59 protein-coding genes, 1 tRNA gene and 1 riboswitch (1 of these 61 running past the window's edge) are annotated in these 57,671 nt (G+C 33.6%); of the genes, 9 read left to right on the top strand and 51 right to left on the bottom strand.

Translation table 11 applies throughout. The features are described 5' to 3' along the window. The 12 genes from PBV87_RS06655 to PBV87_RS06600 form a co-directional block, all read right to left on the bottom strand. On the bottom strand, nt 1-850 hold the 5' portion of the coding sequence (locus PBV87_RS06655) for a phenylacetate--CoA ligase family protein (protein ID WP_330680353.1). Its footprint begins 449 nt before the window's first position; the window shows 850 of its 1,299 coding nt (coding positions 1-850); it begins with the start codon at nt 848-850; its stop codon lies beyond the left edge, outside the window. 20 nt (nt 851-870) lie between these two features. Next, nucleotides 871-2,169, bottom strand: coding sequence for a phenylacetate--CoA ligase family protein (locus PBV87_RS06650; RefSeq protein WP_053982556.1), 1,299 nt, complete (start codon nt 2,167-2,169; stop codon nt 871-873). A 221-nt stretch (nt 2,170-2,390) separates the two neighbouring features. Further along, the gene (locus tag PBV87_RS06645) at nt 2,391-3,206 is read right to left on the bottom strand and encodes a C39 family peptidase (RefSeq protein ID WP_198524838.1); all 816 of its coding nucleotides are present in this window, start codon (nt 3,204-3,206) and stop codon (nt 2,391-2,393) included. 259 nt (nt 3,207-3,465) lie between these two features. Beyond that, nucleotides 3,466-5,541, bottom strand: coding sequence for a carbohydrate-binding domain-containing protein (locus tag PBV87_RS06640; RefSeq protein WP_271011595.1), 2,076 nt, complete (start codon nt 5,539-5,541; stop codon nt 3,466-3,468). A gap of 20 nt (nt 5,542-5,561) precedes the next feature. Then, a complete protein-coding gene (locus tag PBV87_RS06635; RefSeq protein ID WP_271011594.1) occupies nt 5,562-6,236 on the bottom strand; it encodes a DUF4956 domain-containing protein in 675 nt (224 codons plus the stop codon). Further along, entirely contained in the window at nt 6,218-6,937 is a 720-nt protein-coding gene (locus PBV87_RS06630; protein WP_271011593.1) for a polyphosphate polymerase domain-containing protein, read from the bottom strand. The genes PBV87_RS06635 and PBV87_RS06630 overlap by 19 nt, the downstream gene beginning before the upstream one ends. 198 nt (nt 6,938-7,135) lie before the next feature. Beyond that, nucleotides 7,136-7,975, bottom strand: a complete 840-nt coding sequence (locus PBV87_RS06625; protein WP_271011592.1) for a zinc ribbon domain-containing protein — start codon at nt 7,973-7,975, stop codon at nt 7,136-7,138. A 19-nt stretch (nt 7,976-7,994) separates the two neighbouring features. After that, nucleotides 7,995-8,321 (bottom strand): hypothetical protein, encoded by a 327-nt coding sequence (locus tag PBV87_RS06620; protein ID WP_271011591.1) that lies wholly within the window; start codon nt 8,319-8,321, stop codon nt 7,995-7,997. After that, on the bottom strand, nt 8,321-8,827 hold the full coding sequence (locus PBV87_RS06615) for an RNA polymerase sigma factor (protein ID WP_053982562.1): 507 nt from the start codon (nt 8,825-8,827) through the stop codon (nt 8,321-8,323). Before PBV87_RS06615 ends, PBV87_RS06620 begins: the two co-directional genes overlap by 1 nt. 121 nt (nt 8,828-8,948) lie before the next feature. Continuing rightward, nucleotides 8,949-9,185 carry a DUF1653 domain-containing protein gene (locus PBV87_RS06610; protein WP_053982563.1) on the bottom strand — a complete coding sequence of 79 codons (237 nt, stop codon included), beginning with the start codon at nt 9,183-9,185 and terminating at the stop codon, nt 8,949-8,951. Between the two features lie 30 nt (nt 9,186-9,215). Continuing rightward, nucleotides 9,216-10,007: an HD domain-containing phosphohydrolase gene (locus PBV87_RS06605; RefSeq protein ID WP_271011590.1), complete on the bottom strand. Its 792-nt coding sequence runs from the start codon at nt 10,005-10,007 to the stop codon at nt 9,216-9,218. After that, nucleotides 9,982-10,974 (bottom strand): sensor domain-containing diguanylate cyclase, encoded by a 993-nt coding sequence (locus tag PBV87_RS06600; protein ID WP_271011589.1) that lies wholly within the window; start codon nt 10,972-10,974, stop codon nt 9,982-9,984. The genes PBV87_RS06605 and PBV87_RS06600 overlap by 26 nt, the downstream gene beginning before the upstream one ends. A gap of 152 nt (nt 10,975-11,126) precedes the next feature. Then, nucleotides 11,127-11,314: riboswitch (cobalamin riboswitch) on the top strand. Between the two features lie 129 nt (nt 11,315-11,443). On the opposite strand from PBV87_RS06600, the gene PBV87_RS06595 reads away from it, so the two are divergent. From PBV87_RS06595 to PBV87_RS06575, 5 genes are read left to right on the top strand one after another with little or no spacing between them, the layout of a single operon-like run. Beyond that, the gene (locus tag PBV87_RS06595; RefSeq protein ID WP_271011588.1) at nt 11,444-12,223 is read left to right on the top strand and encodes a sirohydrochlorin cobaltochelatase; all 780 of its coding nucleotides are present in this window, start codon (nt 11,444-11,446) and stop codon (nt 12,221-12,223) included. A gap of 46 nt (nt 12,224-12,269) precedes the next feature. Further along, nucleotides 12,270-13,010: an energy-coupling factor ABC transporter permease gene (locus tag PBV87_RS06590; protein WP_053982566.1), complete on the top strand. Its 741-nt coding sequence runs from the start codon at nt 12,270-12,272 to the stop codon at nt 13,008-13,010. 3 nt (nt 13,011-13,013) lie between these two features. Next, a complete protein-coding gene (locus PBV87_RS06585) occupies nt 13,014-13,310 on the top strand; it encodes an energy-coupling factor ABC transporter substrate-binding protein (RefSeq protein ID WP_053982567.1) in 297 nt (98 codons plus the stop codon). Then, nucleotides 13,307-14,086, top strand: coding sequence for a cobalt ECF transporter T component CbiQ (cbiQ, locus tag PBV87_RS06580; protein WP_271011587.1), 780 nt, complete (start codon nt 13,307-13,309; stop codon nt 14,084-14,086). The genes PBV87_RS06585 and cbiQ overlap by 4 nt, the downstream gene beginning before the upstream one ends. A 7-nt stretch (nt 14,087-14,093) precedes the next feature. Beyond that, complete coding sequence (locus PBV87_RS06575; RefSeq protein WP_271011586.1) at nt 14,094-14,933, top strand: ATP-binding cassette domain-containing protein; 840 nt, start codon at nt 14,094-14,096, stop codon at nt 14,931-14,933. A gap of 38 nt (nt 14,934-14,971) precedes the next feature. Here PBV87_RS06575 and PBV87_RS06570 read toward each other — a convergent pair whose 3' ends face one another. Beyond that, nucleotides 14,972-15,604: a DUF305 domain-containing protein gene (locus PBV87_RS06570; RefSeq protein WP_053982570.1), complete on the bottom strand. Its 633-nt coding sequence runs from the start codon at nt 15,602-15,604 to the stop codon at nt 14,972-14,974. Between the two features lie 34 nt (nt 15,605-15,638). Then, nucleotides 15,639-17,756 (bottom strand): glycoside hydrolase family 31 protein, encoded by a 2,118-nt coding sequence (locus PBV87_RS06565; protein WP_465221116.1) that lies wholly within the window; start codon nt 17,754-17,756, stop codon nt 15,639-15,641. 182 nt (nt 17,757-17,938) lie between these two features. Between PBV87_RS06565 and PBV87_RS06560 the strand changes: the two genes are divergently transcribed. Further along, entirely contained in the window at nt 17,939-18,418 is a 480-nt protein-coding gene (locus tag PBV87_RS06560; protein ID WP_271011584.1) for a hypothetical protein, read from the top strand. Between the two features lie 87 nt (nt 18,419-18,505). Here PBV87_RS06560 and PBV87_RS06555 read toward each other — a convergent pair whose 3' ends face one another. The 15 genes from PBV87_RS06555 to PBV87_RS06485 form a co-directional block, all read right to left on the bottom strand. Further along, on the bottom strand, nt 18,506-19,165 hold the full coding sequence (locus tag PBV87_RS06555) for a manganese efflux pump MntP (RefSeq protein WP_271011583.1): 660 nt from the start codon (nt 19,163-19,165) through the stop codon (nt 18,506-18,508). Nucleotides 19,166-19,388: 223 nt separating this feature from the next. Then, on the bottom strand, nt 19,389-20,129 hold the full coding sequence (locus PBV87_RS06550) for a LytR/AlgR family response regulator transcription factor (protein WP_271011582.1): 741 nt from the start codon (nt 20,127-20,129) through the stop codon (nt 19,389-19,391). Beyond that, nucleotides 20,129-20,584 carry a hypothetical protein gene (locus PBV87_RS06545; RefSeq protein ID WP_271011581.1) on the bottom strand — a complete coding sequence of 152 codons (456 nt, stop codon included), beginning with the start codon at nt 20,582-20,584 and terminating at the stop codon, nt 20,129-20,131. Before PBV87_RS06545 ends, PBV87_RS06550 begins: the two co-directional genes overlap by 1 nt. Beyond that, a complete protein-coding gene (gene floA / locus PBV87_RS06540; RefSeq protein WP_053982575.1) occupies nt 20,565-21,557 on the bottom strand; it encodes a flotillin-like protein FloA in 993 nt (330 codons plus the stop codon). The genes PBV87_RS06545 and floA overlap by 20 nt, the downstream gene beginning before the upstream one ends. A gap of 52 nt (nt 21,558-21,609) precedes the next feature. Next, nucleotides 21,610-22,107, bottom strand: a complete 498-nt coding sequence (locus PBV87_RS06535) for an NfeD family protein (protein ID WP_271011580.1) — start codon at nt 22,105-22,107, stop codon at nt 21,610-21,612. Between the two features lie 120 nt (nt 22,108-22,227). After that, nucleotides 22,228-23,052 carry a sensor histidine kinase gene (locus PBV87_RS06530; RefSeq protein ID WP_053982576.1) on the bottom strand — a complete coding sequence of 275 codons (825 nt, stop codon included), beginning with the start codon at nt 23,050-23,052 and terminating at the stop codon, nt 22,228-22,230. Nucleotides 23,053-23,264: 212 nt separating this feature from the next. Then, nucleotides 23,265-24,836, bottom strand: a complete 1,572-nt coding sequence (locus tag PBV87_RS06525) for an RNA polymerase sigma factor (protein WP_271011579.1) — start codon at nt 24,834-24,836, stop codon at nt 23,265-23,267. A gap of 87 nt (nt 24,837-24,923) precedes the next feature. Then, entirely contained in the window at nt 24,924-25,337 is a 414-nt protein-coding gene (locus PBV87_RS06520) for an NUDIX hydrolase (RefSeq protein WP_271011578.1), read from the bottom strand. Nucleotides 25,338-25,491: 154 nt separating this feature from the next. Then, on the bottom strand, nt 25,492-26,349 hold the full coding sequence (locus PBV87_RS06515) for a MurR/RpiR family transcriptional regulator (RefSeq protein ID WP_053982578.1): 858 nt from the start codon (nt 26,347-26,349) through the stop codon (nt 25,492-25,494). A gap of 21 nt (nt 26,350-26,370) precedes the next feature. After that, nucleotides 26,371-27,246, bottom strand: a complete 876-nt coding sequence (locus PBV87_RS06510; protein WP_271011577.1) for an ROK family protein — start codon at nt 27,244-27,246, stop codon at nt 26,371-26,373. Nucleotides 27,247-27,254: 8 nt separating this feature from the next. Next, the gene (locus PBV87_RS06505; RefSeq protein ID WP_271011576.1) at nt 27,255-27,698 is read right to left on the bottom strand and encodes a NanQ anomerase/TabA/YiaL family protein; all 444 of its coding nucleotides are present in this window, start codon (nt 27,696-27,698) and stop codon (nt 27,255-27,257) included. Between the two features lie 82 nt (nt 27,699-27,780). Continuing rightward, the gene (locus PBV87_RS06500; protein WP_053982581.1) at nt 27,781-28,653 is read right to left on the bottom strand and encodes a carbohydrate ABC transporter permease; all 873 of its coding nucleotides are present in this window, start codon (nt 28,651-28,653) and stop codon (nt 27,781-27,783) included. Between the two features lie 17 nt (nt 28,654-28,670). Then, entirely contained in the window at nt 28,671-29,567 is an 897-nt protein-coding gene (locus PBV87_RS06495) for a carbohydrate ABC transporter permease (RefSeq protein WP_053982582.1), read from the bottom strand. Between the two features lie 87 nt (nt 29,568-29,654). Then, nucleotides 29,655-31,025, bottom strand: a complete 1,371-nt coding sequence (locus tag PBV87_RS06490) for an ABC transporter substrate-binding protein (RefSeq protein ID WP_053982583.1) — start codon at nt 31,023-31,025, stop codon at nt 29,655-29,657. A 77-nt stretch (nt 31,026-31,102) separates the two neighbouring features. Continuing rightward, complete coding sequence (locus tag PBV87_RS06485; protein ID WP_271011575.1) at nt 31,103-31,786, bottom strand: N-acetylmannosamine-6-phosphate 2-epimerase; 684 nt, start codon at nt 31,784-31,786, stop codon at nt 31,103-31,105. Between the two features lie 300 nt (nt 31,787-32,086). Between PBV87_RS06485 and PBV87_RS06480 the strand changes: the two genes are divergently transcribed. Then, nucleotides 32,087-33,004, top strand: a complete 918-nt coding sequence (locus PBV87_RS06480) for a dihydrodipicolinate synthase family protein (protein ID WP_271011574.1) — start codon at nt 32,087-32,089, stop codon at nt 33,002-33,004. Nucleotides 33,005-33,062: 58 nt separating this feature from the next. Here PBV87_RS06480 and PBV87_RS06475 read toward each other — a convergent pair whose 3' ends face one another. Next, nucleotides 33,063-34,034, bottom strand: a complete 972-nt coding sequence (locus PBV87_RS06475) for an SGNH/GDSL hydrolase family protein (protein ID WP_271011573.1) — start codon at nt 34,032-34,034, stop codon at nt 33,063-33,065. 219 nt (nt 34,035-34,253) lie between these two features. Beyond that, nucleotides 34,254-35,213 (bottom strand): MraY family glycosyltransferase, encoded by a 960-nt coding sequence (locus tag PBV87_RS06470; RefSeq protein ID WP_271011572.1) that lies wholly within the window; start codon nt 35,211-35,213, stop codon nt 34,254-34,256. 228 nt (nt 35,214-35,441) lie between these two features. On the opposite strand from PBV87_RS06470, the gene PBV87_RS06465 reads away from it, so the two are divergent. After that, a complete protein-coding gene (locus PBV87_RS06465) occupies nt 35,442-36,278 on the top strand; it encodes an ROK family protein (protein WP_271011571.1) in 837 nt (278 codons plus the stop codon). Nucleotides 36,279-36,345: 67 nt separating this feature from the next. Here the strand turns inward: PBV87_RS06465 and PBV87_RS06460 are convergent, their stop codons facing one another. From PBV87_RS06460 to PBV87_RS06390, 15 genes are all read right to left on the bottom strand, one after another. After that, nucleotides 36,346-37,068, bottom strand: a complete 723-nt coding sequence (locus PBV87_RS06460) for a hypothetical protein (protein ID WP_271011570.1) — start codon at nt 37,066-37,068, stop codon at nt 36,346-36,348. Further along, nucleotides 37,068-38,990, bottom strand: a complete 1,923-nt coding sequence (locus PBV87_RS06455) for a hypothetical protein (RefSeq protein WP_271011569.1) — start codon at nt 38,988-38,990, stop codon at nt 37,068-37,070. The genes PBV87_RS06460 and PBV87_RS06455 overlap by 1 nt, the downstream gene beginning before the upstream one ends. A 143-nt stretch (nt 38,991-39,133) precedes the next feature. Next, entirely contained in the window at nt 39,134-39,721 is a 588-nt protein-coding gene (locus tag PBV87_RS06450) for a TetR/AcrR family transcriptional regulator (protein ID WP_271011568.1), read from the bottom strand. Between the two features lie 168 nt (nt 39,722-39,889). Continuing rightward, nucleotides 39,890-41,518 carry an ABC transporter ATP-binding protein gene (locus PBV87_RS06445; RefSeq protein ID WP_271011567.1) on the bottom strand — a complete coding sequence of 543 codons (1,629 nt, stop codon included), beginning with the start codon at nt 41,516-41,518 and terminating at the stop codon, nt 39,890-39,892. Further along, nucleotides 41,512-43,158 (bottom strand): ABC transporter ATP-binding protein, encoded by a 1,647-nt coding sequence (locus tag PBV87_RS06440; protein WP_271011566.1) that lies wholly within the window; start codon nt 43,156-43,158, stop codon nt 41,512-41,514. Before PBV87_RS06440 ends, PBV87_RS06445 begins: the two co-directional genes overlap by 7 nt. Nucleotides 43,159-43,458: 300 nt before the next feature. Continuing rightward, complete coding sequence (locus tag PBV87_RS06435) at nt 43,459-44,502, bottom strand: PTS fructose transporter subunit IIC (RefSeq protein ID WP_053982594.1); 1,044 nt, start codon at nt 44,500-44,502, stop codon at nt 43,459-43,461. A 53-nt stretch (nt 44,503-44,555) separates the two neighbouring features. Continuing rightward, nucleotides 44,556-45,674: an AI-2E family transporter gene (locus PBV87_RS06430; protein ID WP_271011565.1), complete on the bottom strand. Its 1,119-nt coding sequence runs from the start codon at nt 45,672-45,674 to the stop codon at nt 44,556-44,558. An 88-nt stretch (nt 45,675-45,762) separates the two neighbouring features. After that, on the bottom strand, nt 45,763-46,716 hold the full coding sequence (locus tag PBV87_RS06425) for a carbohydrate kinase family protein (RefSeq protein WP_053982596.1): 954 nt from the start codon (nt 46,714-46,716) through the stop codon (nt 45,763-45,765). Nucleotides 46,717-46,795: 79 nt separating this feature from the next. Then, complete coding sequence (locus tag PBV87_RS06420; RefSeq protein WP_271011564.1) at nt 46,796-47,413, bottom strand: ATP-binding cassette domain-containing protein; 618 nt, start codon at nt 47,411-47,413, stop codon at nt 46,796-46,798. 16 nt (nt 47,414-47,429) lie between these two features. Continuing rightward, a complete protein-coding gene (locus tag PBV87_RS06415; protein ID WP_271011563.1) occupies nt 47,430-48,185 on the bottom strand; it encodes an ABC transporter permease in 756 nt (251 codons plus the stop codon). Then, nucleotides 48,157-49,128 (bottom strand): ABC transporter substrate-binding protein, encoded by a 972-nt coding sequence (locus PBV87_RS06410; RefSeq protein ID WP_271011562.1) that lies wholly within the window; start codon nt 49,126-49,128, stop codon nt 48,157-48,159. The genes PBV87_RS06415 and PBV87_RS06410 overlap by 29 nt, the downstream gene beginning before the upstream one ends. Nucleotides 49,129-49,161: 33 nt before the next feature. Continuing rightward, complete coding sequence (locus PBV87_RS06405; RefSeq protein WP_271011561.1) at nt 49,162-49,689, bottom strand: Fe-S-containing hydro-lyase; 528 nt, start codon at nt 49,687-49,689, stop codon at nt 49,162-49,164. A gap of 11 nt (nt 49,690-49,700) precedes the next feature. Further along, nucleotides 49,701-50,543 (bottom strand): fumarate hydratase, encoded by an 843-nt coding sequence (locus PBV87_RS06400; protein ID WP_271011560.1) that lies wholly within the window; start codon nt 50,541-50,543, stop codon nt 49,701-49,703. A 10-nt stretch (nt 50,544-50,553) separates the two neighbouring features. Then, complete coding sequence (ytvI, locus tag PBV87_RS06395; protein ID WP_271011559.1) at nt 50,554-51,714, bottom strand: sporulation integral membrane protein YtvI; 1,161 nt, start codon at nt 51,712-51,714, stop codon at nt 50,554-50,556. Between the two features lie 762 nt (nt 51,715-52,476). Further along, nucleotides 52,477-52,561, bottom strand: a tRNA-Leu gene (locus tag PBV87_RS06390). 534 nt (nt 52,562-53,095) lie between these two features. On the opposite strand from PBV87_RS06390, the gene PBV87_RS06385 reads away from it, so the two are divergent. Next, the gene (locus PBV87_RS06385; RefSeq protein WP_053982603.1) at nt 53,096-54,346 is read left to right on the top strand and encodes an AI-2E family transporter; all 1,251 of its coding nucleotides are present in this window, start codon (nt 53,096-53,098) and stop codon (nt 54,344-54,346) included. A gap of 88 nt (nt 54,347-54,434) precedes the next feature. Here the strand turns inward: PBV87_RS06385 and trxA are convergent, their stop codons facing one another. The 5 genes from trxA to PBV87_RS06360 all read right to left on the bottom strand — a co-directional run. Continuing rightward, nucleotides 54,435-54,752 (bottom strand): thioredoxin, encoded by a 318-nt coding sequence (gene trxA / locus PBV87_RS06380; RefSeq protein ID WP_053982604.1) that lies wholly within the window; start codon nt 54,750-54,752, stop codon nt 54,435-54,437. 80 nt (nt 54,753-54,832) lie between these two features. Next, nucleotides 54,833-55,042 carry a hypothetical protein gene (locus PBV87_RS06375; protein WP_053982605.1) on the bottom strand — a complete coding sequence of 70 codons (210 nt, stop codon included), beginning with the start codon at nt 55,040-55,042 and terminating at the stop codon, nt 54,833-54,835. Nucleotides 55,043-55,087: 45 nt separating this feature from the next. Continuing rightward, a complete protein-coding gene (trmB, locus tag PBV87_RS06370; protein WP_053982606.1) occupies nt 55,088-55,741 on the bottom strand; it encodes a tRNA (guanosine(46)-N7)-methyltransferase TrmB in 654 nt (217 codons plus the stop codon). A gap of 24 nt (nt 55,742-55,765) precedes the next feature. After that, on the bottom strand, nt 55,766-56,443 hold the full coding sequence (gene deoC / locus PBV87_RS06365; protein ID WP_271011558.1) for a deoxyribose-phosphate aldolase: 678 nt from the start codon (nt 56,441-56,443) through the stop codon (nt 55,766-55,768). Between the two features lie 142 nt (nt 56,444-56,585). After that, nucleotides 56,586-57,671, bottom strand: a 1,086-nt coding sequence (locus PBV87_RS06360; protein ID WP_271011557.1) for a DUF6128 domain-containing protein, incomplete at its 5' end; no start/stop codon positions are given.

Here is a 57,671-nt window from a genome sequence, read left to right as displayed (position 1 = left end):
TAAAAACTATCTCTCCAGTAGCTCCCATCGGAAGTACTTCTAATGTCTCTGGATCAACAATCTCTGGAATGAAATGATCTTCATTGAGATGAACATGGTTTTTATGTGTACACTCAAAACCTACTCCTGGACCTACAATCTCACTCATACCATAACTATCATAAGCCTTGATACCTAAGCTTTCTTCAATCTGTCCTCTCATTTCATAACTCCAAGGCTCTCCACCTAGTGCACCTATTCTTAACTTTAATTCCCTTGGGTCAATCCCTAAATTCCTTAAATATTCACCCATATAAAGTGCATATGATGGTGTTGTTACAAGTACTGTACTTTCAAATTCACGCATGATTTGGACTTGTTTCTTTGTATTTCCTGAAGAGATTGGGACTATAGTTGCTCCTAACTTTTCACTTCCATAGTGAAATCCTAGTCCACCTGTGAAAAATCCATATCCCAAAGCATTGTGTACAATATCTTCATCTGTAGCACCCATACCTGCTAATACTCTAGCCATGCAGTTTGCCCACATATCTAAATCATTTTGGGTATAGCCTACTACTGTAGGTTGGCCCGTTGTCCCTGAAGATGCATGCACACGTACAACTTGTTTCATAGGCACTGCAAACATACCATAAGGATAGTTATCCCTTAAATCTTGTTTGGTTGTAAAAGGTAACTTATTTAAATCTTCAATCCCTCTAATATCTCCTACTTCAAGCCCCATGTCATCAATCTTTTTCTTATAAAAGGGTACATTTTCATATACATGTGCCACTGTTTTTACTAATCTCTTACTTTGAAGTGCACACATTTCATCCCGTGACAACGCCTCTTCCTTTTGCCAAATCACCCATACCACTCCTTCATTATCTATTTATTTCTCTTATCAATAATGCGTTTCGCTTTGCCCTCACTACGTTCAATACTACGAGGTTCCACAAGCTTAACTTTTACATGAAGTCCTAATAAACTAAACAGTTCCGCTGTAATATGCTTTTCTATTTTTTCTAGTGATTTAATTGCGTCAGTAAAGAATTCTGGTCTTACTTCAACCCATACTTCAAGGGTATCTAAGTTATTAATACGGTCTACAATAATGACATAATGTGGTGCAGTTTCTGCCACTTTTAATAGAACACTTTCTATTTGTGATGGGAATACATTCACACCACGGATAATAAGCATATCATCACTTCTACCTGCAATTTTATCCATACGTGTAAGTGTTCTACCACATGAACATTGTCCTGTATGTAAGGTTGTAATATCTCTTGTACGATATCTTAATAAAGGCAGTGCCTCTTTTGTAATCATTGTAAATACTAGCTCTCCTGATTGCCCTTCAGGTAGTGCTTGAAGGGTATCTGGATTAATAATTTCAGGTACAAAATGATCATCATTGATATGCATACCACTTCTTGCACTACATTCAAACCCAACACCTGGTCCCAATACTTCGCTAAGACCATATATATCCATGGCATTAATACCAAACATACTCTCTATTTGCTCTCTCATTTCTTCTGTCCAAGGCTCTGCTCCAAAGATACCTGTATGTAATTTTGTACTTCTAGGGTCAATTCCCATATTTTTCATGGTCTCCCCAATATACAAGATATAGGATGGTGTACACGCAATAACAGTACTTCCAAACTCTTGTAAAAGCTGAATTTGTTTCTTAGTATTCCCGCCAGAGATAGGTACTGTTGCTGCTCCTAATCTTTCAGTGCCATAATGGGCACCAAGACCACCTGTGAAAAGTCCATATCCATAAGCCACTTGAACAATATCCTTCTTTGTTACACCCATAGCTGTAAAAGAACGCGCTATCATATCTGACCACATTTCAATATCGTTCTTTGTATATCCAACTACTGTTGGCTGACCGGTAGTACCTGAAGATGCATGAATACGTACTACTTCTTCCATAGGCGCCGCAAACAACCCATAAGGATAGTGGTCTCTTAAATCTTGCTTTGTTGTAAAAGGCAACTTATCAAGGTCGCCTATCCCCTTAATATCCCCCGGTTCAATCCCCATAGCTTTCATTTTTTCTTTATAAAAAGGTACATTATTATAAACACGATTAACCGTTGTAATTAATCTTTCTGATTGAACTTGCCTTTTTTGTTCAATGTCATAAACTTCTTCCTTTTGCCAATAAGTCATATTGCTCCCCCTGTCATACAAGATTTATATTTTCTTATTTGTTATACATAGAAGTTTAGCATTATTAATTTTTATGCGCAATAAAATTGTACTACATTATATTAAATATTTAAAAATATGAATATATACCTTTTCCATCATGCATATTTTTAAGTTTGTATACATAAACAAAGAGGCTATTGCATCTTTCGCAATAACCTCTTTATTTATGTAAATCTCTGTTATTTATTAGCTGGCTTAGCCACTAACCATTGTTGTTGTTTTTGAGTGTTTGGTAAAATATGTGAATCAAACCACATATAGAAAAATCTTTCTGCATTTGTATAAATGTAACCATCTTGAAGGTGATCCGATGTATCATATGAATCTGCCATAATAATTACATCATCACTGAATGCATCTGTTCCCATTGTGTCATATCCAATGATTGCACGCCAATGGCCACCAAAATCTATATTTTCAACCATAATAGGTGTGTTATTCTTTAAGTTTTCAAGTACAAAGTTTTTGAAATCCTCTGGATCATAGAATGTATAACCTGCTTCATCTGCCTCTGTTAAGCTAGAAGTTACATCCCAGCCTATTTCTTCAAAGAAATGTACCATTCCTGAAGTAGAAGTTCCATATTCACCTTGCTCATCAGCAACGCCTGGATTTTGTTTATTTGAGTAGTTACGATCTTTATGGCACCCCATAATATCCGCTATCTCAAGTTCCTCATAGTTTGTCTCTCCAAAATGGTGAAGAACAGTAAGTGCTGCTACAGGCCCACAAGTGTACTCTGTAGTTTGTTGGTAAGTCTTATATTTTGGTAAAAGTGTAAGACTACCTTTGCTCTCCATATTATAAAAATCAAATACCGGGAAATATGCTGAGTTTGCTACGTTACCTATTCCATCATATGAAGAAGCTCCTGAAGCTGTTGCATCATACTCTTTTGGGAATGGAATAAGATTACTTTCTTTTGCGTAACTCACCACACTCATACCTAATAAACATGTTAATCCGAATAGTACTACTGATAATTTCTTTTTCAATTAATTGTCAACTCCAATCTTTATGTATACTTTGCCTAACAAAAAATAACATAATTTTATCTAGAGTTCAAGAACTTTTTTATTATTACTGTATATTAAGTTTAGTTATATTGTTACTTTTTATTTCTTTTAGAATACTTTTCTCTTAATACACTATCATTTCACTTTATTTTAGCCTATTTTATATTTTTAAAAGTTTTTTATAAAAAATCAGCTCTTCTTAACTTATTTATAAGTTAGGAAGAGCTGATTTTTACTTTTATGGTGTTGTGCTTTTGGGTGTTTCTTTTTCATTAGTTGATGTTATTCCATCGCTTGTTGGAGGCATCATGCCTTCTTTCTGTGGGCGGCCACCTGTAGGTTTCTCCATAGTACTATTTTGCCCTTCTAACCCACTTGGTCTTTGCATTCCTTTACTACCGCCTCTATTTGAAGTACTTGTTGTCACACCTGACTCTGTTAAGTAAGTTTGTACATCACCTGTTTTAAACTCTACTACCAAACTTCCTCCAGTATATGTTCCATCTACATTAAGTCCATCTTGAGCATCCCCGCTTACTGAACCACCTGCATAAAGCTTGTAGCTTTGATTTTGTTCAATTTGAGGCGTAGACATCACCACTGATGAGTAAGATTTCGCTGGTTTAAAACTTAAGATATTGTTACCTTTACTATCTTCTAAATGTAGCATTGTTCCTGCTGGTTGAGTTGTTGAGTAAGTCATCATTACTGCATTTTGAGAAGATGAGGTTGCAATTCCTTGTGCCATAGCTGAACTCCCTACTGCTACTAGTGTGCCACCACTTATATCAAAGGCTCTATCATAATCTAAGGCTCCATTCCCACCATTTTCAGGACCATTGACAATAACCGTTCCTCCTGTCATTACAATTGAGCCATTGGCATCTAAACCATCACCACCAGCATCTACTACAACATAGCCATCTGTAATAGTTAAAACGCTATTAGTAGTTGCTCCTGTATCACCTGCAACATTGATACCATCATCTGAACTTACAACATGGATGGTTCCATTTAAGATATTAATCGCTGAACCCTCTAAACCTTCATAACTCTTTGTAATATTAATGTCTCCACCTTCAATTTGCAAAGTCTGATCTGCATGAATCCCATCATCCCCTGTTGCGATTTCAAGCGCTCCATCCAAAATAAATACATTACCATTGCTGTGTACTGCATCATCTGCCGCATCTATAGTGAAGCTTCCACCTACTATCGCAAGATTTGTTTTAGCCTTAATACCTTTTGCACTTGTACTTTCTTCTTCTGTAGTTGTAGTAGCCTGAGTAGTTGAAGTTCCTGTAACTTGACCTGTCTCTTGGTTTCTTGATGGTTTTTGTCCTCCTGGCATTTGTCCACCCATCATTTGGCTATTGACTTTCTTACTCCCATTGCTACTGCCTCCACCTGAAGTGATATCAAAAGTACCATCTAAGATTTGTACAGCTGTCTCTGCCTGAATACCATCTTGACCAGCTATGAGGTTAAAGCTCCCCCCTTCAACAGATACAAAGCCTTTAGCTGCATCTGTATCATTAGTGGATTTAATAGCATCTCCATTTGCTTTAATCGTAAAATCACCTGATTTAATAGCTACCATATCTTTTCCTACAATACCATGGTCAGCAGCATCAATAACAAATGTTCCATCTACAATTTTTAGGTCATCCTTACTTCTAATTCCATCTTTAAATACACTTGTGATTTCAAGTGTCCCTTTACCATTTATTGTTAAATTATCTTTACTAAAAAGGGTAGCATTAGGTTCATCTGATGCTGAATCTTCATAAACATAGTTAGCACTATCAGATAATTTATTTGTTGTTCCTTCTGCTAAAGTTACAATAACCTTATCTGCACTTTTAACATAGATTGGCGCACTTGTCTTAGAGTGAATACTTGCGCCATTTAAGACTAACTGAACCTTGTCCGCCTTATCTGCTTCTACTATAATTTGTCCATCTTCTAGCGTTCCACTTATTACATAAGTTCCTGCACTATTAATGGTAATACTATTACCTGATACAGTTGCACCATTCCCATTAAAGTTAATGGTACTACCTGATAGATTAATCATATTAGTTAGTTCAAAGCTATCATTTAAATCTGCCGTTTTATAGGACACTTCGATTAATTGCCTATCTCCTGTAGCTATCGTTTCTACTGGGTTATTCTCACCTTGATCACTATTAGATTGTTCTTTTTGTACTGGTACTTCAGTAGCTGCATGTGTATTATTACATCCTACAGATAAAGACATACTCAGTATAATTGCCATTACTATAGAACTCTTTCTAACTTTTTTAAGTAACATTTTTAATCTCCTTATCTGTCTTATAATTCTTCTTTTCTACTAGAAACACGACTGCATATAATGGTCAAGTTACCATTTCTACATCTTAAATCATCAATAAAGTTTTTCTCTTTTGTTTGATCTTTTAATATGATGTGGTAATGAAGTTCATACATGCTTCCTAAATTTGTTGTCTTAACTTTATCTAATGTATACTCTGATGTATACGTTTCAAATAAATCATCAAAAATCTCCGTGTAATCTAGATTTTCTGGAATTGTAATTCTTAGTTCTTTTTCATCTTGCTTTACTTCACCAAAGCTTGTTTTATAGAGTATAACAAAAATTAAGCCTACGATTACAGTCGCTAAAAGTGCAAATGTCAAATACCCCATCCCTGTTGCAAGGCCTATTGCCATTGCAAAGAAGATACTACAAATCTCTTTTGAACTTCCTGGTACCGAACGAAAACGTACTAAGCTAAAGGCCCCAAGCACTGCTACACTTGTTCCTAAATTACCATTTACAAGCATAATTACAACTTGTATAAGTACTGGTAAGATGACCAAAGCAATACTAAAATTTTTGGTGTACTTACCTGTGTACATATATATATAAGAAATCGCAAATCCTGCTAATATAGATGTCATTGTACAAAGTACGATTAGTTTTAAGGTTAAATCACTTGAAGTTAAATCTATAATGCTACCGAACATGGTTCTTCTCTCCTTGATTGTAAGATTTTATTTTTATAAATATTACCGTATTTAGAAAATGAAACTGGATAGATTTCTAACATAGACATAATATTTACAAGCCACAAAGGCATTGCTCCAGGTACTTTAACTTCCATTAAGTACTCCTTATCCTTTAAAAGTGACTCCCCTTTATCTCCATTCCCCAAACTTAGATTATCTTCTCTACTTCTAATATTATGGTCAAAAGTAATACGCACATTTTTGTCTTCATTTCCAAAGTATGCAATTCTTTCATAAGCAAGATATAGCTTAGGAATTGGTCTGTAAAAGTCCATAAAATAGTCTATTTCTTTTAGAATTTGGTTATCCTGTGCCGCTTTAATATGTCTGTTTAAATAGAGTTCGGCCTCTTCTAAGGTCATTTGTACACGCCTTTTATAGACAATCCCATCATACTTTTTCTTTATTTCGATATACACCTTATCTTTTTTAGTAGGTGTACCATAACTTCTTAAGCGAAGTTTTTCTTTATATTTAGGCTTCTCTATAGAGTGACTAATAAGGTCATTAGTAGGTGTATCATAATAAATATTACAAATCGTATGTTTTCCATAACTATCCATAGTCATATAGGAATTCATATATTGCAATAATAATTGATACTGTTTTTCAGAAAGCAAAAATTTCTTCTCAACTCTTTCAAATACATTTTGGCTCATGCCATTTTGCTCCTTTCGTGACTTGCTATAGTATCATTATGACCTACTTATTTGAGGATGAATTGTTGTCTATGTGAAGGTTGTGCGAAATTTTTCTATTCTGCTATGTCTTACTACATAAATATATAGATGCTTAAAGCCATAAAAAATAGACACGATCTCTTTACCGTGCCTATCAAAAATGAACCTAATCTCTATTTAATTTCCTCTTATATCATAGCTACCAGAAGCTTTTGATATCGTCAATGCAACCTTATACTTCCCTGAGTCCTGGGCCTCTAATTGAATATTAACTGGTTGTTCTACATCACTTGCCTCATATTTTTCTGTATAAACTTTTTCACCTTTTGGGTTAAATATATCTAGTGTAATATTCCCTTTTGTCACATTCATAACCCCTTCTAGGCCTACCACCTCTCCTACTTGCCTATCGAGTTTAATACTATCACGACCTTCATTATACTTAAATCCGGCTTTAAGATGCTCTCCCATGCTTACTTCATAGCTCATTACAGATACAGAAGTACTATTATTAAACTCTCCACTAGCTATAGCCATAGAAAACATTCCAACAAAAAGTATAAGAGCAAAAGCTAAGAAGATACCACCAATAATAGCTAAAGGCTTCACAATATTTGTTTTTTTAGATACCTTGGTTGCTGTTTGAACTTGTTCAGCTTCATCTACTTCTGTACCACAATATGGACAATACGCTACATCATTATTAATTGCTCTCTTACACACGTGGCATATCTTCTCAAATACAGATTTACAGTTTGGACACATATTATAATCTTCTTTAACATCTACTCCACAGTTAGAACATGTATAAATCTTCTCCTGATTACTTCTTACTACTAAATAGATAATTACCCCAATAAAGTTGGGTGCTAGGATCGCCACTGCTGTCCATAGCCCTGCACTCATATGATGTGCCTTAGCATCTTTATAAACTACTACACCTAATGCAATCATTAATCCTATTGGAATCACCATTATGGCTGCTAACATTAACGTCATCACTATACTTCCTACCATCACTCATCTCTCCTTTAATCTATTTTAATTTATGATTTTCTTTATAATAAATTTGGCCTATTAAATAAGCTACAACAGGTACTTGCATTAACCCTAGGCCTATAGTAATAATCATTGATGCTTGTTTCAGTGTATCTACTAAAAAGAGCATGCACCCTACTTCTATTAAAACAAGAAGGATGTTCATGAGTATAACGAGTATGAAAGGATACCATGCTTTTTTCTGTTCCTTAATAGATTCCCGTTCTCTTACTTTATTCTTTGTGGCATAGACTAGTTTCATATCAACTTGTATATCTTCCTCAAAAAGCTCACCTAATAAATAATCTAACTTTTTATCATCCATTATAACCCCTCCTTTTCTAATAGTTTTTTTAGTTTTTGCCTTGCTTCATATACTCTCGACTTTACTAAGCCTTCGTTAATATCTAAGATTTCTCCAGCCTCTTTATAGGACATGCGCTCTCCCATTGTCAGTATCAAAGGTAATCTATGTTTATCTCCTAGACGTTGTAATGCTTGTTGTACACATTGGAGCTCCTCTTTATGTACAAGCTGACTTTCTATACTTTCTTCCTCACTCTTCCTATCTTGTATAACAGCTTCAGGTTCATAGCACCTTCGTTTTATCTCTAGCTTTAGACGTCTTAATTTATCCCTATAGTTATTAACTGCTATCTGGGTCAGCCATGGATAAAAAGCTTTTGTTTTATCATAGGTTGCAAGTCTCTCGATTGCCTTTACCCAAGTGTCTTGAAATAGGTCATCTGCCTTATCCTGATTCTTTTCTAAATATAAGCATAGCCTATACAACTGATCTTTGTGCATATCAATCAACTGCTCCACATCCATGACATATCCCCCTTTCTTGTTTTGTCTTACACTATTATATACGCACTCGTGTTAGGTAAGTTGGAAAGATTTTTATATTCTTTATAAAAAATAAAAGGCTGTTATACAACAGCCTTTTCACCTATCCTCTATATAGTTCAAAGCGATATTTTTGCCCCGTTATATTATCTTCACGTCCAGGCTCTACTTCTTCTACGAACATCTTAAGTGGTCTAACCCACATTCCATATGGTGGATACAATGCTTGATAAGATACCATTAATTCTTCTGTTTCTGTATGTACTGCTATGTCATGTATATAGTAAAGTTTCCCTTTGAAGTGTCTATATGGCCTTCTTATTTCTATTGTTCTTTCCATGTTTTTCTCCTATATACTCAATTAAATCACTTACTGTACTAAATACTCTATAAAGACCTCTACAATCTGAGGATCAAACTGCGTTCCTGCATTACGCCTCAACTCTTCAAAGGCTTCTTCTTGGCTTATAGCACTTTTATATACTCTATCATGAGTCATAACATCATAAGCATCTGCTATACTAATAATTCTTGCCATAAGAGGTATCTCATCTTCTTTTAACCCTAATGGATAGCCACTACCATCCCATCGTTCATGATGGGTTAATACAGACTTGGCAACATCAATTAGTTCACCGCATGCATGTATAATGCGATACCCTTTTTCAGCATGAGTTTTAAGTATCTCAAACTCTTCTTCTGTAAGCTTAGATGGTTTTAAAAGTAACTCTTCTGCTATTGTTATTTTCCCAATATCATGAAGCTCCGCTGTTAATTCTAATTCATCTAATTCACTCATTTTAAAGCCCATAGCTCGTCCAATACTTACTGCATTATTTGCTACTCTATCTGCATGCTCACGAGTCTCCATATTTTTTTCTTCTAAAGTCTTTTTCATCGTATGCAGTACCGAACTTTTCATACTTTTCTTATCAAGTAATTTTTGGCGATAAACCTTTTCTTCTATACATCTTATGTCATCATAAATATTTCCATCTAAGTTGTACTTAACATCTTCTCCTAGTGCAATACTTAATTGAATAAATTGTTTCTCATAATTTTCACAGGATTCACGTATCTCTGTCATCATTTCCTCGCACATACTTTCTGTACAATTAGGAATTAAGATAAAGAATTCATCGCCCCCCCCACCTAAATACATGGCCTTTTGCTTTACATACCTTCTTTAATACTTCTGCAATACTCTTTAAGAGTTCATCCCCCTCTAAATGGCCTAATGTATCATTCACTAGCTTTAATCCATTCACATCTCCCATAATCATTCCTAATGGCAGATATTCCTCTCTAGTATATAGATTTATTTTTTCTTCAAAACTATATCTATTGTATAAACCCGTTAAAGCATCTATTTCACTAATATACTTTAACTTTTCATCTAATGCTTTTTTATCTGTAATGTCTCTAGATAGTCCTACTACTCCCCAAGCTTCTCCATCTTCCCCAAGTACAGGAACTTTTATATTTTCCTCTATTCTCATAATCCCATCATCATCTACAATCTTCTGTTCATATCTCTTAGATTCTTTATACTCCATGACCTCTTGATCTAACATTATAAACTGTTTTGCAACTTCTTGATCCCCATATATCTCAAGATCCGTTCTTCCTTTAATATCATAAATACCTCGTTGATTATAATACTTTTCGAATGCTTTATTATAACCTAGAAATCTACTCTCTTTATCCTTATAAAAAATAGCTTCTGGTAAAGAATCTATAATTGTCCTTAAAATATCTTTTCCATTTTGTAGTTCTTGTTCTCTTTCTTTTTGCTCTGTAACATCAAATATAATCCCTGCTACAACCTCTACCTTTTCTTCTTCATTCAGTATAGGAAACAAAGTACACTCTAAATACTTTCCATTCACTAATGCTTCTTTTTTACAAATTTGTTTACTCTCTATACATTGCATAAGTTCATTATAATAACGTTCTGCTATTTTCTCAGGTACAATCTCTTTAAAATGTTTTCCTTGTACCTCTTCTAATTTCATATTATATACTGCTTCATAAGGTTTATTTATAAATAATATCTTTGCATCTATTGATGAAATCCATGTCGGCCAAGGAATGTTTTCTAAGAATGCTTTATAAATTTCTTGAAACACACTGATTTGCCTCCTTTGTTCTTCATGATAAGAATATAACTTAACTTATTATAGCATAACTCCTTAGCGTAAATTATCCTATAAAAATTTTATACTAGATTATTTATTTCCTCTAAACTATAATAAAATGGTTAATTAAATAATATCTATATATAAACAAAAGAATTTTAGGTGCTACTTTAGCTTAATAGGGAAACGTGTGATACACTGCAGCCCCCGCTACTGTAGACGAGGACCATCTGTTCAAAAGCTTAGCTTAACCACTGTACTAGGAGTATGGGAAGGTGAACAGTTGGGATGATTCGTCAGCCAGGAGACCTACCTAAAATGATGCATTACCCTTTCGGTGGGAAAGGAGGTAATATGTATTTTGTGTATTTTTTGTGCGCATTTTTTACATAGAGCCCTCCATAGAGGGCTTTTTTTATTGCCTTTATCCCCTTATTACATTTTATAAGGAGTGTTAAACATGACCAAAAAAGCATTATTAGTCGTAAGCTTTGGAACAACTTACGAAGACACAAGAAAGAAAACTATTGAACAGTGCGAACATGATCTACAGCTGGCTTTTCCTGATTATACTTTTTTTAGGGCTTATACATCTAGAATGGTAATTGATCGTCTTGCCAAACGTGATGGACTCATTATACCTAACCCAGTTGAAGCCCTTAATGCTATTTATGAAGCTGGATTCGAGGAAGTCTTAATTCAATCCTTACACATTATTTGTGGAGATGAGTATCATAAGCTTAGCTCAGAAATTGAATCCTTTAGTAGCAAATTCAAAAGCATTAAATTGGGCAGACCTTTATTAACAACTATCGAAGACTACAAAAAAGCAGTTCATGCTACACTAGACTTCTTCCCTGAATTAAAACAAGATGAAGCACTTATCCTTATGGGGCATGGCACCTTCCACCCTGTATTCCCTGCTTACTGTGCATTAGAGTATATGTTCCATCAAGTAAATGGTAATGTCTACATCGGTACTGTAGAGGGCTTTCCTGCTATCGAAGATGTACTTCAAAAGCTCCAACAAACTCACTGTAAACGTGCCTACCTTGCTCCTTTTATGTTAGTAGCAGGCGACCATGCTATTAACGATATGGCTGGAGATGAACTTGATTCTTGGAAAAACCTATTAGAACAAAACAACATTGACCCTATTATCCACTTAAAAGGTCTAGGTGAAAGTCAAACTATTCGTCACCTCTTTATAGAGCATGCTTTAGATGCTTTAAAAGCTTAGTTTTTGATTTACTAAATAAATTATTAACCGTAAAGGAGATAGGAAAATGAAAAGAAGATTAATGATTTTTGCTATGTTTTGTTTTGTAGCAGGACTTGTAACATTAGATACACAGGCTATGCACATTATGGAGGGCTTCCTACCTGTTGGCTGGAGTATTTCATGGGGAATACTTTGTTTACCTTTCTTTGTAGTAGGCTTACTCTCACTTAAAAAGATTGTTGCAGAGGATAAGCAGAACAAACTATTACTTGCTATGGTTGGTGCTTTTGCATTTATTTTATCTGCGTTAAAGATTCCTTCTGTCACAGGAAGTTGTTCACATGCTACAGGTGTTGGACTTGGAGCAATTTTACTGGGTCCTACTGTTATGGTTGTAATCGGTGGTATTGTCCTCCTCTTTCAAGCCCTCCTATTAGCTCATGGTGGCATTACAACATTAGGTGCAAATGTATTTTCAATGGCTATTGTCGGTCCCTTTGTTGCCTACTTTATCTATAAACTTATTAGTAAGACAAAAGCCCCTAGATGGTTAGCAATCTTCCTTGCAGCAACACTGGGTGACTTACTTACCTATGTAATGACCTCGATCCAACTTGCTCTTGCCTTCCCAAGTACTACAGGTGGCTTTATGGGTTCTCTAGTTGAATTCCTCGGTATCTTTGCACTTACTCAACTTCCACTTGCAATTAGTGAAGGTATCTTAACCGTTGTTGTAGTTAATGCATTAAAAAAATATAGTGATGAAGGTCTAATCCATTTAGGCCGACTCAATAAGGAGGTTTAAATCATGACTAAAAATACTTTCCCTACTAACTTATTACTTATTTTACTTGTTATTATTATAAGCTTTGCTCCTCTTTTTCTTATTAAAAATGCAGAATTTGGTGGTGCAGATGGTGAAGCCGAAACAATGATTACTCAAATTAACGAAGACTATGAACCTTGGTTTGAGCCACTTGTTGAGCCTGCTAGCGGCGAAATTGAAAGCCTTCTTTTTGCACTCCAAGCTGCTATAGGTGCAGGTATCCTTGCTTATGGCTTTGGTTACCTCAACGGTAAGAGTAAGGCACTAAAAAATCGATGAAAGTTATCGACCAATACGCCTATCGTTCACCACTACGTCACTTTGACCCTGTTCAAAAAGTATTATTTAGCTTATTAGTCCTTATAACTTGTCTTATAGAGCATTCCCTTTTGCTCTATATCACAGTTATATTATTAATGGGGTGGCTTACTGTCCGCAAAGGGCTAACCCCTATTAAACTTTATATTATGCTAATGTTAGTACCTCTAACCTTTTTAATTTTAAGTTTGCTTACTTTACTTTTTGATTTCTCCACAGAAAGTAATTCTTTTTTGTGGTCTATCCACATTACCCACATGTACATGGGGATAAGCAAAGGGAGTATACAAATATGTTTATTCATGTTTTTCAAAGTTTTTGCTAGTGTAAGTTGCCTATACTTCTTATGTTTGTCTACACCTATGAATGATATCTTAAGGGTATTCGAAAAATGGCATTGTCCTACCTTTTTATTAGAGATTATGAGTCTTATCTATCGATTTATCTTTGTATTTATAGATACTGCTACTACCATGTATACTGCTCAAATAGCAAGATTAGGCTATCGTAATTTCCATCTAGGCATACGCTCATTTGGCATGTTACTTAGTACATTACTTATTAGGACATTGAAGATGAACAATGTTCTTTATACTTCTTTAGAGTGTCGTGGCTATAATGGTTCATTTAATGTTTTACATGAAGGCTCTTATAAGTCTCTTCCCTACCTTTACTTAATCCTTGTAGAGGCTTTGCTCATTGGATTAGGAATTATAGAATTTATCTTAGGAGGATAACATACCTATGAATTACATTATGGAGACTAAAAATCTATCCTTTCAGTATCCTGACGGTACCCACGCCTTAGACAATATTTGCCTTCATCTTGAAAAAGGTACTACTACAGGTCTCTTAGGTGGTAATGGCGCTGGAAAATCTACTCTGTTTCTCCTTCTAAATGGCATCTTAAAGCCTACTCAAGGAGAGGTACTTTATAATAACCAACCAATCTCTTATACCTCTAAAGGTCTTCAGCAACTGCGTCAATCTGTAGGTATTGTTTTTCAAGATCCTGACACACAGCTTTTTTCTGCAAGTGTCTATGAAGATGTTTCATTTGGAGTTGTTAACCTGGGTATTTCCGAATCGGAAGCACGTGTGCGTATTGAACGTGCTCTTAAACAAACCGGAACATATGAACTACGTCATAAGCCTACACATAGTCTAAGCTATGGTCAAAAAAAGCGTGTTGCACTAGCCGGGATTATTGCTATGGAACCTACTGTTCTCATCCTAGATGAACCTACTGCTGGATTAGATCCACAAGGTGTTAAAGAAATTATGGATCTTATAGATACCCTTAAGCAAAATCTTAATATGGCTATAATCATCGCAACCCATGATATGGACCTTGTCCCTTTATACTGTGACTATCTTTATGTATTAAAATCTGGTCAACTCCATACATCTGGTACCGTGTCAGATGTTTTTTCACAACCTCATATTCTTGAGACTGCTGACTTATGCTTACCTTATGTTGGTCAACTCATGTACGTGCTTAAGGAAAAGGATCACTTAGCATTTACTAATTTACCTGTTACTGTTCAAGATGCTCGCAAGACATTACTGTCTTTATTAAAATAATTTTTAATTATAAAAAGACCACCTTTAGGTGGCCTTTTTTATGCACGTATTTCTCTTGCTAACTTTTGCAAATAAGTAATCTCTTTTGTATGTCTTTCTATGATTTTTTGTGCGATTTCTTGTACTTCTACATTAGGTGTATAGTTTAAGATGTTTTGTGATATCTTAATAATCCCTTCGTTATAGCAAATCATCTGAAGTAAAAACATACGATCTACATTTTCATCTTCAACTTTCTCTAAATCATCTATCATAGTATCTAGAGCTTCTTTAAAGACTTTTAAATACTCTGCTTCTTTTAAATCATCTTCTACCTTTTGTTCTTTTAGACGGATCCTAATCTCTTCCATCTTTTTAACTTCTGTAGCATTACGCTTACGCATGCTACGTCCTGCTTGACGAATCACTTGATTATCGCCATGATCCATTACATTCTTAGCAAGTGCTGAACCTGCCTTATAGTAAGCTAACATTTGTTCTACATAATCAAGGGTAGCATCATCTTCATCTGACGACTTATCCATGTCTTTTCTTAACGTTTTTAAAATAGCTTTCTGTTCTTTTCTATATGCCACAGGATCTTCTGGAGGTCTTTCCTGAGCCTGTACAGAGCTTACCAATGTTAGACATAGACATACAACCGCCAAGCTTCTTCGGATAAGTCTTTTCATAGTATTGTCTCCTTCTTGCGCTTATTCTTTTTTATTATTCGCAAGATGAGATTTTGTATACCTCTATTTTTTCAAGTTTTTCTGGTTTCACGTTTATATCAGACATATAAATTTCAGTTATAGAATCTTCTAATTTTGGTTTAGGTGTTATACCATCATCTTCATAGAGTTTGTATGCACAATGATCTTTGTAGTAACCAATAGCATGAAGCTTAGAGCTGTCTTGTGCCTCTACATTAGCTGCTACCTCACCTAAAATCAACATATGATTTGGTCTAATGAATACTGGCAAATGATCAAGATCTGCTTCAATATAATGATGACCCTTTTTCATTTCTTCTACAGTATAATTTGTTGCACTTTCAAAATTTACATACAACATATTTTCTGGTAAATACACATAACGTCCTGTTTTATTTTGTTCATATACAGGCGCAATCATAATGGATTCTCCTACTAACAACTGATCTTCAACTTGAGTACAATGAGGGTCATTATATTCAAAAGCAAGTGGTTTAAAGAGCATATCATTGCTTAATGTTGCTTTCATATATTCACTATAGAGATATGGAACAAGTGCGTAACGCATTTCAATCCATTTTTTGATACGTTCTGTATACTTAAAGTTATATGGTTCTTGGAATCTGGTATAAGCTGCTGTATGGTTTCTAAGAAGAGGTGTAAATACACCAAATTGAAGCCATCTTGTCAAAAGTTCTTCTGTTGTATTGTCACTAAATCCACCTACATCTGCTCCCGCATACATAAAACCACACATATTAAGGGATGGCATCATCTTAATATTAAGAAGTAAGTGGCTCCACCAAGAGCAGTTATCGCCAGTCCATATGCCACCATAACGATGCATACCAATGTAAGATGCACGAGAGAAAAGAAGTGTACGTGTATTTGGACGTAATTCTTTAAAAGCCTCTCCTGCAGCGCGAGTCATATTATAGCCATATAAGTTATGCACATCATAATGGCACACTCTCACTCCATCCATATCATGATACATATCCTTATAGTAGGCTTCTTGATTCATGATATTACTAAAGCTATCCTTAATACCAAAGAATGTGCCTAAATCTATATTTTCTCCTCTATGCTTTTCTACATTTGCCATAGCTGCTTCTACAGCTTTTGGTGTATAGAAAATAGCTGGCTCATTCATATCATTCCAAAATCCTTCTATACCTTTATCTAATAAAAAGGCATATTTATGACCAAACCATCTACGTGTCTTAGAATTTAAAAAGTCTGGGAAATGTACTTTTCCTGGCCATACTGCCCCTTCAAATACGTTACCTTCACCATCTGTTACAAAACAATTTTCTTTAAGGCCTTCTTCATATGTTTCATAATCTTCTTCTACCTTTACACCTGCATCAATAATCGGAATAAGACGAATACCCATCTCTTTCATTTCTTGTACAAAGGCCTCAAAGTTAGGAAAGGCTGTTTCATCTACTGTAAAATCTTTAAATCTTTCCATGTAATCAATATCTAAATAAATTGTATCAATTGGTATACCATTATCTTTAAAGTTCTTTGCTACTTGTCTCACTTCTTCACTTGTTTTATAGCTCCAGCGACTTTGCTGATATCCAAAAGCCCATTTAGGTGGGATATAACTTGTCCCTATCATCTGTCTAAAGGCTTTTACAATTTCAAGAGGTGTCTCACCCTCTATAATATATAAATTAAAATCCATAGTTTCTGGTTTAATAATTAATTCATCAATATTAGAGTATCCAATATCAAAACTAATACGTCCAGGATAATCTACAAAAACTCCAAATGGTTTATCTTCTGCTACAATAAAGAAATTGTGTGCTCCATATAAAGAGCGCTTAGCCTCTGTGTGAACACAATCATCTGCACAAAAACTTTCATAAATCCAACCTCTTTTATTAATTCCACGTAGGTTTTCACCTAATCCATATACTACTGTTTCTGGTTTTAGTGTATATGTAAAGCAACCTTCTCCTTCTACTAATCTTATTAATTCTTTACCTTGTTGAATCCCCTTATCTACGACAGCATCTGTTTCAATTGGTGTGCCATAGGTATATTTCATACTTGTTGTTTGCTTCATTTTCAACTCATCCTTTTCGTATGTAGTATAAATACCGTCATTTATAGTATACAATATTTCATTGTTATGTAGAATTATTATATTTGTAAAATCTATTGGTTATTTTTTATATAATATCACTTTCCAAATCATTGAAACATATCAACTAACGTTCAAAATACACCTTTATATTGTATACCTTTTTAACTTTTTGAGAACTCTACACTTAAAGTATATTTTTAAAGAGGTGATTTACATTGACTAAACGCTCTCGTCCTTTGCTGATTTGTCTACTTATTCTTAGCTTATTATTACCCTACACTGCTATTTATGCAACTTCTAGTGATACCTTTACTCTTGATGAAGTAACTTTATTAAATGATATTAAAAATATTCAATCTGAAATGGCACTTGCAGCTCAATCCGCTTATGCTAATAAGATAACAGGTAAGTCTACAAAAGCTCAATCAAAAATATTGGAAACAGTAGCTACACAGATAGACTTTCTATCTTCAGCTCTACAACCTTATGAAAATGCCCAGGGCCTTACCCTTGAGCAAAGTAACACTCTTCTTACTCTATTTAATATCATTAACTTTCTTAAATTTATGCAACAGGATTTATCTAAGTATATTAATGCAACAGATAATTATACAGCCTATCAATTATTAGTTGCCTATGTCAAAACCGACTCTTTCCTTTCTCAAGTACTGGTAGATTATGAGTATATACAATAACTTAAATAATAAAAGAGTTGATTTCAGTTATATGAAAATCAACTCTTTTATTATAATTTAGTGTAAAATTTTCTTTATCCTATGATTCTAAAATAAGGCTTTAATAGCTAAAAATACTAAAATAGCTCCACCTAAAAGCTCTGATTTACTTCCTAATAAGTCACCAAATTTCTTTCCGATAAAGATAGCTAATAAACTGCAAATTGCTGTTGTAAAAGTAATAATACTTGCTGCTGGTAAAATATCTACCTGCATTGCACTAAACCCAATACCTACAGCAAAGGCATCTATACTTGTTGCAATGGCTTGGATAAATAGCATCTTATAGGTTAATTCTTTTTTCTCGTCTGTTTCTTGTACCTCTACTGTTATTGCTACTTCTTCTTGTGTTGTTACTCCATCTACCATAGTCTCATCTACTAAGGTGTTCTTTTGTTCCTGCTTTTCTTTTACTTGTTCTTTTTCTTCTTTGATATGTTCAATACCATCTTTAAGCATCTTACCACCAATAAAACCTAATATGATAAATACTAAAATGCTTGCATATTGGCTAATGACATCTGCAAATAATCCCCCTGCAAAATAACCAATCAGTGGCATAAGACCTTGGAATAGTCCAAACAAAATAGGCATTGCATACGTTTTAGCTTTACCTGCATCCTTATAAACCATACCATTTGTCATAGATACTGCAACTGCATCCATACTTAGCCCAATTCCAATTAAAATAATTTCAATTAATCCCATATTACCTCTCCTCAATTTATAATTTTCTAAGAGCACATACTTATTTTTTCCAAAAAATAAAAGACCCATGTATGGCAAAAATACCATACATGAGTCTTGTTCATTAAGGCAAACCAGATTACAACGTAATCATTATGTTGACTTGCCACTTATTTCATAATAAGCAAACTACTCCCTCACGAAGTTACATCTATTATAAGTTATAATATTTGTGAAGTCAATTTTACAAAAACATCTTTTTGATTTCTTCGTATTTTTCTCCTGTTATCAAAGCATCTTTATCAAGATCCTTAAATTTAACAATATAGGTCCATCTACCATATGGAGAAATCTTTGTAATTTGAGAAAGATTGATAATATATGATTTATGGCTACGTATGAATTGGTCTGGATCTAGCTTTTCTTCTACCTCAGTAAGGCTTGCTGAGGTGGTAAAAGCATCTTTTTGTGTATATATCACTGTATTACTATCTTCTCGTTGCACTAAGATAATATCATTGATATTTACAAAACTCATACTCTCCTTACCCTTTACTAATAACTTCTCTAAGCCTTTTTCATAGCGTACAATCTTATCCATACTTGTTGCCTGATCAGGTTCCTGAAGTGCTTTTATACGTTCTAAAGTATGGGTTACACGTTCAACATTAAAAGGTTTTACTAGATAGTCAAAGGCATAAACTGAGAAAGCTTCTGGCATATATTCACAGTGAGCTGTTGCAAAAATAATCTTTGTTTTAGGCTCTATATCTGCTATTTCCTTGGCACAATCAAGTCCACTACCTTCTTTAAGTTGTATATCTAAAAACACAACATCTGGTTTAAGCTTATTAAAAACTCTAAGACCTTCTTTGCCTTCTTCGCATTCACCTACCACTATAAAGCCAGGTGTCTTCTCGATAATCTTACGCATAAGTAAGCGTATTCCTGCCTCATCTTCTATTAGTAAAACCTTAATATCCATTACATCCTCCCCATTCTTCTCCGTTCCATTCGTCTGCGCTTTGCTATAGGATCACCAATGATCTCAGATAGAATTATTGCATCTCTCCAATATTCATTGCTACTATTTTCTTCTTCTCTTAACCTAGTTTCCTCACGATGAACTTCTTGTTGCTTACGTTTTATTTGTTCTTCAAGCTGGCTATCTCTATCTTTTGCTACTGGTTGATGCTTTTGTTTTTTATTCTTTTTAGGATGGTGACTTATAGTTTCCTCTTGTTCATGGGATTTGTCGTTAGATTTATACGCATTTTTCCATTGAGTTTTCTTACCATGCATACCTTCACCAATTTGTTTAGCCATAGATTGTAATGCTGCTAAGTCTCCCATAGGATTATTATTGCGTTGGCCTGTAACAAGGAAATTATTAAGTTCCATTATTTTGTTTTCGAAAGAATTAAGATTGTTTCGCCCCATCTTTGCCACCTCCTAATGGTAGCTTGCCATTATTTGTAGTTGAGATTGTTTGACGCATTTTTGTATCTGCATTAATGTTTTGGAGTTCATAGTAGTCCATTACACCTATTTTACCTTCTCTTAACGCATAAGCCATAGCTTTTGGTACTTCAGCTTCTGCTTCAACTACATAAGCACGCATTTCTTGTTCTTTAGCAACAGCCATTGCTCTTCTTTCTTCTGCTTTAGCTTGAGCAATATTTTTATCTGCTTCAGCTTGAAGTGTTTGAAGTTGAGCACCGATGTTACGACCTACATCAATATCTGCAATATCAATAGATAAGATTTCAAATGCTGTTCCTGCATCAAGTCCTTTACCAAGCACCATTTTAGAAATACCATCTGGGTTTTCTAATACTTCTTTATGAGATACTGAAGAACCCACTGTTGTAACAATACCTTCACCAATTCTAGCAAGTACTGTTGCTTCTCCAGCACCACCTACTAATCTTTCTAAGTTAGCACGAACTGTTACACGTGCTTTAACTAAAAGTTCAATACCATCTTTAGCTACTGCTGATACATTAGGTGTTTCAATAACTTTTGGATTAACACTCATTTTAACGGCTTCTAATACATCACGACCTGCAAGGTCAATAGCTGCTGCCTTTTCAAAAGGTAGTTCAATTCCTGCACGTTCTGCTGCAATAAGAGCATCTACAACACGGTCAACATTACCACCAGCTAAATAATGTGCTTCTAATTGATTAACATTAAGGCCTACACCTGCTTTAGTTGACTTGATAAGTGGTAATACGATACGGTTTGGTACAACACGACGTAGTCTCATACCAATTAGGTTAAAGATACTTACTTTAACATTTGCAGCTAATGAAGATACCCATAATCCCATTGGTACAAAAATAAAGAATAAAATAATAAGAATACCTATAATACCTATAATAACAATACTTCTAATAATACTTGCATCCATCTTTTTCGCCCCTAACTTTTTTAATTTATTATCCCTTTGACTTAGGTTGTATTTATGCTTTCACTTTTACAATTAGTTTTGACCCTTGTACTTTATATATAACTATTGGTGTCCATTTTTCAATATATTGACCTTCAGAAATAATATCAAAATTTACACCTTCAAAACTACCAACACCTGAAGGACGTAGGTCTGTTGAAGCAACGCCTTCTTTTCCAAGTAAATAATCTAAGTCCGAGGAACTGATGTATCCTTCTGTTTTGTTAAGCTCATTTGTTAAGATAATAGGCCTTACCCATTTTCCTTTCGCCAAGAGCCATACCATGATCCCTAGCATTACTCCCAGTATTGCCAGGATGGCAATAGTCATAATCACACCCTCTACAATCGTGTCAGCTGTCAGGAATACGCTAATTACTAAGCAGATGGCACCTGCTATACCTGGAAAAGAAATACCGGGTGCAGTTAACTCTATTCCTACTAATACAAAACCTAAAATTAATAAGATTATGCTAAAAAGTGTCATTCCATCTAGTAGTCCTGCTATCATTATTTCACCCCCTTTTTATTACCTTTTGGTTATAGAACTATCATATTCCTTTTACATTTGACTTTCTATAGATACGCCACAACTTATACATTTTCTCTCCTCAAATGTCGTTTTTACCCCCTATACCTTTGGTACCAATATAGTAAAGCAAGTTTTATCAACATTAGAATCTACTTGAATACTCCCTCCAACCTTTTCTAATGTCTTCTTTACAATCGCTAATCCCATACCATGTCCCTCTTCTTTTTTAGTTGAAAAGCCTTGTATAAAAATATTAGGTAATACATCTGGTGGAATAACAGGTCCATTATTGTAGATATAAAAGCTATAATTTGCTTGATCCTCACCAATATCAATATATAACTTTCTCATATTCTCTTTTTGCATTAAGGCAGTAAAACCATTATCTATAACATTAGATAACACCTTACAAAGCTCCCATGGCTCCATTGATATATCCTTCAAGTTAGACTTTACCTCTAGATAGACTGATACATCTTCATTTTGTCCTTTTTGCATCTTTGCTTGGAGCAACGCATTAACCGCTGGGTGAGAGGTCTTAAGTGCTTTGCCTACTTTAAGTAGATCTTCATAAACAGGTTCCATATAATGCTTTGCTTCCTCAAATTCTTCAAGCTCCATCAAACCATAGATCACTTGGATATGATTTAAATAGTCATGACGTTGCTCTCTTAAGGTTGCATTTAAGTTCTCTAGATTCTGGATTGTTTCTTGCACATCTTTTCTATCTTCTCTTGCTATTAAAAAATAATAGCTCACTACTGCTAACATACTATTAAATGTTGTTAGTCCTGCTGAGCCATACAGAAGAAGGAACATATCTTGGCTTGGTGCATAGTTGATATAAAAAATGATGACGATAATTAATAAAATCTGCAGAATGTTGATAAGAAAAGATAGCCTAATGATTTTTTTTAAATTCATTTCTGTACCTCTATTTTATACTTTAGTATATAAATAATTCTTTGAACTTTTTACTATTATACCATGCATCTTCCTAATACTTTATCATTATTCTAATATAAAATTATTATTACACTCTTATTCACAAAATAGAATTTTAATTAAAGAATAAAGGCAATGGTGCTACCCTATTTAATAAGTAACCCCATTGCCTTTATTAATATTTAATTGATTTACATTGTCTCATCTATAACTATATACGTCGTAGGCATTTCATTTGCACTCCAATTTGTTTTAATATAATCTTTACAATGCATAATATGAGCAGGAGCAGATACAACTTCACTAAATAATCTCATCCTCGCTATTCCTTTTATAGATTGCTTTAAATGTATTGGTGTATGATTTTTTAAAATGCTACAAATCACTGAAAATATCTCCTGTGAAAGCTGATATGTTTCCTCAATAATAGGGTCCAAAATTTTTATGACTTTGTCTATCTGTTTCTGAGTATAAACAGGAACTGTTATAGCTAATTCACCATTCTTATTAAGGACATAACCTCTTTTTATTAAGGTAACAATCATTTCTTTTTCATATTCATTTGGATCTTTAACCTGACCTTTTGCAAGCCTTATAAATAAATTTACAAGCTTTCTATCATTATAAAAATCATGATGTGTTCCCTTTGGATTCTCTATCCAATCCATAAAATAAAGCATACAATCTTCTATTTCCACGCCTCCCCCTTGTATTTGACAAATATTAAAAGCATTCTTGCACTCTTCTTCTCCCCAAACATATGCTCTTTCTCCAAATGCTGTTATTGGTGTTTCTCCCCCTAAATCAATCTCCTGACATTTTTTAAAAGTTGATGCTAATACCATACACATCATCTGCCACATATAAGTATTATGGCTCATATTACACCCATAAAATCCAATACTTCTAATATCACTTTCATGTGCTACCAAAAAGTGATTGATGCTATCTGCAATTTTATCTTGAATATCTGCAAGCTTACTAGAAACTTCTCTACTAAAATCTTTCGACATTATGACAATGTTAGTGGTATATCTATTTCCCCTTTTAAGAAGAATACCCGCATTAACAAGCGTATATAATTCACTTTCAAGATATGGTAATGCAACTCCTATTTGTAAACTAATTTCTTCACCTGTTAAATCATCGTTATAGCATGCCCATAAAATATTTTGTGGAATAGCTTTACTATCTAAAAGTTGCCAAAATCTATTTGGTCCTTCTCCCATATACATCAAAGATAATTGTTTAGGATTATAACTTTGTTCACCATAATTTCTATTCATATTCATACCTTCTTTCAGAATTTTTCTTGCTTTAAAAAGTAAATATTTTACCATACTCTCACTAATAGAGAGTTTTTGAGAAATTTCTAAGCATGATTTATTCTCGAGATAATAAAGTATCGTTACCTTCCTATATTTTTCCGACATAAGGGACAACTCTCGCCTTAGTAAATCAATTTCAGTATGGTCATCTTTTATGTCATCAAAATAGCCATAATAGCTTTCTTCAATCAGTTCACACTCTTTTATTTTTATCTTTCTTCTATACCAACTACTATACACATTACCTGCAACACTCCACATAAATTTATAAATAGCCTGATCATCACGAATATTAGGTAATGATTTAATGAGCTGTAGCAGAATATCTTGTGCTAAATCTTCTGCTTCATGTTGAGTAGACGTACGTGTCATGCAATATGACAATATGGATTTTGATACTTCAGCTATCTTACTATCTATTTCGTGCTTTTCCATTTCCTTCTGCTCCTTTCTTTTTAATTTGTTATTTATATAGTCGTATGAATATGAATTCGGTTAATAAAAATCAAAAAATACTTCTCTTTATTTTATTAATGTTTTTGATATCTTCTCTACTAGCTTCGGTTGTATTAAAGGATATGTAAGCTTTTCTGGTATCTCATCAAAAAAGCTTATTTGCTCTATTTCCATATCTGGTAATTTACCCAGTTCACTTATCTCTGCAAAAAAGAGCATACCAAACGTCTCAATATCCCCTCGTACTACAGAGTATACTCCTATCTGTATTAACTCAAACGCTACTGCCCCTGTTTCCTCATATAGTTCTCTTTTAGCACACTCTACAATTGTTTCACCTTGTTCTCTATGTCCACCGGGTACTTCAAATGTATCTCTTTCTTTATGCTTGCAATATACCCATTGTCCCTTATATCTAGACGCAATTACTGCATACTTTAGCTTGTTATCCTCTATTTCATCATAAAATTTAACTTCCATTTATTCTTCTCCTATTCTTCTTTTGTTTATCCTATGTCATAGCTATCTCTCATCATCCAGTAAGTATACTCTCTTTCATCATACACCTCGCCTCTTAATAAGGTAAAGAGATACAAAAAGAGGCCCTACTCTTAGTAGTAAGACCTCTACATATCTAATAAATCTTATCTAAAACAGCATCTGCTGTCTTATGAATATTCTTATTGGTTACTTCTAAACGTTTTCTATAGAATTCATTATACATAATATCTATAAGGAACATTTGGCTCATTTGAGATGATGTTGAGCCTCCATCTAAAGGCCCTTCATTAGCCCCACATAGCAAAGTTACATCTGAATAGACTGTTAGGGGTGATTTGGCATATCGGGTTAAGCAAATAACTCTTGCTCCACTTTGTTTGGCTAGTTTGGCAACATGGATTGTATCTTTTGTCGCACCAGAATATGAAATAACAATGGCAACATCACCTTCTCCTAGCATAGAAGCAGACATTGCTTGCATATGCGAATCCATTACACATCTTACATTAGGAATAATTTTCAAAAACTTATTCATTGCAAACATGGAGGTTAGCATACTTGCCCCTACCCCAAAGAAATGAATACTGTCTGCTGTTTCTAAATAGTGCATCACTTTTGCAAAATCAGCTGTCTGGATAAGCCCATAAGTTTCATTGATTGCATTAATATTATTCTGAAGAACCTTCTTTGCTAATACTTCAAATGGATCTTGCAAATTAATATTACCAATTTCTTCTTCTACTTCTAAATCATCATGATTCATACTTAAAGACAGTTGCATCTTAAATTCTTGATAGCCTTGTAATCGCAAGCTCCTACAAAAGCGAAATACACTTGTATCTCCAACTTCACAGGCATCTGCTAAATCTGTAATAGACATGAATAATACCTTTTTAGTATTCTCTAAAATATAATTAGCTACTTTCTTTTCTGCCTTTGTATATCCAGAATACCCCTCACGTATTCGTCCTATCAAATCATTACTTGCCATTTTTCCACCCCATTTTGCTGTTTAATCTAATGTACAAGCAAGTTTCACTGCACCTAAAAGACCTGCTGTGTTTCCGAGTTCTGCTTGTCTTAAGACTACATTTCTAAAACTTGGCATGATATTAGTGTAAAGCATCTTCTCTAATTTTTCCACTACATATGTTTGAGCAAATACGCCTCCTCCTAAAACAATACATGGAGGATTAAAAATATGAATCAAGCTAACAAGTCCATACATAATCTCTTTGATCCATTCATCAACAATCTGCTTAATAGGGTCTTCATCTAGTCTTTCAAATAATTTGCGTCCATTAGTAATCGTAGGATCATACGCTTGTGCCTTCGCTACTAGAGCTGTTGTAGATGCATACTTCTCATAACATCCACTAAAATACTCCCCTTCTTTTCTATCTTCTGGATGAACAATCATACTTCCAAATTCTCCTGCTGAAAACTCTGCACCTGTATAGATTTTTTTGTTGATAACAATTGCTCCACCTACCCCTGTTCCATAAGTCAAACATAGGAAATGATCATACCCCTGTCCTGCACCAAATGCAGCTTCTCCTATTGCTGCTGCATTTACATCATTCTCTACTGCTACTGGTACATGAAAAGTGCCTTCTAATATCTCTTTCACCTTCATACCTGTATAACCCGGAATATTTTCATTAGCATATCTTATCATACCTTGTACCGAATCTACTTGCCCAGCTGTACTAATACCTATTCTATCAAATTCATCGTATTCTTTTAGTATAGAAATAGCCTTTGCTACCACAGCTTCCCCGCCTGCTTTAGCATTAGTTGGGTACTCTTTAATTTCACTCAGTTGATTATTCTTCCATACCCCTGCCTTAATCGAAGTTCCACCTATATCAAGTGCTACAATTCTCATTTCTTCACCTACTTCTTAACTTTTACTACACATTTTTTAATTGCTGTATTAGATCCTACTTGAATACCTGGTTTATGTAATTCTTCTATCATACACACAATAAAGCGTCCTGGTCCAAGTATACATGAGCTTCCTGTGTTTGCCTTAAAGAATCCTATATCTTCTTTATAAGCTTCAACTTCTTCTATCCCCTCTGTAGCAACTTGAATCATTTCGGTACCTACTAAGTCAATTTGAATATCCATATAATTCTTATGATATTCGAAGTTTAATTCTTGTGCCCCTTTTGTAGTTGCCTCCATTATATTAATAAAAACATTGTCACCATCTATATCTGTTCTTCCTAGTGGAAGACTATTTAGGTCATTACTTGCAATAAATTCTATTGCCTTATCTAAATGTTCACTTATTCCTTTGTAATTTACTATATTTGTTATTAAATCATAAATCATTATGTTCATCCTCTCTATTCTATATATTTAAAAGGGGGCATTGCATAAAATATGCAAAAGCCCCTTGATATTACTTACCCTATCATCCTTTAACAGCTCCCATTGTAATACCTTGTGTAAAGTATTTTTGGAAACATACAAACATCAATACAATAGGTATTGCAGCTAAAGTTGCTCCTGCCATAATTACACCATAGTTTGTTGCAAATTCTGCTTGAAGTGTTGCTACACCTAATGAAATTGTAAGTTTTGATCTTGTATTTAACATAATGAGCTGCATAAAGTAGTCATTCCATGAAGTAATAAAAGTGAAAATTGCAAGTGCAGCTACTCCTGGTTTTACAATAGGTAAAACAATGTTAAAGAAGGTATGTAATTCACCACATCCATCTATTTTTGCTGCTTCTAAAAGTTCCCCAGGAATTGTTTCACTAAATTGCTTCATCAAGAATATCCCAAATGGCCATCCTACCGCTGGCAAAATAACTGCTGCCAATGTGTTATGGAAGCCCAATGCATTAACCATTCGCACAAGTGGTACAAGTACAACTTGCTTTGGAAGAGCCATTGCAACTACAAACATTGCAAAGATAAATCTTTGTCCATAAAAGCGTTTTTTAGCTAATACATACCCTGCAAGTGCTGCCGTTAAGCATACTAAAATCATAGTTATTAATGAGATCCAAATACTATTTCCTAACCATTGAAGTGCTGGGTTTTTAAAAAGTTTTACAAAGTTCTCCATCGTTGGATTTAACGGGAACCATTCTGGTGGAATTTGTACCGTTACTTTTTGAGCTTTAAATGCTCCTGTTATAATCCAGTAAAAAGGAAATATAAAAATAAAAGTAAGTATATATAAGAATGCCATTGAAATAACTCTGTATGGTGTTATTTTCTGTTCTCGTGTACTAAGTGCTTCTTCTTTTTCTCTAACTTTTTTTGCCAATTGCATTAGAGTGCCCCTCCCTTCTAGTATTCTACATCGTTTCCGAGTACTTTGAACTGTGCAAAGCTAATGATACCGATAATGATTGCTAAGACTACTCCCATTGCGTTGGCATAGCCAAATTGAGTAAGCTTAAATGCTTTTTCATATACCAGATACATAATTGTGCTTGTCGAATAGTTCGGCCCCCCGGAAGTCAACAACTGAATCAATGAGAAACATTGGAAGGAGTTAATTGTAGTAATAACCACTACATATAAAGTAGTCGGCATAAGACAAGGCCATTTTATCTTTCTAAAGATTTGCCAATTATTACCCCCATCTACTTCTGCAGCTTCGATAAAAGATTGAGGTATATTACCAAGTGCTGCTACATAGAGGATAATAGGCTGCCCAACAGATGTAGTAAGTAGGATAATAATAATTGCCCATATAGCAAAACGTTTATCTCCTAACCACATAATAGGCTCATCAATGATACCGCCTGATTGTAAAACATAATTTAAAATACCGTTAAGTGGATCGTAAATCCATTTCCATACTACAGTTACAGCAACGGTTCCTGTAACAACTGGTAAGTAGAATACACCTCTAAAGAAAGAGCGTACGCCTGCTTTCTTTTGATAAATAGTTACCGCTACAAATAAAGAAAAAATTACTACTACTGGCACAGAACCCAGTACAATAACTAATGTATTTCTCATAGACTTCCAAAAAATTTCATCTTGAAAAAGATTAATATAATTTTGGAGTCCTATAAAATTAAATTTCTTTAAAGTGTAGTCAAAGAAACTAGTAAAAATCCCTGATAACATTGGATATACAACAAATGTAAAGAAAAACAATAATGCAGGTGCCAAGAAAAGATAAGAAACTATAGTTTCCCTAACACGAATCTTGGGTAGATTATGTTTATTCATAGTCACACTCCTATTCGGTGATTTTCCTTAATAGGCTGCCGTAAAATACTTAAATCTTATTTCACGACAGCCCTTTAAACTTACTTATTATTGAGCATTTTGGATTGATTGGTTTGAGTAACTTACAAAGTCATTAAGAGCTGCTTCTGGAGTTTTATCTCCTGCAAGTACTGCTTGCATCATTGGGAACCAGTAAGTTCTCATTTCTGCAAAACCATCAATTGTGTTGTAATATGTGCCATAGTATTTTGTTAAATTAGCTAAGTAAGTCATGTTGTCATCACCTTCATAGAGGTTGCCATATGATCCACGAACCGGGAATGTTGCTGTTTGTTTAACATTTTTTGGTCCCCATGTTGGATCATTACAAATGAAATCAATAAGAAGTTTAGAAGCTTCGATTTTCGCTTCATCTCCATTATTAAAGATACAGAAACCATCGATAAGGTATTCAAGTTCTGGCTCTTGACCTGCTGGAGTTGGGAATGGAACAAAGATTGGTTCAAAGTCCATATTTGCTTTGTTATTATTATAAACACCAGGACTGAAAAGAATAGTATGAGATACACGTCCTGATGTAAATTCTTCGATAGATGCTGTACCATCAAGGGCACTACCATTTAGTAAGAGACCTGAATCTACTGCATCTTTAACAAATGCTAAAGCTTCAATACCACCCTCACTATTAATTGTGTACTCTGTAAGTGCATCATTTGTAATAGGTGTTCCTGCTAAGTTAGAAATAAATGCTCTAGGACCTTGGTCTCCACCTTGAGATACACAGTATACTACTGCACCTTTTTCACCCTTTTCTTTAAGTGCTGCTAAAAGTGCTTTATATTCATCTACTGTCCAAGTTCTATCTCCTTCTAGGTTAATCATATCTAATAATCCATGTTTTTCTAACATATCCTTATTAAATGCCATTAAGAAAGGAGCTGAAGAAATAGGATACATGAAATAATCATCTCCTACTTTTGAAGCATTAATAATATTATCATTGTTTACGTCTTTTATAAATTCATCTGTGAACATACTATTTACGTCAGCTAACACACCATCTTTAGCGTAAGAAATGATTCGTCCTGGTGCATCAAAGAGTACATCACATACGGTACCACCTTGGATTGCATTCGTGATTTTTTCTGGACCAGATGCAAAATCAATCATTTCCATGTTTACTTTAATGTTTGGATATTTCTCATTGAACGCTTGGATAATACCTTCTTCATACTTTCCTGCTGTATCATCTATTGGTGCAAAGTTAGGGAAGTTCCACCATGTAATTTCTACAGGCTCTTCTGTCTTTACTTCTTCCTTTTGTGAGGAATCCTTTTCTGATGAACTGCTTTGTGATTCATTATTTGCAGGTTTTGATGTCTCCGCTGCTGTTCCACATCCTACAAACGTTGTTAAAGAAACTGCTAATGTTAATAATAATGCGAAAGCTTTTTTCATAAATTTATCCCCCTTAGAATAAAATTCGTATATTGATCACAGATTCAATCTGTTAGATCCTTTAGGCTAACTACTTATTATTGCAATGCTTCTACGTAACGCTTTGTAATGTCCATTGGTCTTGTAATGGCTGTTCCCACAACCGCTGTTAAGGCTCCTGTATCAATAGCCTTTCTTAGATCTTCTGGGCACCAGATGCCCCCTTCTGCTATCACAGGCTTGCCACAGTCTCTAACTAATGACCCTATGAGATCAAAGTTAGGTAAAGTAGCTCCTTGTGTATAGTCTGTATAGCCATGCATCGTTGTACCAATTAGGTCAAATCCTATCTCAGCTGCATGTATACCTTCTTCATATGTAGAACAATCCGCCATGAATAATTGGTCTGGATATTTTTCTCTGATTTCTTTGAAAGACTCATCCAATGTCTTACCATCAGGTCTTTCTCTTTTTGTTGCATCTATTGCAATGATGTCTACTCCACATTCCACTAATGCATCTACTTCCTTTATAGTAGGTGTGATGTACACGTTACAATCTCCATATTGTTGTTTAATGATCCCTATAATAGGTAAATCGACCGTTTTTTTAATTTCCCTTATATCTTCAACTGTATTAGCGCGTATCCCTACAGCACCTCCCAGCTTAGCTGCATATGCCATTCTTCCCATAATATAAGAGCTATGTAATGGTTCATGTTCAAGTGCTTGACATGAAACAATAAGTCCACCTTTGACTTTATATAGTACGGAGTGATCCATAGGTTATCCCCCTTATTTAATATTTGTTTATATCTTCTGAATTTATAATAACATAAAGAAAAATTTTTTCAATAGTTTTTTGGAAATTTTTTTCATAAATTAAGCACTTTTTATTAATAACTTGTCTTTTCCATTTTAAATTTGTTTATATTACATATATAATGGATGATATTTTTTTTATTCTTATTTTCTCAAAAAAATGAACAAAATTTTCTTTTTTTATTGATTTCCTTTTTTAAGAATGATACTATAGTAAAAAGTTATTTAATTATTCATATAAATATCCTAGGAGGGTTTAACATGTCCAAATACGAAACTTCACGCTTTAGAAATGTCACAGTTGCACTTAATACACCATTTAATGCTTGTGGTGATATTGATTTAAAAGCGGCTAAAGCACTCACTCGCTACTATATTAATAAAGGTGTTAAGAGTCTTTATGTTTGTGGAAGTACTGGAGAAGGCTTCTTACTTGATGATAATGAACGTAAACAAGTTGTTGAAGCTGTTACCGAAGAAGCTGGAAATGAAATGAACATTATCGTACATGTAGGCACACCATCTAGCAGACACGCTGCTGAGCTTGCTAAACATGCTGAAAGTGCCGGTGCTGCTGCAACATCAGCTGTACCTTGCGTTTACTATAGACCAAGTGAAGAAAGCGTATATCGTCATTGGACAACAATTACAGAAGCTGCTGACCTTCCTTTCTTTATCTATAACATCCCTCAACTTACAGGTTTCAATCTCTCTATGACACTTTTCAATAGAATGTTAGAAAACGAACGTGTTGCTGGGGTTAAAAATTCATCTGAACCTTGTCATGATATCCTTCGCTTCAAAGAAGCCGGCGGAAAAGACTTTATCGTTTTTAATGGCCCTGATGAACAATACTTAGCGGGTCGTCTTATGGGTGCTGATGCAGGTATCGGCGGTACATATGGTGCTATGCCAGAACTCTACTTAAAACTTGAAGATTTAATTAGACGTAATGAAATTGCTAAAGCACAAGTGCTTCAAAACAAAATCACTCATCTAATCTACCGTTTATGCAGTTTCCCATCTATGTATGGTGCTTGCAAAACAATTATTAGAATGGATGGTTGCAATATTGGTGACCCTAGACTTCCTTTCTTACCAGTTGATGAAAAAGATCCAGCCATCATTACTCTTTTCAATGATATCAGAGCTACAATTGAAGAATGGAAAAATGTATAATCTATTCATTAGCCTAAAATAAAAAGAGAACATTGCTCATGCAATGTTCTCTTTTTATTTATTGAATATTTTTAATTTCTTGGTATAAAGCTTCACCAATAATTTTGTGTGTAGCTGCTGTTGGATGCCATTCATCATAGAACATATAGCTCTCTACATTTTCTGTAACAGCCGGTAATACTTCTGGCCATGTTGGTTGTACTACATTAACGAACTCTGTAATACCATATTTATCTGTATTCGATACAATATCCTCTATTGTTTTTGTGATATCATACGTTGTAATATTTAAGCCTAATTCTGCTGAAAGTGCCTCTACAAGTTCTGGTAATTGTGCATTTACTGTTTTGGCATAATCTTTAGCATATTCTTGACGTCCTTCTGTAATTTCATAAGGGATATATGCTGTATCAAAAGCATAAGGAATAAGGAAGTTTTTAGCACCTACTTCTGCTAAATTTCTTACTGCTGCTTCAATATTAGCCACAACTTGATTTCCAACACCTTCAACTGTTCCTTCTAAACTATAATCAACAAATTTGAAATAGTCATTAAGCCCACCAAAGATATAGAAAAGTGTAGTTCCATCTGCTTGTTCTCCATTTAAAGAAGCTGCATACTGTTCAATTTGTCCTAGGACACCTGTACCACCTTGACTATCCATCCATTCTGAATAATTTTCATAACCACTTGTTGCACCACCTACAGCATAGTTAGTAAGTGGTAAACCTGCTAACTCTGATGCCACTTCAATAAATGTTTTTCCATTTGAATAACGATTTTCCCAGTAAAGATCACCTGGTTTAATAAAAGCCTTTTCTTCTGTGCCAGCTTCTACAATCGCTGTAGATACTCTATTAGCACCACCATTATCTGAAAAGCTATCTCCAAAAGCAACAATATTTGTAATGGATGTCTTGCTCCCTTCTTCAGCCCCTTCTGTTAATGGTGTACTGCTACATCCTGCTACACCTAATAGCATTGTTCCTAAAAGTGTTCCTACTATTAATTTTTTTAATATTTTTTTCATAGTTACTCCTACAATTTTTATATTTTTAACACAATGTAAATTATAAACACAAATACATAAAATTATAATTGTAAATTGTACACAACAGAATCTTTACATTCTAACAATGAATTCAGTTTTTAATACTTATTATTAATTGATTTATGTACCACCTACTAAAAGGAGGCACTATACATGCCTCCTTTTTTATTTAATTTATTATTATTAAGTTTAGATATCTTAAATTTTTAACATAAATAGTATAATTGCACTTAAATTAAGGCACATACTTACTAAGTATAGAACCTGGACTGCCTGCTTTTGTGTTAAACCATTTTGTACAAGTCTAAAATGTACTTGACTTGTATCCCCTACATAAAGTGGTTTACCTTGTTTCATTCTCATATACATAACATACAAATTATCAAATATAGGTAGCCCAAGTGCTAATATTGGTATGAATATAGATATAATTGTTGCCTGCTTAAAAGCTCCATCTAATGAGATAATAGCAAGCATAAAGCCTAAAAACGTAGCACCTGCATCTCCCATTAAAATTTTTGCAGGAAACTTATTGTATCTTACATATCCTAGGCATACACCTACTAGTATAATCCCCATAAGTGCAGCATTTGCATTACCCTTACCGCATGCTACTATAAATAATGTAAAGGCTGAAATACAAGATACGCCTCCTGCCAATCCATCCATCCCATCCGTAAAATTAATAACCGTTGTTACCCCAAAGATCCATACTACTGTCAAGATTGCTTGTAGCATTGTAGGTAGCAAAATATATCCCCCATTAAAAGGATTTGTAAAACCTATAAATTGAACACCTCCTGCATATACAAGTATGCAAGCAAGCACCTGTATCATCATTTTAGGCCAAGCCTTTAGATCCCCTCCGCGAATTTTAACCCAATCATCTATCATTCCTACTAAAAAAATCAGACAACTACTAATAAATATCCATATTGTTTTTGTAGTAAGTTCTTTGCTAAACAAGAAATATACAATCCAAAACACTGTAAAAATACCTACTGCTGCTAGGTACGGTTTTGCCTCTTTATGGATTTTTCTCGTATTCTCTTGTTTTGGTTTCTCCACATAATCAATTTTATAAGCAATCTTTCTAAGTTCTGGCGTGATTACCAACATAATGGCTAATGATAGTAAAAACGCAAATGCATATACCATAGCTTTTCCCCCTAAGGCTTCAACAGTTTCACTACAATTTTTAATAATATATTACCCTCTAATATTTTTCAATATATTTTATATAAAATTTTATAAATTTTAGAAAATATATTCCTCTATTATTTTTGCTTAAATTTTTACATGTATTATATAAGATATTCCATTCCTATTTTATTTTTATATCCTATAATAATCTTATACTATTACATCGTTTAAAGGAGAAGTATTATGAGCAATTATGTAGGCGTTGATATCGGTTGTACAAAAATGTACTTTTGTGCAGTAGTAGATAATCATTACATCGAAAAAAGAGCACTCACAGGATTAGATTGTCCCAAAGAACGTATTAAAGAAGAACTTGAAGCCTTCTTAAAAGAACTTCCTTTTACCCCTGAAGGTATTGGTATGGCTATTCCTGGTCTAGTTAAAGGTGATTATATGGTAGAGTTATCAGATATGAGTGACCTTACAGGCGTAACTGTAGATTATTTTAGTGAGGGTCGTTTTCCTATTCGCTTTATCAACGATGTAAAAGCTGCTACTGTATGTGAAATTAGCAATCATCCTGATAGTGATACCTTAGCTGTTATTATGGCAGGTTCAGGGCTTGCCATTGGTGTCTATTCTAAGGGTAAGATGATAACTGGTGCTCATGGATTTGCTGGTGAACTAGGGTATTGTGTCATTCAAACTGAAGATGGTCCAACTGTCTTAGATGACGTCTCTGGAGGCATGGGTATTTTAAGATTAGCTCAATGTGATGCACCTACATTACTCTCTCGTCTAGAGAATAATGACCCTTCTGCTACTGCACTCATCGCTAAAGCAGGACACTACTTCGGTCTAGCACTTACCAACATTATTCATCTCTTCAATCCTGATACCATCGTAATAGGAGGTAGCACCTCTACTTACACAGGCTACCTAGAACACGCTCTATCAACTGCTAGCCAGTATACTTTAAAAGATATGTACACTGCTTGTACTATTACAACACCTAAAGATCTTAAGCGTATCGTCGCATTAGGTGCATTAGAATACATAAAATCTGGTCTTATACTTTAAGAAAAAGCCTAAGATATAGGAGGAGGCATCCTTACTATATCTTAGGCTTTAAACTTACTTAAAATATTTATAATCTATTATGATTTTTTTTTAACTTATGATAAAAGCTTACTTCTAATTCACTTAAATCTTGCTCTTCTTTAATTCCTCTTACCGAATAAAGATAATACATAATTTGTCTAAGGATAATTGGAATGGTTAGCATCATCATCAAACAAACAATATCTTTTAATTCATTTGCCATAAATTCTATTCTAAATATTTGCCCCATGAACATATTAAATAGCTCTAAGGCAATCGTAAACATAATGGCAAGCCAACAAATTGTTTCTAAAAATGTTTCAAAATGCAATTCCTTAAGGTAAGTATTTTTCTCTGATGTACCTGAAAGGGACGGTTCTTCTATTTCCTCTAAATGATTAATCATCATTTCTTCTGTATCTACCTCACTATCATGTAATGCCTTCTTAAGAACTTTCTTTTTATTATTTTTACAAATTTTATCTTTTATCTTTTTATAAGGCCTAGATGGTGAAAGTAATTGAATAATAATATAGCCACACATAATTCCTATCAACAAGAAAAGTGTCGACAAGTTAGCATAACTACCTAATCTATAATTTATAGGATATGCATGATATAAAATACTATTAAACATTAAGCTTACAAAAAGCATTGTGCACCAATAAACCACCTTGCTTCCCACTAAACTTATACGTCTTCTTAATGTATGTTGCATCATAAACACCGTTAGCCCTACACAAAGGACTAAAAATTCTATAAGAATCATTATATGCTATCCCCCTCTAATAAATAATCTTGCTCTAGCTCATGTAGATTTTGAATATACTCAAGCTTCAATGCGAGGTCTGACATCTTCTGATTTGCCCAGATTACAAACTTTGTCTTTATTAAGACGTATTGTTCTTCTGTTAAGTTCTCTAATCCTCTATGTTTATACATTTCTTCTCTTGTTAAAATACTTCCTAAATTAAACTGACACAATATAGCTACAAAACCACTGTATTTATCCAATTTACTTAATGGGCACCACATAGAATAACCACTTTCAATACCTTCTGGTATAAGTTCAAATTGTCCCAGGAAATACTTTAATTGGATAAGCATGTTTTGTAGACGCTCTCCTTCTTTACTCTCGGTATCTCCTGCCATTAAAGTTGCAATAAGAAGCTCTTCTATTGCTTCTTTAGACTTTCCTACAATGTCTTTGTTAGACTTAGCAAAAAGAGGTGTCTTTTCTCTACCTTGCATTAAGGCAAACAGTAATGTTAGTCCATCGATAAGGACTGCAAATGCTAAACAAAACCATGCCATGGCTCTTTGAGCACCTGGATCTAAAAGATTTTTAATAGGTAATACATATAAGTTATGCATTACATAGCTTGGTGAAGTTAAATCTATAGGATTTTCTAATACTTTCGTTTGATTGAGAATATAAGCAGCACTTTTAATCTCTGATTGCATTTGTGTATAAAGTTGCATCGCATCTTCTTCTGTTACACCACTAGTCATAACTTCTTCTAGTGGTTTCATAATAGAAGCTTCTTTGTCTGCTAAGATTAAATAATGATTGAGATCTTGCTTAAATTTTGGTAGGGTTCCCTCTCCTTTTAACGCTACCACTTGTGTATGGAAGTTCGTTAATACGGTTGAGAAAATATTTCTATTCCCTTTACCTGTTAAGATAAAGTCTAAGACATAATCTTGAATTGCAGCAATCTGCTCTTCTACTTTTAAGATTTTTCCTTCTTCTCCTAAAACCCCCTCTTGCTGTTCTTGTATAAGGTTATACATTGAAACTACAAGCTTTCCTATTTGTTCTTGTGTCGTCTTTGTTTCAATACTTGCTTCTATAAAAGCATCCTTAGTTTGTCCACCTAATATAGCTTGTACTTCTTGCTCATACAACTCATTTTTAAGCGTTGCATCTTGCTTAGTTGTATCTGTAATCATATTACCTACAGCAGCATTATACTTTGCCATATCTGCATAATATTGATCTAGGTTATCACCATAATTATTAATATTAGGTTTTCTTAATGCATTTGTTTGAGCATTAATCTTTCCTGTTTCAATTTTAATACCATCTAATTTTTTACTAAGTGCCTCATTTTCAACAACTTGCTTTGTTAATGCACTATAGCTTTTATCTACCTCACTAAAAATATCAAACACATAGCTTTTCATATCATTTTCAGATTGATCACGAATCAGCTGATATTCTTCTGTCATACTGCCATAAATTTGTTTGTAACGCTCTTCTAGGTAATCTACAGGTGAATTGATATGATTATAAATACCAATATAAGAGAAATACGTTGAGCAAAGTGTTGACATACACATAATTAAAACTAACCACATTTTAAAATGTCTTCTTATAGTATGGCTCATACAAAATACTACTAGCTGAATAGCTAGTGCAAAAAGAAGCGGTGCACTTAATCCAAAAGGTAAATTGACACCTCCAAAGTATACTTTACTCCCTTCAAAAGTTGTTGCTAAAGAAATCAGCTGTAAAAATACAGTTACAATAACAATAAGCCATCCTAGTGTATTTTGATTAAAGATAACATCTGTTCCTCTATAGTCATTACCTCTTAGCATATTTTGATAAAATTGCTGCTCTTTTTTAAGCGCATGCTTTTTATAATGTCTTTCAAATTTATGTTGAATCCAAGTTAGTTTAGGCATTTTCTCACCCACTCTCTATCAAATTCCAAAACGGTTCTTTTTTCATCCTACTCATTATACGAACTATTTCTTATTAAAAGACGTATAAATTTCTTAAGATTTCTTTAAAAACCATTAGGATATGTTAAGAATGAGTATCCACATTATACTTCAAATAGCTCATCAAGCATATTTTCTATTAGTTGATTAATAATCTTATCTAACCCTTCTTCTGCTAAAAGCTTTCTATTTCCTAGGGTAATATTAATAATTTGGCTCCAATTTATGACGGCATCCAAATCATACTGTTCCTTCTTACCTTTTATATATTTAAGATTTTCTTGTATCCTCTCTCTTATGACATCTCTTCTCGTTCTATATTCTTCAGGTAAGTTTATTGATAAACTTACAAAGTCATCCTGCCTTAAATAATTATAAATGTTATCATCATCTACAAACATCATACTATAATAATAATTTCTTATATCATCTCTATCTAAGTAACCTTTTTCTTCTCTAACCAGCTTAATACGCATATTAATTTTGTCATGATAACATTTTACAATATGGTATATTAGACTTTCTTTAGATTTATAGAAACTATAAAATGTCCCCTTGGCAATCCCCACTCTACTTGTAAGAGCTTCTATACTCATTCTTTGCATGCCATGCTGCTTGATTAATATTAAAGCCTCTTGCATAAGTCGTTCTCTAATTTCTTCTCTTTTTTGCGGTGAATATACTTTAGGCATAACTACACTCCCATCCCATTAATTTTGCCTATACAAATATTTTGATTTTTTTATTTTTATTTATCTCCCTCATTTTATTCCTCTCAAATTCACCCGTCAATCATCTTTTTTAACCTATATAAAAAAGGGAAATATTTTACAATATCTCCCTTTTTCTTATTATACGTATTATACGTATTCTACTTGTCTATGATTTACTTTAAGAATTTTATCATATTTACTTCTTGTTTCATTGAAAAGCACGTGGCTTACATTAATAACGGTTACCCCTTCTAATGCAAGTATACTTTTTTCTATTTCTTTAGCTCTTTCCATATCTAATGCTGCAAAAGCTTCATCTAAGAAGATTATACTTGCTTTGGCAAGTAATCCTCTCGCAATTACCACCCTACTTCTTTCTCCACCTGATATATTCTTACCATTATCATAGATCATTGTATCTAACCCATTAGATAGCCCTTTTACGAAATCACTTAATCCTGATTTTCTAATGGCTTCTTCTATTTCTTCTTCTGTATAATCTTTGTAGAGTGTAATGTTGTTTCTCAATGTATCTTCAAATATAAAAACTTGTTGCTCTACATTGGCTACTTGTGAAAAGAAATCGTTTTTCTTAATATCTTTTAAGTTATAACCATCTATTAAGATTTCCCCATTAGTTGGATTAAAGTACTTTCTAAGCAATTTAAGTAAAGTAGATTTCCCCCCACCGCTAGGACCTACAATAAGATACTTTCCACCTTTTTTAAGTTCTAAATTAATATTTTCTAAAATTAAATCAGTTTCTTGATCTGCATATCCAAAACTCACATTTTTTAATGTAATAGATTCATTAAAACTTGGCATAGGCTGTGTTTCTTCATAGTTATCTTCATTTTCAAGGGTTTTTTCTATCTTTTTAATAAGATCTTTTACAGTAAACATTTTTGGTAACTGCTCAGAAAGATTCATAACTGGCCACATTACCTTTTGCATACTTTGTACAACCAGGAATGCCCCACCTACAGTAATTAATCCTTGTATAGCCATGTATCCACTAGCTGCCAACATCATATACATCATTAAGCCAATAATAATATTTTCTGATGCTTGAATATAAGATAAGAATCGATCTACAATATATCCTTTTTGCTGCACCTGTTCACTCTTATCATTAAAGTTCTCTTGTACACGTTCTGTTAAGTTATTACTCTTAATAATATGAAATGCAGATAACATTTCCTTTGTATAAGAAGTATAACCTTCAAATAAAGTACTTCTCTCATTCATATGCTTTGCAGTTGGCTTAGAAGTCAATGTTGAGAATATAATCATCACAATCATTACACCTACAGCTAATAAAATAACCCATGGAGATACTATAGTCATCATCCATATTCCTGCAGCAAAGTTTCCTATACACGCTCCTATTTCGTATAAACTATCAATTAAGTTAACTTCAAGCAGATTAAAGTCATTCGTTAAACAAGATATATACTTCGCATTATTTTCTTTTTGAAACTCACTAATATTTTTATTAAATACGCCATTTACATAGTAATGCTTAATAGTTAAATTAGCTTTACGTTTATATAAGGCTCTTGTTATCGCTACCAAAATACATAGTGGAACTAAAACAATTGCCATCACTATTAAGTCAATAGATGCACTTCTAAAGTTAGTCATATCCCCACTTAAGGCAATATCCATAAGGTCCATCATCTTTACAAAACTATAGGAATCTGCAAATGCTAATAGCGCTGCTGTTAATGCCGCAAGTATGAAATAAGGTGTTACTCTTAGTAATCTTTTTAGCATATTACCACCTCCCCAAAGTATTCTCTTGCCTGATAGGTTTCTACATGACCATTCTTAAGTTCTAGTACGTAGTCATATTGATCTGTAACCCCTTCATAATAACGATGACTAATGGCTACTACTGTACATTCTAAATTCAATAGTTCTTGCTCTATCTTCTTGCCAATGTCCTCATTTAGTGCCGAAGTTCCTTCATCTACGAACAGAATCTCTGCATTTTTAGCTAGCGCCCTTGCAATAGATATTCTTTGGCGCTGGCCTCCTGATAAATTCTTTCCATTTTCTGAAAGTACTGTTCCAAGTCCTTCTTCTTTTTCTTCTATCAACTCTTGTAATCCTGCTTTTTTACATGCTACCTGTATTATTTCATCACTAATATCTTTATAAAGGCTTATATTATTTCTCATAGTATCTTCAAACAGGAATACATCTTGATAGATAAATGCCACTTGATTATTAAAATCTTTTTCTTGAATCGTCTTATAGTCTGTTCCATCTACTAAAATCTTACCTTCATATTCATCATAAATCATAGAAAGTAATTTCATTAATGTAGATTTTCCTGAACCACTTACCCCTTTGATCAAATATTTCTTACCCTTTTCTAATTTAAAATGAGCATCTTTAAGTAAGATCTTATCTTCATATCCAAAGTTTAAACCTTGAACTTCTATAGATTCCTTAAATTCAAAAGGTACTTTTCCTTGTTCTTCTTCTTCATGATTCGTTTCTTGCTTCGTAATCTTTTCATAAATACGTCTAGAAGATTTGATGACATTCATTCTAGGTAAGATCTCAACTAAGGGAAAAACTAAATTACTACATAACTGAACAGAAAACATCGCTGTCGTAAAGTTACTAGAATTCATTGATGCAGCCACATAAATAACTACTCCAAAGAGTACAATATAACTTGAAAACATCATCAAACTTCTTTGCTGTTCGCTAAAAATATTGAAAGCAACCTTTCGCTTTTCTACACGATTAATGGCATTCAAACTTTTATCTAGGAATTTATCTTCAATATTATTAAGTTTGAGTATTTCTAATCCGTTAAAAGTATTTGCAACTTCTACTGTAAGTTGTTCATTTTGATTAGATACTTCCTCTTGTAGACTTTCAGTCTTCTTAGAAAATAATGATGCAAATAAGAAAAGTCCTATAGATACTAACGTCATAGCTATAGCTAACTTATAGTCTATAACATAAAGAATAATGAGACATACTATGTAGAGGCCCCCCATATAGATGACATTAAGTAAATTTAGAAAGAAATTATTCTCAAAAGTATTAATATCATTGATTAAATGAGACATGTAAACTTCTTTACTTTGCTTACTAAAGTCTTTGTAAGAAATATGAATAATCTTATCAAAAGCTTGCTTTCTTACATCTAGTAATATATTTTTCATAAAGCCAATACGCATTAACCTACTAGCAATATGAAAGCCTCCTGTTAATAAAGCTGCAAATATAGAAAGGATTACAAGTATCTTAAAATACTCTATATCCCTTTTTTCAATAACCCCAAATATCATAGAGAACAATCCCATTCTTATTAAGCTATCTATAACAGGCATAAAACAAGCTATGATATAAATGATAAATTGTCCCTTTCTCTTCATTAAGAGATCTTTCATTTTTCATCCCCCTTATTCAACTTTTATACTTGAATGAATTATAAGTTTATTTTAGTGTAACATCGTTACGTTGTCAATATATGTTTTATAACATTGTTACGTTACTTATTTTATATAAACTACATCGAGTATAAGTAAAAAAAACAGACTTCCATTTAAAATCCAAGACTTTCATTTATTATACTAATCTATAATTTCTTAATAGTGAAGTTTCTTTTTTATACTATATTTGTTTCTAAATAAAAAGAACGGTTTTTGAAGTAATCCTTCAAAAACCGTTCTAGAACAATTATATTTATTTTAATTTTGTGTGTTTGGATTTACTGGTTTTTTAAGTAATCCAATCATCAATGCAGCTACTATTACACCACCAACATAAGCAATAACAAATCCCATTGGGTTTTCAATCACTGGCAATATAAAAATACCGCCATGTGGTGCACGTGATGCACAATTAAATACCATAGCCAAACATCCAGCAACTGCTGAACCAACTGTTACAGATGGTAATATGCGAAGAGGATCTGATGCCGCAAATGAAATAGCTCCTTCTGTAATAAATGACATTCCTAATACATAATTGGTAAGCCCTGCTTCTCTTTCTTTCTCTGTAAACTTACTCTTGAAAAGTGTAGTTGCTAAAGCAATAGCTGTTGCTGGAACCATGCCTCCAATAATAGCAGCAGCCATAACTGATGCATTACCTGCTTCAAGACATACTACTGCAAACATATATGCACTTTTATTAAGTGGACCGCCCATATCAACTGCCATCATTGCTGCTACTACTAGTCCCAATAATACTTTACTCGAATCTCCCATACTTGTAAGTGTACTTGTAATCATTCCATTAAGAGCTGCTACCGGAGGATTGATTACCAACATCATTGTTGTCCCTACTATAAATAATCCTATCAAAGGATATAAAAGCATTACTTTTAATCCTTCAAATGATTTAGGAATAAATTTTAGCACTTTAGAAAGTAAGATAATTACATATCCCCCAAGAAAACCTGCTAAAAGCGCTCCCAAGAATCCCGAACCACTTTGTTGAGCCATTACCCCACCTATAAAACCTGTTGCTAAACCACTTGTACCTGCAATACTTACTGCTATGTAACCAGCTAACATTGGAAGCATAAATCCAAATGCCAAGTCTCCAATTTGTTTTAACATTGCCGCAAACGGTGTGTTAGAACCAAAGTTAGCCGGATTAATACTATAATCATCAAACAGGAATGCTAGAGCCATTAAAAGCCCGCCTCCTATTACGAATGGTAGCATATGATTGATTCCATTCATCAAATGCTCATAAATTTGCTTTCCTAACGATTGTTTTTTCATTCATGTTCTCCCTTTTATGTCTTATGTATATAAAAGCGCAAAAAAAGACTGCTCTAACGAGCAACCTTTTTTTCACCCTTTATTTTATGCTCATACATCCTATCCAAATAAACTTTAATAAGTGCAGCTATTGGTACTGATGCAATCATTCCAACACCACCAAAGTAACTTCCTCCAATTAATACAGATATCAAAATCCAAACAGGAAGAAGTCCCACTTGGTCCCCAACGATCTTAGGTTGAACAATGTTACCATCAATTTGTTGATATAAAAGTAGTAATACAGCACCTGTTACACCCATACCTAAGCTTGTAAATGACCCTAATACAAAAGCAAGTCCAGAACCCACAATAGGTCCAACATATGGAATCACATTAGTAATACCTGCTGCAACACCTATCAATATGGCAAATGGATGTTTAATCATTAGCATCAAACCAACCGATACTGCTCCTACAATAGCAGAATCCAATATGGTTCCCAATAAATACTTACCAACTACATCATCTAATGTTTTAATAAAGTCTATTATTTGTGTTTTTACTTTTGGTGTACAGATAATAGTACCTACCTTACTTACACCTGCAAATAGTCTTTCTTTATCCTTCAAGAAGTAGAATGTCACAATAACAGTAACGATAAAGTCTATTACAAAAGAACTAAAAGATGCAATAAAGTTTCCAATACTACTCAAAATTAGCTGACCACCACTTAATAGGAAGTTTTTAATATAATTAAATACATCTGGAGGTATTATCTCACTAATTCTATCCATATTTAAGGTCCCTAGTGTATCAGCTATTTCTGTCATCCATGCATTGAATTGTGCCTCAAACTTTGGAATAGAATTAATCAAAATATTAATATTCTCAAAGAGTGGCGGTAAAATAAAGTTAATCAGCATGGCAATCATACCAATTACAATTAAAAAAACAGCAGCTACACTTAACAGCCTTACCCAGCCTTTACTCTTTTCTTTATCACGTTTTGGTAAAGCAGCATCTAGCCCTTTCACCACCCAACGTTCGATAAATAGCACTGGATAATACAGTAAATAAGCAATCGCAAATGCATAAATAACTGGAGAGATAATATCTACAAACTGCTTAATATATCCCCAGATTATTCCTAACACATTGGGGCTATTACCAATTACCCTATCAGCAAACATTAATATTATTCCTATAATAATAACACCTATTCCTATAGGAAAATACCTTTTATAATTTTTCAGCTTTTCTAACATATTTAGTTCCTTTCTAATATGTTTTTTCAATCCACTCCCTAGTAGTCATTTCTTGCTGAACCTTTACTTCACATATTGTTGGATCAATTGTCTCCTCATGAGCTATAGTAAGAAGAGACATTGTATTTGCAAACTTTACAGTATCTTTGATCGTCTTAGCATTCATATAGCTATAGCCAATTCCTGCAACAAATGCATCTCCTGCTCCTGTTACATTTATTACTTTAGCCTCTTGCGCCTTAATAATTCCTTCTTCTACACCATCATGATAGTAGATACCTTCACAGTCTAAACTAATAAATACCTTTTTGATACCCAAACCTCTAAAATAGTTACCTGCTTCTCTTATTGCTTCTTCACTATTTAATTCAAATCCACATAGCACCTCCGCCTCATAACGATTCGGTTTAAGCGTATGTATATAAGGTAATAAATGTTTTACTGTACATGCTCTTGCAGCAGATACTGGATCTAAAATAATATTTGTATATTCTGAGAAATTTTTAACAATGTATTCTGTAATAGCAGGATTATCTGCATCTAAAATTACAAATTCCGCATTTTTAATAAGCTCTCTTTTAGATTCAACAAATTCTTCAGTGAACAAGCTAGCAATACTAATATCAACTACAGCCGATACCATCTCACCCTTTTCATCTAATATAGCAATGTATGTTGGAGTGGCAGCCCCTTCTACTATTAACGAATCACTCATATCAAAGTGCATTTTTTTAGCATGTTCTTGTAGGCTTTTCCCTCTCTCATCATCTCCTAAAATAGAGATAAACTTAGTATTCACACCTACTCTCGCCATATTTTCTGCAATATTACGACATACACCACCATATGACATTTTTATAACTCCTGGATTTGAATCATAGGGTCTGTAACTCTGATTTGTGAATCCAAAAATATCACAAATAGACATACCAAAAACAAGTATATAAGGTTCTTTCTGCTGTATCATTATCGTCTCTTCCTTTTCATGTATTGATTATGCCTATTTTATCACACTCTTAGACATATTTCATTCATCTTGATAATTTTTAAATTTTGTAAAATTTTACAGGTCTTTCTTCAAATTTCAATAATACATCCCCTAACAAAGAGGCCTCCTCCATATCATGGGTAACAAATACAACCGTTCGCTTCTCTTTTATTATTAATATTTTTATTCTTTCTAATAACCTCAACTTCAATGCATAATCTTGGCCTTTAAATGGTTCATCCATAATTAATAATTCTCCATCATAGGCCAAAGCACGCGCTAAAGCTACTCTACGTTTCATGCCACCACTCAATTTATTAATTTCACAATCCTTATATTCCAACAGTTCTACAAGTTTAAGTATTTCTTCAATTCTATTTTGAATAGCATCTGGTTCTAAGTATGCTTTTAAGACTATCTCTATATTTTTTGATACATTCAACCAAGGAATCAGTCTATCTTCTTGAAATACAACAGATATATTTTTATTCTCTAATCCTATAATATTTCCTTTTTCATAACTTTCAATTCCCAAAAGCATCCTTATAAAGGTAGTTTTTCCACTCCCTGAAGCACCTAGTAAAACTGTTGTTTTACCTTCTTCTATTTCTATATTAAAATCTTTATAAAGCTGTATATTCTCATAGCTTTTAGAGAGCCCTTCTATTCGAATCATAAATTAACTCCTCTTTTTATCTTTTTGAACTTTTAAACATGCTATTTACACCTTTTTCACACAAGGTACTTAATACAACAATAACTATTACCCAGGAAAAAAGACTATCTGTTTCTAAATAAGATTTTGAACTTAAAAGATTGTACCCCATAGAGTGTTTGGGCACCGCTAATACTTCTGCCGCAATTACTACCTTCCAACTTAGTCCAACAATCATTTCTAGCGCAGCTTCTAAATAGGACTTTATTTGAGGAATATAAATCTTACAGATCACTGTAAAAGTTTTAATCTTAAAAACTTTGGCCATCTCCAGCAATTCTTTATCAACACTATTAAAACCTTTTAACGCATTGGTATACACTACTGGATAACACATTAAAAAACATACAAAAATAGGCACAGTATCTTTTGTAAACCACAATAATGCCAGTATAATAACTGCCATAACAGGCGTACTTTTCAGCAATGTAATAAAAGGTGTTAATATTTCTTGTACAAGCTTAATCATATACGCAATCAATGCGCTTATAACCCCCAATATACTAGAAAGTATTACACCTACACCCACTCTATAAAAAGTTAGGAGAATATCTTGATAGAATCCTCCCATACTCATCATTTCTATTAACTTTTTGAAAGTTGCCCCCGGAGAAGGAACTAGTATATCCTTCCCCATAAGACTATGTACACATTGCCATACCATAATCCACAAAAATACTATACACCCTTTTCTAATAATTACTTTAATTTGGGATGGTATAGAAATTTTCATCTGGTAATTTGCCTCCTATAGATTTAGGATTTGCTTCTGCAAGTATTTCATAAAACTTAGAGAGCATATCTTTTGAATCTACACCATTGCGATATACAATATTACAAGCAGGAATAGCTTTTTTAGCTATTTCAGCATCCGGTATAATTGCATAAGCTACTGCCAACTTAGCTGCTTCCTCTAAATTATTCGTTACAAATTCAACCGACTCTTCATAGCTTTTAAGAAAAGCTTTTAACTGCTTTGGTTGTTCTTCTACAAAAGATTTACTACCTATTATAATGCCCATTGGTAAATCCACTTGTTCTGTAGCTTGCCACATTTGATTTATATCAAGTGCCACTTTAATGTTTTCATTTTTTGCTAGTACTGTTGTTACAAAAGGTTGTGGAAGTAGTGCTATACTTCCCTCTTCTGCTACTAATTTAGATGCTATATCTGCATGATTTCCCATAAACTCCACTGTTATATCCTCTATAGGATCTATATCATTGGCTCTTAACACTTGATTAAGGACAAATTCAGGTGTACTATCTTTTCCACTTGAAAGTATTGTTTTCCCCTTTAGATCTTCTACAGATTTAATGCTATCACCATTTTCTACTATGTATAAAACACCTAATGTATTCACACCTAGCAATTTCACTCTACCATCGGTCTTATTATATAAAACCGCCCCCATATTTGATGGCACACAAGCAATATCAACCTCTCCACTTACTACCTTACCTACTATTTCATCAGGACTTTGATAAAGACTTATATCATAGTTTTTTGATATATTATCTTGGTCAGACATAAGCTTAATCATCCCTATTCCTGTAGGACCACTGAGTGCTGCTACTGTAACTGGTTTAGTGGAAGCTTGCTTAGTGCAACCTCCTATAGCTACCAAACTCAATACACATGATAATGCTATAATTTTTCTTAAATATCCCTTCATCACTCTATCCCCTTACCCAATTTTATTTTAAAATCATCTTATGTATAAATTGTTACCTTCACTATCAATCGTTACAATCACTGGGAATTCTTCTACTTCTAGCTTATAAATAGCTTCTGCTCCCAATTCTGCATATCCTACACATTCCATCTTCTTTACACACTTTGATAATAGAGCTCCAGCACCTCCAATAGCTGTCAAATAGGTACTTCCATATTCTTTCATTGCTTCTATTACTTTTTGATTTCTAAGACCTTTTCCTATCATAACAGTTTGTCCTTGTTCCATCATCCAAGGTGCATAAGCATCCATACGCCCACTAGTAGTAGGTCCACAACTTCCTATTACTTGCCCTGGTTTTGCTGGTGCTGGTCCTGCATAGTAAATGGCTACATTTTTTAGTGAAATAGGTATTTCCTTACCTTGTTTAACTTCCTCTACAATACGCTTATGAGCTGCATCACGAGCTGTATACATTGTTCCCGTAAGAAGAACCCTTTCTCCTGCTTTAAGTGTTCTTGCTTCTTCATTTGTCATTGGTATTTGAATATGTTTTGTCATCTTGTCTCCTCCTATAACCTTACGCTAATATGTCTATTAACATGACATCCTATATTGATAGCTAATGGCATAGATGCAATATGACATGGATAATCTTCTATATGTACAGCTAGCGCTGATGTATCTCCACCTAAACCTTGTGGCCCAATACCTAATGCATTAATCTTCTGTAATAATTCTTGTTCTAATGCACTCATACGTTCATCTGGATTATTACTTCCAACTGATCTTACCAACGCTTTTTTTGCCAAAAGGGTACATTGTTCAAAGTTACCACCGATACCTATACCCACTACCATAGGTAAGCATGCATTGGGCCCTGCTATTTTAACTGCCTCTAATACTGCTGCCTCTACACCTTCAATTCCTTGAGATGGTGTAAGCATATATACTTTGCTCATATTCTCACTGCCACCCCCTTTAGGGGCAATAACCATTTCAAAGTCATCTCCTTCAACTATATCAAAATGAATAATTGCTGGTGTATTGTCTCCTGTGTTCTTTCTATATAAAGGGTTTTCAACTATAGACTTTCTTAAGTAACCTTCTTTATAGCCTCTTCTTACTCCTTCATTAATAGCATCTTTTAACAAACCACCTTCTATATATACTTCTTGACCTAAATTTACAAACACAACAGCACTACCCGTGTCTTGGCAAATAGGAATAGCTTCTTTTTGTGCTAAATAAGCATTTTCACAAATATCTTGAAGTATTTCCTTGCCTAAATTATTGCTCTCAATAGTTGTTCTACTTTCTAAGGCTTGAAGCATATCTTTAGGTAGATTATAGTTCGCCTCTATACAGGCAGTTTTCACCGCTTCAATTATTTCATTTACATGAATCTTTCGCATATGTTTCTCCTTATTTGCTATTCGTTTTATCTAGTTGGTCTAACTTAAGTTGTCCTTTCATAGGCTGTTCATTATCATTATCTGGAACTGGTTTAAAATTTGGCAATAAACCTATTGTTTGTAAAGTTTTAAGCATAACGGCGATAATAGGGCCTATAATCAAGCCAAATACACCTATTACTTTAAATCCAATATACATAGCCATAACCGTTACAAGGGCATAAACACCTATTTGAGTAGATAATACCTTAGGCTCCATAATTTGTCTCATTACTGCAATAATGCCATAAATCGCAATAAGTCCTATTGCTAAAACAACATTCCCTGATAATAGATGAAAAATTGACCATGGAATAAGTACTGCTCCACTTCCAAACAAAGGTAATGCATCTAAAATAGCTATACCAAGAGCTACAAGCAACACATAAGGTCTTTGTAGTATTAATAAACCAATTAGACAAATTACAAATGTAAAGCACATCAAAATTAGTTGTGTCTTTACATATCCCCCTAAGGCTCTTTTCAAGCCATTTTGTAGGAGTACTACCTTATCTGTAAGCTTTTCTGGCAATTGTGCTTTCACAAAGTCTTTAATCATTTTTCTATCCTTAGTCATAAAGAAAGTTGCTATTAATACAACAATTATAAAGAACACACCATTTGGTACCTTACTTACTATACTTGCTGTACTACTTACTAGGTCTGACAAAAATCCACTGATACTATTCAAAACAGTATTAATCAAATCATCTAAAGATTGAATAGCTTCAGGTAAAGGCAATGTATCCATCACACCTTGGAATTGAACCTGTATATTTTCCAATGTATATTGTATTTGTTCTGCATAATTAGGAAATGCATCTGCAAAACCAACTATCTGTTGCCACAATAACTTTACAAGGAAGGTAATTAATCCAAAAAAGGCTGTTAATACAGTAGCCATAGATAGCAATGTTCCCAATCCACGATGAACCTTAAGCTTCTTTTTCAAAAAGGTTACAAAAGGATCCAACAAACTTGCTAATATCCAAGCAATTACAAAAGGTAATATAAGTTCTAGTATATATTTAAAGAAAATATATACACCAAACAATATCAATATAAAAGATATAACACGACCAAACTTTTTACCCATTTTTTCATACCACTGCTCTGCTCGATCTGTTAACAACGAGATACCTCCCTTTTCACAAAATAATCCTAATCTTATGCTATAACGCTGTTTAAATCATGTCAAGCTAGATAGAAAAGTATTTTATAGAATTTTCCATATATGTCTGTTAATTTTTTAGACAAAAAAAGAGGCATCGCATTGGGGAAATGCGATGCCTTAAAATAGAGTTTTGTAAGGGTTTGCTATTTACGGAAATAATTTTGTTACTTTTATGTGTAATTATATGTTTAGGGGAGTTTAGAAATGATGCAAATACGGAATCTTTACATTTATCTAATCAAGGGTTTAGGGGAATAAAAGTAACAAATAATTACTCCCAAAGTAATATTATTATATTACTTGTCCGTTCGTGTAATATAATAACACCTGTTTATGAATATTATTTGTCCTATTTGTAAACGAATTGTAAACGTCGTGACTTTTTTAGACATATTTTATATTTTATTCTAGAAAGATTGTATATTTTGTAATCTAAAACGAAAGTAAGCAAATTCATTTACTTCAGTAAAGTATGTTATCATTTTAACATACTTCATTCTATAAATAAAGTGCATAAAAACATTTTTCTTTTTTATACATTTTGACCAATTTCTCATTATTTTATTCATCAGAGACTATCTATTTTAAATTTCATCTTATATAAAATGCCATCAAAAGTCGAATGCTGGCAAAATAAAAAGGCTCTAGCAAATGCTAGAACCTTTTTATAACTTTAGATAAACAAAAAACCTCGAAACATTTCTGTTTCAAGGTTATGTATGCGATTGGGGGGACTCGAACCCCCAAGCCCGTTACAGGCACTAGATCCTTAGTCTAGCGCGTATGCCAATTCCGCCACAATCGCGTATTTGTTTTTTAAGACATGTTTAATTATATATAACCTAAGGACTTTTGTCAACTACTTATCTTATATTTTTTTATTTTGTGTTCTCAAAGTAAATATCTTATATTTTCTCTATACTTCTAACACCACTATCTTATTCATATAGACTCTAATTTAAGACCTACTTCATTTAATTATATATCTTCATTTCTACTCAAGTTTGACTTATATAATTTCTGTACATACTCTATAGGAATACTATTGCTCATATAACTCAATTTCAAAAACCATTTCTATACACATGTAGGCAATCAGCATAACATTAAATAACTATATTCTTAAGCTTCAATAACTCCTCTAATTTTAACCTATTTTTTTCTAATCTACTTATCCTTTTAACATATCTAATATATAGTATATAGTATGTAATTTAAATGACATTTTTAATAGAAAAACAACATGTCTATTTATTAATAAATCTTAATTAATTTTTCTTAGGCATCATGCTTTATCTATGATAAAATAAATTAACATTATAGTAGGAGGGATTTACTTTTGAAAAAAATCTGGGATGCAAAATATATTAAAATTGCACTATATACCCTTTTTGTTTTAACTGCTTCTATTCTTATTTACCGTATTTCATCAAATACCGATAATATCATCCCTAATGTATACGGTTATGTCAAATCAGTTATAAGTATTTTTACCCCTATCCTTTACGGATTGCTTATTGCATATTTGATGAATCCAGCAGTTGCATTTTTTGAACGTCATCTTATTAAATTGACACATTCAAATAACTCTAAGGATTATCAACGCTTGCGTGTCTTATCAATCATTATTGTTTATTTATGCCTCTTTGGCACAGTCTTTCTAACCATCAGATTCTTAATTCCACAGATATTAGATAATATTAGATTACTAGTAAATAACTTACCAACCTATCTCAGAGAACTCCAAGATGCCCTTGGTAAACTTCAATTTGCTATTAATGATGCACTAGCTTATCCAGATTTATCTCAATTTGTTAATGAAATCATTAACCCTGCAAAGGTTAGCGAGCTTATCAACCCTTCTGCTTTACAATCTGTTTTCGATAAGTTAGTTTCTAGTACAATGTCTATAACAGGTACTTTTTTAAACTTAGTCATCGGCTTTGTAATTGCGTCTTATGCTGTTATGCAAAAAGAGACTTTTACTAATGGCACAAAACGTGCTGTCTACGCTCTCTTTAAATATCCTACAGCGAGCAAGATCGTTAGTGTAGCTTCTGAAGCACATGCTACGATTATTAGATTTTTCATTGGTAAATCTTTAGATTCATTAATTATTGGTGTTATCTGCTTTATTGGTCTTTCTATACTTCAAAATCCATATGCCCTTCTTCTTTCTTTCATTGTAGGTGTATGTAATATGATTCCTTATTTTGGACCATTTATTGGAGCGATTCCAGCTGTTATCCTTACATTATTTGAAGGCCCTAAAGCAGCTATTATTGTAGCTATCTTTATCCTTATCCTTCAACAATTTGATGGGCTTATTTTAGGTCCAAAAATATTAGGTGATTCTATAGGTATTACACCTTTCTGGATTATTTCAGCAATTACTATAGGAGGAGCAATCGCTGGACCTTTAGGTATGTTCTTTGCTTCCCCAATACTTGCAGTTCTTCTTTCTATGATTAACAGATGGATTGATAAGCGCCTACGTACAAAAGATATAGACTTACCTAAATTATCCCCTGAGGATGTTATTCCTTATGATCCACCTCATCTACATTTTGAAGAAGAAAATAAAAAATAATTAGTTTATATCAAGCATATAAATAAGCCTTAGTATATGAGATCTCATATACTAAGGCTTATTATTTTAAATCAATTAGTATTTATTCTTAGAATAGTTGGCTAATTTTTTGTTCAAGTACTTGTTTTGGTAATGCACCAACAGTTGTTTCTACTACTTGACCATCTTTGATGAAAAGAATTGTTGGAATACTCATGATGTTGTATTTTGATGCAACAGCACGGCTTTCATCTGTATTTACTTTACCAATTTTGATTTTGCCTTCATATTGTGTAGCAAGTTCATCAATAATTGGCGCCATCATTTTGCATGGTCCACACCAATCTGCGTAAAAGTCTACGATAACCGGAATGTTTGATTCTAAAGCTTCTTGTTGAAAGTTTTCATCTGTAAATTTGAATGACATATTTTTTTCCTCCATTTTTCATTGATTACATATACTTTATCATATGTTTTGAGTCTTGAATATATCTTATTCTATAATTATTATCTCTTAATTTTAAGATTCCATTCCTCAACTTTTTCCTCGAGGTATGCATCCATCTCATCTAAAGAATTCATAATCTTTTTTATTGGCTTTTCTTCATCATTTTTATTACTTGAATAAGAACTTCCGGTTTTCTTATTTGCTTTTGCACGCTCTTGTTCATATAAAAAGGTTCGTAATTTATATTGAACTTGTTCAAAAAAACGCATATTTATCACCTCATATACTTTTACTATAGTATATGAAGTAATGAATTATTTGCAGACTTTTCTTGGTGGTACTGCTTCTAATCTATTAATAGTAAAGCCCATCTCGGAGAATTTCTTCTCGTACTCTGTCATAATATTGTCTTCCATATCACTATTATGAAGATCAAGTGTTACATTCTTCATAAGCCAACCTTCAATTGAGAATTCTTCAATTGAAGATGCAAATAGACCTTTATTATCTGTTTTAAAATGAATTTCTCCTGTTTCACCTAAGATAACGGCATACTTTTTGAGGAAATCACGGTATGTTAAACGTCTTTTTGCATAACGTTTTTTAGGCCATGGATCTGAGAAATTAAGATAAAGCCTTTCAATTTCTCCTGCTTCAAAAATATCCATACAATTTGCTACGTCTTCAAATAAGAAACGTAGATTTTCTGGTGTTTCTTCTCTATTGGCCTTTTTACATGCTTTGTATACTACTGTTTCAGCTCTTTCAGCTGCAATATAATTAATATCAGGATTTCTTCTAGCAAGTTCTGTAATAAATCCACCTTTTCCACATCCAAATTCAACATGAATAGGGTTATTATTTCCAAATACTTCGTGCCATTTACCCTTGTACTGTGTTGGGTCTTGAACAACTCTCTCATCTTGTGCTAAGTAATCAGTTGCTCTTGGGTCTCTTCTCAGACGCATCTTTTATCCCCTCTCGCTGTCTATTTAGTACATTCCGCCTGGTGTTGCTTCTTCATCTTGATGCATAACAATTTTGATACCACTGCTTGCACCAATACGGTCTGCACCTGCATCTACCATTGCTTTTGCACCTTTGAAATCTCTTACACCACCAGATGCTTTAACTAATGCTTTATCACCAACTGTTTTTCTCATAAGTGCTATATCCTCTACAGTTGCACCACCTGTACTAAATCCTGTAGAAGTTTTTACAAAGTCAGCACCTGCTGCAACTGAAAGTTCACAAGCTTTAACTTTTTCTTCATCTGTAAGAAGACAAGTTTCGATGATTACTTTTACAATTGCTTTACCTTTTGCTGCATCTACAACTGCTTTAATATCTTGTTCAACTATATCATAGTCTTTATCTTTAAGTGCACCAACGTTAATTACCATATCTACTTCATCAGCACCATTTGCAATAGCTACTTCTGTTTCACGTGCTTTAATTTCTGTGAATGTTGCACCTAAAGGGAAACCTACTACTACACATGTTTTTACTTCACTACCACAAAGAGCATCAGCTACTAATTTTGTATAGTAAGCATTTACACATACAGAAGCAAATCCATATTGTTTTGCTTCATCACAAAGTCTAAGTACATCTTGTTTTGTTGCTTCTGGTTTTAAAATTGTATGGTCAATATAACTTGCTAAATTCATTTGGTCACCTCATATTATTCTTTTTATTTAGTATAGTATTTTTACTACTTTTCTATGAAAAATTCTCTTTGTAGATTATACCATCATTTCAAATTTTTTTCTATGCCATATAAAAAAGAGGTGTTTTTCACACCTCTTTGCTTTAAACCCTTACAATCCAATAGCCATAATCACCTGGTTGAAGAGCCTTGTTACTTCTGCCTCTAAAAGATTCTATTTTATCAATCGATAAAATAAATTTACGTTTTGTATCATAAATATCTGGTATACCAATATAGTATTGCTCAATATTCTTATCTCTTCCTAAGATTAAGAATCCAAATTTATGATAACAATAAGTTACAAATGGGTTAGTACACCACTCATAAGAAAATTGTGGCATAGATATAAGCTCTGCCATAGAAATCCTTACCCAATCAATTTCTTCATCTTTTTCTTCAAAAGGTTCTATTTCTGATGAATCTGTGAAGATATCTCTTACTCTGAGTAAGTCACCTTTTATATCTTGCTTCTCATCCTCTTTGTCTTCTACTTTTTCATTTTCTACTGTCTCTTTTTCATTAAAAGGGCTTTTTTTTTCATCTTTTGTTGCATTCATGTTATTTTGAATGGACTTTAATACATTTTCTATCTCATTTAAATACTGTTGCTCTTCATCTTCTCTATTTTTATGAGGTACTGCATTGGCTCTATTTTGGTTGAATGAAGTTGATTGTGATAGAGGTTTAACACTATCTTCTATAATACTTTGAACACGTCTAGCAAGCATTTCCTTATCAGAAGACTCACTGAATAAATTTTGCAATCTAGTTAATACTTTAATTTCATCTTGATATCTTTGGTCATACCCCTCGCCTAGATCATCCTCATCAGGAGTCGGCATAATTACTGGACCTATACCATCTTCAGGTTCTTCTGGTTCGTTCTCACCTGGCATTGGCATGATGACTGGGCCGGGACCCTCTCCGGGTTTTGCTGGTTGATTCTTATCTGGCGTTGGTATAATCACTGGGCCGGGGCCTTCTCCGGGTTTTGCTGGCTTATTCATACCTGGTTTATTACTATCTGGCGTTGGTATAATCACTGGGCCGGGACCTTCTCCTGGCTTCGCTGGCTTATTCATACCTGGTTTATTACTATCTGGCGTTGGTATGATCACTGGACCTGGACCTTCTCCGGGTTTTGCTGGCTTATTCATACCTGGTTTATTACTATCTGGCGTTGGTAT

The organism is Holtiella tumoricola (genome assembly GCF_027857615.1).
Classification (GTDB): Bacteria; Bacillota; Clostridia; order Lachnospirales; family Cellulosilyticaceae; genus Holtiella; species Holtiella tumoricola.
The sequence above is the reverse complement of the archived record's forward strand: the minus strand, read 5'-3'. Positions and strand labels throughout refer to the sequence as shown.

What these genes read in the sequence shown, in the direction of transcription:
- PBV87_RS06440 (WP_271011566.1), bottom strand. Translation starts at nt 43,158, where the DNA reads ATGAAAGATCTCTTAATGAAGAGAAAGGGACAATTTATCATTTATATC.
- PBV87_RS06425 (WP_053982596.1), bottom strand. Translation starts at nt 46,716, where the DNA reads ATGATACAGCAGAAAGAACCTTATATACTTGTTTTTGGTATGTCTATT.
- PBV87_RS06640 (WP_271011595.1), bottom strand. Translation starts at nt 5,541, where the DNA reads ATGTTACTTAAAAAAGTTAGAAAGAGTTCTATAGTAATGGCAATTATA.
- PBV87_RS06620 (WP_271011591.1), bottom strand. Translation starts at nt 8,321, where the DNA reads ATGGATGATAAAAAGTTAGATTATTTATTAGGTGAGCTTTTTGAGGAA.
- PBV87_RS06550 (WP_271011582.1), bottom strand. Translation starts at nt 20,129, where the DNA reads ATGGATATTAAGGTTTTACTAATAGAAGATGAGGCAGGAATACGCTTA.
- PBV87_RS06505 (WP_271011576.1), bottom strand. Translation starts at nt 27,698, where the DNA reads ATGATTTATGATTTAATAACAAATATAGTAAATTACAAAGGAATAAGT.
- floA (WP_053982575.1), bottom strand. Translation starts at nt 21,557, where the DNA reads ATGGATGCAAGTATTATTAGAAGTATTGTTATTATAGGTATTATAGGT.
- PBV87_RS06605 (WP_271011590.1), bottom strand. Translation starts at nt 10,007, where the DNA reads ATGTATTTAGGTGGGGGGGGCGATGAATTCTTTATCTTAATTCCTAAT.
- PBV87_RS06455 (WP_271011569.1), bottom strand. Translation starts at nt 38,990, where the DNA reads ATGCCTAAACTAACTTGGATTCAACATAAATTTGAAAGACATTATAAA.
- PBV87_RS06520 (WP_271011578.1), bottom strand. Translation starts at nt 25,337, where the DNA reads ATGGAAGTTAAATTTTATGATGAAATAGAGGATAACAAGCTAAAGTAT.
- PBV87_RS06465 (WP_271011571.1), top strand. Translation starts at nt 35,442, where the DNA reads ATGAGCAATTATGTAGGCGTTGATATCGGTTGTACAAAAATGTACTTT.
- PBV87_RS06510 (WP_271011577.1), bottom strand. Translation starts at nt 27,246, where the DNA reads ATGAGAATTGTAGCACTTGATATAGGTGGAACTTCGATTAAGGCAGGG.
- PBV87_RS06420 (WP_271011564.1), bottom strand. Translation starts at nt 47,413, where the DNA reads ATGATTCGAATAGAAGGGCTCTCTAAAAGCTATGAGAATATACAGCTT.
- PBV87_RS06630 (WP_271011593.1), bottom strand. Translation starts at nt 6,937, where the DNA reads ATGAGCCAAAATGTATTTGAAAGAGTTGAGAAGAAATTTTTGCTTTCT.
- PBV87_RS06535 (WP_271011580.1), bottom strand. Translation starts at nt 22,107, where the DNA reads ATGATAGCAGGACTACTAGATGGAATGACACTTTTTAGCATAATCTTA.
- PBV87_RS06410 (WP_271011562.1), bottom strand. Translation starts at nt 49,128, where the DNA reads ATGAAGGGATATTTAAGAAAAATTATAGCATTATCATGTGTATTGAGT.
- PBV87_RS06545 (WP_271011581.1), bottom strand. Translation starts at nt 20,584, where the DNA reads ATGGGGCGAAACAATCTTAATTCTTTCGAAAACAAAATAATGGAACTT.
- PBV87_RS06555 (WP_271011583.1), bottom strand. Translation starts at nt 19,165, where the DNA reads ATGGGATTAATTGAAATTATTTTAATTGGAATTGGGCTAAGTATGGAT.
- PBV87_RS06590 (WP_053982566.1), top strand. Translation starts at nt 12,270, where the DNA reads ATGAAAAGAAGATTAATGATTTTTGCTATGTTTTGTTTTGTAGCAGGA.
- PBV87_RS06500 (WP_053982581.1), bottom strand. Translation starts at nt 28,653, where the DNA reads ATGCAATTGGCAAAAAAAGTTAGAGAAAAAGAAGAAGCACTTAGTACA.
- PBV87_RS06490 (WP_053982583.1), bottom strand. Translation starts at nt 31,025, where the DNA reads ATGAAAAAAGCTTTCGCATTATTATTAACATTAGCAGTTTCTTTAACA.
- PBV87_RS06595 (WP_271011588.1), top strand. Translation starts at nt 11,444, where the DNA reads ATGACCAAAAAAGCATTATTAGTCGTAAGCTTTGGAACAACTTACGAA.
- deoC (WP_271011558.1), bottom strand. Translation starts at nt 56,443, where the DNA reads ATGAATTTAGCAAGTTATATTGACCATACAATTTTAAAACCAGAAGCA.
- PBV87_RS06525 (WP_271011579.1), bottom strand. Translation starts at nt 24,836, where the DNA reads ATGGAAAAGCACGAAATAGATAGTAAGATAGCTGAAGTATCAAAATCC.
- PBV87_RS06375 (WP_053982605.1), bottom strand. Translation starts at nt 55,042, where the DNA reads ATGCGTTTTTTTGAACAAGTTCAATATAAATTACGAACCTTTTTATAT.
- PBV87_RS06405 (WP_271011561.1), bottom strand. Translation starts at nt 49,689, where the DNA reads ATGACAAAACATATTCAAATACCAATGACAAATGAAGAAGCAAGAACA.
- PBV87_RS06515 (WP_053982578.1), bottom strand. Translation starts at nt 26,349, where the DNA reads ATGGCAAGTAATGATTTGATAGGACGAATACGTGAGGGGTATTCTGGA.
- PBV87_RS06470 (WP_271011572.1), bottom strand. Translation starts at nt 35,213, where the DNA reads ATGGTATATGCATTTGCGTTTTTACTATCATTAGCCATTATGTTGGTA.
- PBV87_RS06450 (WP_271011568.1), bottom strand. Translation starts at nt 39,721, where the DNA reads ATGCCTAAAGTATATTCACCGCAAAAAAGAGAAGAAATTAGAGAACGA.
- PBV87_RS06635 (WP_271011594.1), bottom strand. Translation starts at nt 6,236, where the DNA reads ATGTTCGGTAGCATTATAGATTTAACTTCAAGTGATTTAACCTTAAAA.
- PBV87_RS06435 (WP_053982594.1), bottom strand. Translation starts at nt 44,502, where the DNA reads ATGAAAAAACAATCGTTAGGAAAGCAAATTTATGAGCATTTGATGAAT.
- PBV87_RS06610 (WP_053982563.1), bottom strand. Translation starts at nt 9,185, where the DNA reads ATGGAAAGAACAATAGAAATAAGAAGGCCATATAGACACTTCAAAGGG.
- PBV87_RS06585 (WP_053982567.1), top strand. Translation starts at nt 13,014, where the DNA reads ATGACTAAAAATACTTTCCCTACTAACTTATTACTTATTTTACTTGTT.
- cbiQ (WP_271011587.1), top strand. Translation starts at nt 13,307, where the DNA reads ATGAAAGTTATCGACCAATACGCCTATCGTTCACCACTACGTCACTTT.
- PBV87_RS06475 (WP_271011573.1), bottom strand. Translation starts at nt 34,034, where the DNA reads ATGAAAAAAATATTAAAAAAATTAATAGTAGGAACACTTTTAGGAACA.
- PBV87_RS06530 (WP_053982576.1), bottom strand. Translation starts at nt 23,052, where the DNA reads ATGAATTTAAAAAAAATCATTAGGCTATCTTTTCTTATCAACATTCTG.
- PBV87_RS06445 (WP_271011567.1), bottom strand. Translation starts at nt 41,518, where the DNA reads ATGCTAAAAAGATTACTAAGAGTAACACCTTATTTCATACTTGCGGCA.
- PBV87_RS06570 (WP_053982570.1), bottom strand. Translation starts at nt 15,604, where the DNA reads ATGAAAAGACTTATCCGAAGAAGCTTGGCGGTTGTATGTCTATGTCTA.
- PBV87_RS06615 (WP_053982562.1), bottom strand. Translation starts at nt 8,827, where the DNA reads ATGGATGTGGAGCAGTTGATTGATATGCACAAAGATCAGTTGTATAGG.
- PBV87_RS06430 (WP_271011565.1), bottom strand. Translation starts at nt 45,674, where the DNA reads ATGTTTGCTGATAGGGTAATTGGTAATAGCCCCAATGTGTTAGGAATA.
- PBV87_RS06480 (WP_271011574.1), top strand. Translation starts at nt 32,087, where the DNA reads ATGTCCAAATACGAAACTTCACGCTTTAGAAATGTCACAGTTGCACTT.
- PBV87_RS06575 (WP_271011586.1), top strand. Translation starts at nt 14,094, where the DNA reads ATGAATTACATTATGGAGACTAAAAATCTATCCTTTCAGTATCCTGAC.
- PBV87_RS06400 (WP_271011560.1), bottom strand. Translation starts at nt 50,543, where the DNA reads ATGCGAAAGATTCATGTAAATGAAATAATTGAAGCGGTGAAAACTGCC.
- PBV87_RS06625 (WP_271011592.1), bottom strand. Translation starts at nt 7,975, where the DNA reads ATGGTAGGAAGTATAGTGATGACGTTAATGTTAGCAGCCATAATGGTG.
- PBV87_RS06460 (WP_271011570.1), bottom strand. Translation starts at nt 37,068, where the DNA reads ATGATTCTTATAGAATTTTTAGTCCTTTGTGTAGGGCTAACGGTGTTT.
- PBV87_RS06485 (WP_271011575.1), bottom strand. Translation starts at nt 31,786, where the DNA reads ATGGATCACTCCGTACTATATAAAGTCAAAGGTGGACTTATTGTTTCA.
- PBV87_RS06415 (WP_271011563.1), bottom strand. Translation starts at nt 48,185, where the DNA reads ATGAAAATTTCTATACCATCCCAAATTAAAGTAATTATTAGAAAAGGG.
- PBV87_RS06650 (WP_053982556.1), bottom strand. Translation starts at nt 2,169, where the DNA reads ATGACTTATTGGCAAAAGGAAGAAGTTTATGACATTGAACAAAAAAGG.
- trmB (WP_053982606.1), bottom strand. Translation starts at nt 55,741, where the DNA reads ATGCGTCTGAGAAGAGACCCAAGAGCAACTGATTACTTAGCACAAGAT.
- trxA (WP_053982604.1), bottom strand. Translation starts at nt 54,752, where the DNA reads ATGTCATTCAAATTTACAGATGAAAACTTTCAACAAGAAGCTTTAGAA.
- PBV87_RS06495 (WP_053982582.1), bottom strand. Translation starts at nt 29,567, where the DNA reads ATGAATAAACATAATCTACCCAAGATTCGTGTTAGGGAAACTATAGTT.